Source organism: Candidatus Ichthyocystis sparus (assembly GCF_900078745.1).
Lineage (GTDB): Bacteria > Pseudomonadota > Gammaproteobacteria > Burkholderiales > 2013Ark19i > Ichthyocystis > Ichthyocystis sparus.
This window is the reverse complement of sequence record NZ_FKII01000061.1, coordinates 230687-288209: the sequence shown is the minus strand read 5'-3', so window position 1 is coordinate 288209 and position 57523 is coordinate 230687. Positions and strand designations below refer to the sequence as shown.

At 41.0% G+C, this 57523-nt stretch carries 67 protein-coding genes (2 of these 67 cut by a window edge); 16 read left to right on the top strand and 51 right to left on the bottom strand.

The features are described 5' to 3' along the window. Nucleotides 1-191, bottom strand: the 5' portion of a protein-coding gene (gene tyrS / locus A6733_RS07110; protein WP_092402992.1) for a tyrosine--tRNA ligase. Its footprint begins 1030 nt before the window's first position; only the first 191 of its 1221 coding nucleotides appear in the window; its start codon is at nucleotides 189-191; its stop codon lies off the left edge, out of view. A 63-nt stretch (nucleotides 192-254) separates the two neighbouring features. Between tyrS and A6733_RS07105 the strand changes: the two genes are divergently transcribed. Beyond that, nucleotides 255-1352 carry an anhydro-N-acetylmuramic acid kinase gene (locus A6733_RS07105; protein WP_176696090.1) on the top strand — a complete coding sequence of 366 codons (1098 nt, stop codon included), beginning with the start codon at nucleotides 255-257 and terminating at the stop codon, nucleotides 1350-1352. Here A6733_RS07105 and hemB read toward each other — a convergent pair. Further along, complete coding sequence (gene hemB, locus A6733_RS07100) at nucleotides 1313-2326, bottom strand: porphobilinogen synthase (protein WP_092402996.1); 1014 nt, start codon at nucleotides 2324-2326, stop codon at nucleotides 1313-1315. The genes A6733_RS07105 and hemB overlap by 40 nt on opposite strands. 23 nt (nucleotides 2327-2349) lie before the next feature. After that, on the bottom strand, nucleotides 2350-2943 hold the full coding sequence (gene yihA, locus A6733_RS07095) for a ribosome biogenesis GTP-binding protein YihA/YsxC (RefSeq protein WP_092402998.1): 594 nt from the start codon (nucleotides 2941-2943) through the stop codon (nucleotides 2350-2352). Between the two features lie 115 nt (nucleotides 2944-3058). Here yihA and A6733_RS07090 point away from each other — a divergent pair, with 115 nt between their 5' ends. The 5 genes from A6733_RS07090 (at nucleotide 3059) to gshB (ending at nucleotide 8622) form a co-directional block, all read left to right on the top strand. Continuing rightward, entirely contained in the window at nucleotides 3059-3766 is a 708-nt protein-coding gene (locus A6733_RS07090) for a c-type cytochrome (RefSeq protein WP_092403000.1), read from the top strand. Between the two features lie 51 nt (nucleotides 3767-3817). Further along, nucleotides 3818-5806, top strand: a complete 1989-nt coding sequence (locus A6733_RS07085; RefSeq protein WP_092403002.1) for a cytochrome c biogenesis ResB family protein — start codon at nucleotides 3818-3820, stop codon at nucleotides 5804-5806. 407 nt (nucleotides 5807-6213) lie between these two features. Next, nucleotides 6214-6921: a c-type cytochrome biogenesis protein CcsB gene (ccsB, locus tag A6733_RS09460; RefSeq protein ID WP_242641462.1), complete on the top strand. Its 708-nt coding sequence runs from the start codon at nucleotides 6214-6216 to the stop codon at nucleotides 6919-6921. A gap of 79 nt (nucleotides 6922-7000) precedes the next feature. Continuing rightward, nucleotides 7001-7696, top strand: coding sequence for a tetratricopeptide repeat protein (locus tag A6733_RS07075; protein ID WP_092403006.1), 696 nt, complete (start codon nucleotides 7001-7003; stop codon nucleotides 7694-7696). Continuing rightward, complete coding sequence (gshB, locus tag A6733_RS07070; protein ID WP_092403008.1) at nucleotides 7696-8622, top strand: glutathione synthase; 927 nt, start codon at nucleotides 7696-7698, stop codon at nucleotides 8620-8622. Before A6733_RS07075 ends, gshB begins: the two co-directional genes overlap by 1 nt. Here the strand turns inward: gshB and A6733_RS07065 are convergent. The 7 genes from A6733_RS07065 to ttcA form a co-directional block, all read right to left on the bottom strand. Beyond that, nucleotides 8619-9674: a hypothetical protein gene (locus tag A6733_RS07065; protein WP_092460709.1), complete on the bottom strand. Its 1056-nt coding sequence runs from the start codon at nucleotides 9672-9674 to the stop codon at nucleotides 8619-8621. The genes gshB and A6733_RS07065 overlap by 4 nt on opposite strands. A 608-nt stretch (nucleotides 9675-10282) precedes the next feature. Next, nucleotides 10283-11632 carry a TolC family protein gene (locus A6733_RS07060; RefSeq protein ID WP_092403012.1) on the bottom strand — a complete coding sequence of 450 codons (1350 nt, stop codon included), beginning with the start codon at nucleotides 11630-11632 and terminating at the stop codon, nucleotides 10283-10285. A 36-nt stretch (nucleotides 11633-11668) separates the two neighbouring features. Then, the gene (locus A6733_RS07055) at nucleotides 11669-11995 is read right to left on the bottom strand and encodes a rhodanese-like domain-containing protein (protein ID WP_092403014.1); all 327 of its coding nucleotides are present in this window, start codon (nucleotides 11993-11995) and stop codon (nucleotides 11669-11671) included. Nucleotides 11996-12010: 15 nt separating this feature from the next. Continuing rightward, entirely contained in the window at nucleotides 12011-12667 is a 657-nt protein-coding gene (locus A6733_RS07050; RefSeq protein ID WP_175330460.1) for a protein-L-isoaspartate O-methyltransferase family protein, read from the bottom strand. A 22-nt stretch (nucleotides 12668-12689) separates the two neighbouring features. Then, the gene (locus A6733_RS07045) at nucleotides 12690-15821 is read right to left on the bottom strand and encodes an efflux RND transporter permease subunit (RefSeq protein ID WP_139057421.1); all 3132 of its coding nucleotides are present in this window, start codon (nucleotides 15819-15821) and stop codon (nucleotides 12690-12692) included. Beyond that, entirely contained in the window at nucleotides 15793-16944 is a 1152-nt protein-coding gene (locus A6733_RS07040) for an efflux RND transporter periplasmic adaptor subunit (protein WP_092403020.1), read from the bottom strand. Before A6733_RS07040 ends, A6733_RS07045 begins: the two co-directional genes overlap by 29 nt. Nucleotides 16945-16969: 25 nt before the next feature. After that, nucleotides 16970-17836, bottom strand: coding sequence for a tRNA 2-thiocytidine(32) synthetase TtcA (ttcA, locus tag A6733_RS07035; RefSeq protein ID WP_092403022.1), 867 nt, complete (start codon nucleotides 17834-17836; stop codon nucleotides 16970-16972). A gap of 22 nt (nucleotides 17837-17858) precedes the next feature. On the opposite strand from ttcA, the gene A6733_RS07030 reads away from it, so the two are divergent. Then, nucleotides 17859-18998 (top strand): class I SAM-dependent methyltransferase, encoded by a 1140-nt coding sequence (locus A6733_RS07030; RefSeq protein WP_092403024.1) that lies wholly within the window; start codon nucleotides 17859-17861, stop codon nucleotides 18996-18998. A gap of 24 nt (nucleotides 18999-19022) precedes the next feature. Next, nucleotides 19023-20363 carry a signal recognition particle protein gene (gene ffh / locus A6733_RS07025; RefSeq protein WP_092403026.1) on the top strand — a complete coding sequence of 447 codons (1341 nt, stop codon included), beginning with the start codon at nucleotides 19023-19025 and terminating at the stop codon, nucleotides 20361-20363. Between the two features lie 10 nt (nucleotides 20364-20373). Here ffh and nusB read toward each other — a convergent pair whose 3' ends face one another. From nusB to rplC, 32 genes are all read right to left on the bottom strand, one after another. Continuing rightward, the gene (gene nusB / locus A6733_RS07020) at nucleotides 20374-20862 is read right to left on the bottom strand and encodes a transcription antitermination factor NusB (protein ID WP_092403028.1); all 489 of its coding nucleotides are present in this window, start codon (nucleotides 20860-20862) and stop codon (nucleotides 20374-20376) included. Between the two features lie 18 nt (nucleotides 20863-20880). Further along, nucleotides 20881-21360, bottom strand: coding sequence for a 6,7-dimethyl-8-ribityllumazine synthase (ribH, locus tag A6733_RS07015; protein WP_092403030.1), 480 nt, complete (start codon nucleotides 21358-21360; stop codon nucleotides 20881-20883). Nucleotides 21361-21389: 29 nt separating this feature from the next. After that, nucleotides 21390-22409, bottom strand: coding sequence for a 3,4-dihydroxy-2-butanone-4-phosphate synthase (gene ribB, locus A6733_RS07010; RefSeq protein WP_092403032.1), 1020 nt, complete (start codon nucleotides 22407-22409; stop codon nucleotides 21390-21392). Further along, nucleotides 22409-23050, bottom strand: a complete 642-nt coding sequence (locus A6733_RS07005; protein ID WP_092403034.1) for a riboflavin synthase — start codon at nucleotides 23048-23050, stop codon at nucleotides 22409-22411. Before A6733_RS07005 ends, ribB begins: the two co-directional genes overlap by 1 nt. 93 nt (nucleotides 23051-23143) lie before the next feature. Then, nucleotides 23144-23509: a 50S ribosomal protein L17 gene (gene rplQ / locus A6733_RS07000; protein ID WP_092403036.1), complete on the bottom strand. Its 366-nt coding sequence runs from the start codon at nucleotides 23507-23509 to the stop codon at nucleotides 23144-23146. 22 nt (nucleotides 23510-23531) lie between these two features. Next, entirely contained in the window at nucleotides 23532-24518 is a 987-nt protein-coding gene (locus A6733_RS06995) for a DNA-directed RNA polymerase subunit alpha (protein ID WP_092403038.1), read from the bottom strand. Nucleotides 24519-24553: 35 nt separating this feature from the next. Continuing rightward, nucleotides 24554-25177, bottom strand: a complete 624-nt coding sequence (gene rpsD, locus A6733_RS06990; RefSeq protein WP_092403040.1) for a 30S ribosomal protein S4 — start codon at nucleotides 25175-25177, stop codon at nucleotides 24554-24556. A 16-nt stretch (nucleotides 25178-25193) separates the two neighbouring features. Beyond that, nucleotides 25194-25589 (bottom strand): 30S ribosomal protein S11, encoded by a 396-nt coding sequence (gene rpsK, locus A6733_RS06985; protein WP_092403042.1) that lies wholly within the window; start codon nucleotides 25587-25589, stop codon nucleotides 25194-25196. Between the two features lie 29 nt (nucleotides 25590-25618). Continuing rightward, nucleotides 25619-25975 carry a 30S ribosomal protein S13 gene (gene rpsM / locus A6733_RS06980; protein WP_092403044.1) on the bottom strand — a complete coding sequence of 119 codons (357 nt, stop codon included), beginning with the start codon at nucleotides 25973-25975 and terminating at the stop codon, nucleotides 25619-25621. Nucleotides 25976-25990: 15 nt separating this feature from the next. Further along, nucleotides 25991-26104: a 50S ribosomal protein L36 gene (gene rpmJ / locus A6733_RS06975; protein ID WP_092403046.1), complete on the bottom strand. Its 114-nt coding sequence runs from the start codon at nucleotides 26102-26104 to the stop codon at nucleotides 25991-25993. Between the two features lie 27 nt (nucleotides 26105-26131). Next, nucleotides 26132-26350 carry a translation initiation factor IF-1 gene (infA, locus tag A6733_RS06970; protein ID WP_092342244.1) on the bottom strand — a complete coding sequence of 73 codons (219 nt, stop codon included), beginning with the start codon at nucleotides 26348-26350 and terminating at the stop codon, nucleotides 26132-26134. A gap of 7 nt (nucleotides 26351-26357) precedes the next feature. Beyond that, on the bottom strand, nucleotides 26358-27659 hold the full coding sequence (secY, locus tag A6733_RS06965) for a preprotein translocase subunit SecY (RefSeq protein WP_242641461.1): 1302 nt from the start codon (nucleotides 27657-27659) through the stop codon (nucleotides 26358-26360). Nucleotides 27660-27683: 24 nt separating this feature from the next. Next, a complete protein-coding gene (gene rplO, locus A6733_RS06960) occupies nucleotides 27684-28115 on the bottom strand; it encodes a 50S ribosomal protein L15 (protein WP_092403050.1) in 432 nt (143 codons plus the stop codon). Between the two features lie 5 nt (nucleotides 28116-28120). Then, nucleotides 28121-28321 (bottom strand): 50S ribosomal protein L30, encoded by a 201-nt coding sequence (rpmD, locus tag A6733_RS06955; protein WP_092403052.1) that lies wholly within the window; start codon nucleotides 28319-28321, stop codon nucleotides 28121-28123. A gap of 1 nt (nucleotide 28322) precedes the next feature. Then, a complete protein-coding gene (gene rpsE, locus A6733_RS06950) occupies nucleotides 28323-28844 on the bottom strand; it encodes a 30S ribosomal protein S5 (RefSeq protein WP_092403054.1) in 522 nt (173 codons plus the stop codon). Nucleotides 28845-28855: 11 nt separating this feature from the next. Next, nucleotides 28856-29218, bottom strand: coding sequence for a 50S ribosomal protein L18 (rplR, locus tag A6733_RS06945; RefSeq protein ID WP_092403286.1), 363 nt, complete (start codon nucleotides 29216-29218; stop codon nucleotides 28856-28858). A gap of 39 nt (nucleotides 29219-29257) precedes the next feature. Beyond that, entirely contained in the window at nucleotides 29258-29791 is a 534-nt protein-coding gene (gene rplF / locus A6733_RS06940; protein ID WP_092403056.1) for a 50S ribosomal protein L6, read from the bottom strand. A gap of 24 nt (nucleotides 29792-29815) precedes the next feature. Further along, nucleotides 29816-30214, bottom strand: a complete 399-nt coding sequence (rpsH, locus tag A6733_RS06935) for a 30S ribosomal protein S8 (RefSeq protein WP_092403058.1) — start codon at nucleotides 30212-30214, stop codon at nucleotides 29816-29818. 16 nt (nucleotides 30215-30230) lie between these two features. Then, nucleotides 30231-30536 (bottom strand): 30S ribosomal protein S14, encoded by a 306-nt coding sequence (gene rpsN, locus A6733_RS06930; protein WP_092403288.1) that lies wholly within the window; start codon nucleotides 30534-30536, stop codon nucleotides 30231-30233. Between the two features lie 5 nt (nucleotides 30537-30541). Then, a complete protein-coding gene (gene rplE, locus A6733_RS06925) occupies nucleotides 30542-31081 on the bottom strand; it encodes a 50S ribosomal protein L5 (protein WP_092403060.1) in 540 nt (179 codons plus the stop codon). Between the two features lie 33 nt (nucleotides 31082-31114). Continuing rightward, a complete protein-coding gene (gene rplX, locus A6733_RS06920; RefSeq protein ID WP_092403062.1) occupies nucleotides 31115-31429 on the bottom strand; it encodes a 50S ribosomal protein L24 in 315 nt (104 codons plus the stop codon). A 29-nt stretch (nucleotides 31430-31458) separates the two neighbouring features. After that, a complete protein-coding gene (rplN, locus tag A6733_RS06915; RefSeq protein ID WP_092403064.1) occupies nucleotides 31459-31827 on the bottom strand; it encodes a 50S ribosomal protein L14 in 369 nt (122 codons plus the stop codon). 36 nt (nucleotides 31828-31863) lie between these two features. Further along, a complete protein-coding gene (gene rpsQ / locus A6733_RS06910; protein WP_092403290.1) occupies nucleotides 31864-32133 on the bottom strand; it encodes a 30S ribosomal protein S17 in 270 nt (89 codons plus the stop codon). Between the two features lie 20 nt (nucleotides 32134-32153). Beyond that, nucleotides 32154-32351: a 50S ribosomal protein L29 gene (gene rpmC, locus A6733_RS06905; protein ID WP_092403066.1), complete on the bottom strand. Its 198-nt coding sequence runs from the start codon at nucleotides 32349-32351 to the stop codon at nucleotides 32154-32156. Beyond that, a complete protein-coding gene (gene rplP, locus A6733_RS06900; RefSeq protein ID WP_092403068.1) occupies nucleotides 32341-32766 on the bottom strand; it encodes a 50S ribosomal protein L16 in 426 nt (141 codons plus the stop codon). The genes rpmC and rplP overlap by 11 nt, the downstream gene beginning before the upstream one ends. A 36-nt stretch (nucleotides 32767-32802) precedes the next feature. Continuing rightward, the gene (gene rpsC / locus A6733_RS06895) at nucleotides 32803-33570 is read right to left on the bottom strand and encodes a 30S ribosomal protein S3 (protein WP_092403070.1); all 768 of its coding nucleotides are present in this window, start codon (nucleotides 33568-33570) and stop codon (nucleotides 32803-32805) included. Between the two features lie 10 nt (nucleotides 33571-33580). Then, nucleotides 33581-33931 carry a 50S ribosomal protein L22 gene (gene rplV, locus A6733_RS06890; protein WP_092403072.1) on the bottom strand — a complete coding sequence of 117 codons (351 nt, stop codon included), beginning with the start codon at nucleotides 33929-33931 and terminating at the stop codon, nucleotides 33581-33583. 37 nt (nucleotides 33932-33968) lie between these two features. Beyond that, a complete protein-coding gene (gene rpsS / locus A6733_RS06885) occupies nucleotides 33969-34250 on the bottom strand; it encodes a 30S ribosomal protein S19 (protein ID WP_092403074.1) in 282 nt (93 codons plus the stop codon). 22 nt (nucleotides 34251-34272) lie between these two features. After that, nucleotides 34273-35094: a 50S ribosomal protein L2 gene (gene rplB / locus A6733_RS06880; RefSeq protein ID WP_092403076.1), complete on the bottom strand. Its 822-nt coding sequence runs from the start codon at nucleotides 35092-35094 to the stop codon at nucleotides 34273-34275. Beyond that, entirely contained in the window at nucleotides 35081-35395 is a 315-nt protein-coding gene (locus A6733_RS06875) for an uL23 family ribosomal protein (protein ID WP_092403078.1), read from the bottom strand. The genes rplB and A6733_RS06875 overlap by 14 nt, the downstream gene beginning before the upstream one ends. Next, a complete protein-coding gene (rplD, locus tag A6733_RS06870) occupies nucleotides 35392-36027 on the bottom strand; it encodes a 50S ribosomal protein L4 (protein WP_092403292.1) in 636 nt (211 codons plus the stop codon). The genes A6733_RS06875 and rplD overlap by 4 nt, the downstream gene beginning before the upstream one ends. A 20-nt stretch (nucleotides 36028-36047) precedes the next feature. After that, complete coding sequence (gene rplC / locus A6733_RS06865; RefSeq protein WP_092403080.1) at nucleotides 36048-36683, bottom strand: 50S ribosomal protein L3; 636 nt, start codon at nucleotides 36681-36683, stop codon at nucleotides 36048-36050. Nucleotides 36684-36907: 224 nt separating this feature from the next. On the opposite strand from rplC, the gene dnaE reads away from it, so the two are divergent. The 7 genes from dnaE to mnmE all read left to right on the top strand — a co-directional run bounded on the left by dnaE (nucleotide 36908) and on the right by mnmE (nucleotide 45797). Then, a complete protein-coding gene (gene dnaE / locus A6733_RS06860; protein ID WP_092403082.1) occupies nucleotides 36908-40354 on the top strand; it encodes a DNA polymerase III subunit alpha in 3447 nt (1148 codons plus the stop codon). Between the two features lie 111 nt (nucleotides 40355-40465). Beyond that, the gene (locus tag A6733_RS06855) at nucleotides 40466-41980 is read left to right on the top strand and encodes a fumarate hydratase (protein WP_092403084.1); all 1515 of its coding nucleotides are present in this window, start codon (nucleotides 40466-40468) and stop codon (nucleotides 41978-41980) included. A gap of 82 nt (nucleotides 41981-42062) precedes the next feature. Beyond that, nucleotides 42063-42191, top strand: coding sequence for a 50S ribosomal protein L34 (gene rpmH, locus A6733_RS06850; RefSeq protein ID WP_092403086.1), 129 nt, complete (start codon nucleotides 42063-42065; stop codon nucleotides 42189-42191). A gap of 10 nt (nucleotides 42192-42201) precedes the next feature. Beyond that, nucleotides 42202-42573, top strand: coding sequence for a ribonuclease P protein component (gene rnpA, locus A6733_RS06845; RefSeq protein ID WP_175330461.1), 372 nt, complete (start codon nucleotides 42202-42204; stop codon nucleotides 42571-42573). Next, nucleotides 42570-42794: a membrane protein insertion efficiency factor YidD gene (gene yidD, locus A6733_RS06840; RefSeq protein ID WP_092403090.1), complete on the top strand. Its 225-nt coding sequence runs from the start codon at nucleotides 42570-42572 to the stop codon at nucleotides 42792-42794. The genes rnpA and yidD overlap by 4 nt, the downstream gene beginning before the upstream one ends. 40 nt (nucleotides 42795-42834) lie before the next feature. Further along, complete coding sequence (gene yidC, locus A6733_RS06835) at nucleotides 42835-44433, top strand: membrane protein insertase YidC (protein ID WP_092403092.1); 1599 nt, start codon at nucleotides 42835-42837, stop codon at nucleotides 44431-44433. Further along, nucleotides 44430-45797 (top strand): tRNA uridine-5-carboxymethylaminomethyl(34) synthesis GTPase MnmE, encoded by a 1368-nt coding sequence (mnmE, locus tag A6733_RS06830; protein ID WP_092403094.1) that lies wholly within the window; start codon nucleotides 44430-44432, stop codon nucleotides 45795-45797. The genes yidC and mnmE overlap by 4 nt, the downstream gene beginning before the upstream one ends. An 18-nt stretch (nucleotides 45798-45815) precedes the next feature. Here mnmE and A6733_RS06825 read toward each other — a convergent pair whose 3' ends face one another. The 5 genes from A6733_RS06825 to pilM form a co-directional block, all read right to left on the bottom strand. Then, nucleotides 45816-47969 carry a type IV pilus secretin PilQ gene (locus A6733_RS06825; protein WP_092403096.1) on the bottom strand — a complete coding sequence of 718 codons (2154 nt, stop codon included), beginning with the start codon at nucleotides 47967-47969 and terminating at the stop codon, nucleotides 45816-45818. A gap of 94 nt (nucleotides 47970-48063) precedes the next feature. Beyond that, nucleotides 48064-48585, bottom strand: a complete 522-nt coding sequence (locus tag A6733_RS06820; protein WP_092403098.1) for a pilus assembly protein PilP — start codon at nucleotides 48583-48585, stop codon at nucleotides 48064-48066. Nucleotides 48586-48692: 107 nt separating this feature from the next. Beyond that, entirely contained in the window at nucleotides 48693-49358 is a 666-nt protein-coding gene (locus tag A6733_RS06815) for a type IV pilus inner membrane component PilO (protein WP_092403100.1), read from the bottom strand. 11 nt (nucleotides 49359-49369) lie between these two features. Next, nucleotides 49370-50026 carry a PilN domain-containing protein gene (locus tag A6733_RS06810; protein ID WP_092403102.1) on the bottom strand — a complete coding sequence of 219 codons (657 nt, stop codon included), beginning with the start codon at nucleotides 50024-50026 and terminating at the stop codon, nucleotides 49370-49372. Next, nucleotides 50013-51119 (bottom strand): type IV pilus biogenesis protein PilM, encoded by a 1107-nt coding sequence (pilM, locus tag A6733_RS06805; protein ID WP_092403104.1) that lies wholly within the window; start codon nucleotides 51117-51119, stop codon nucleotides 50013-50015. The genes A6733_RS06810 and pilM overlap by 14 nt, the downstream gene beginning before the upstream one ends. 166 nt (nucleotides 51120-51285) lie before the next feature. On the opposite strand from pilM, the gene A6733_RS06800 reads away from it, so the two are divergent. Further along, nucleotides 51286-53466: a penicillin-binding protein 1A gene (locus A6733_RS06800; RefSeq protein ID WP_092403106.1), complete on the top strand. Its 2181-nt coding sequence runs from the start codon at nucleotides 51286-51288 to the stop codon at nucleotides 53464-53466. On the opposite strand, the gene rpsJ is transcribed toward A6733_RS06800, so the two are convergent. The 4 genes in view from rpsJ to rpsG are tightly spaced (at most 29 nt apart) and all read right to left on the bottom strand, a layout consistent with a single transcriptional unit that may run on beyond the window. Next, a complete protein-coding gene (gene rpsJ, locus A6733_RS06795; RefSeq protein WP_092403108.1) occupies nucleotides 53453-53794 on the bottom strand; it encodes a 30S ribosomal protein S10 in 342 nt (113 codons plus the stop codon). The genes A6733_RS06800 and rpsJ overlap by 14 nt on opposite strands. A 20-nt stretch (nucleotides 53795-53814) precedes the next feature. Further along, a complete protein-coding gene (gene tuf / locus A6733_RS06790; protein WP_092403110.1) occupies nucleotides 53815-54999 on the bottom strand; it encodes an elongation factor Tu in 1185 nt (394 codons plus the stop codon). A 21-nt stretch (nucleotides 55000-55020) separates the two neighbouring features. Continuing rightward, entirely contained in the window at nucleotides 55021-57120 is a 2100-nt protein-coding gene (gene fusA / locus A6733_RS06785) for an elongation factor G (protein ID WP_092460707.1), read from the bottom strand. Nucleotides 57121-57149: 29 nt separating this feature from the next. Continuing rightward, on the bottom strand, nucleotides 57150-57523 hold the 3' portion of the coding sequence (gene rpsG / locus A6733_RS06780; protein WP_092403113.1) for a 30S ribosomal protein S7. The gene runs 97 nt beyond the window's last position; only the last 374 of its 471 coding nucleotides appear in the window; its start codon lies off the right edge, out of view; the stop codon is at nucleotides 57150-57152.

Genomic DNA, 57523 nt, shown 5'->3' with positions numbered 1-57523 from the left:
AGCTGTTCTAGTAATACGGAATGGCCAAGATGCAAATCAGGAGCTGTAGGATCAAATCCGGCCTTAACCTTCAAGGAAACACCAGCTTCTAATTTACCCAGTAGATGCTCATCTGCAATGATCTCCTTGGCTCTTGGAGCAAGGTCAGACAAGAGATTGTGTGCCATTCCGAACGTAGTATCATCAAGCATAATTTTCTCGGAAAGTAATTCATGTCGATTAGCAAAAAAAAGGAAATTACGTCCATAGGTATTATGTCTGGGAGCAGTTTAGACGGTGCAGATGGAACGCTTGTATCCTATGAAAAATGCACCTCAATTTTAGCACATGCTTACCATCCTTTCAGCGATTCTCTCCGCAGGAATATAGATAAAATTCGCCTATCTAAGGCTATAGAGCTAACAGATTTTTGCAAATTGTCTTCTGACATTGCTGACGAATATTCAGTAGTAGTCAAGAAACTATCCGACCATTCGATAAAACTTAAGCGACAAATAGACGTTATTGGTGCACATGGACAAACTATATGGCATCAGCCACCACTGTATTCTATTCAGATTTGTAATTATGCTCGTTTGGCGCACAAAACTGGCATTTCTGTAGTGGGAGATTTCAGGAATGCTGACATTGCCAATGGTGGCACAGGAGCTCCTCTTGCCCCGCTATTTCATACAGCAGCTTTTTACTCTCCAGAAGAAAAACGGTCTGTTATAAATCTGGGAGGAATAGCCAACATAAGCGTATTAGGAAAACCAACTTTGGGCTGGGATATTGGACCCGGGGTAACGCTCATTGATAGTTGGTATGCAAAACATAACAGTGAAGGCTCGTTTGATATTTATGGAAAATGGGCTCGTGGTGGAAAGATAAACCATAAACTACTAGAATGCATGCTTGGAGAGGCTTTTTTTAGTCAAGAGCCACCTAAGAGTACTGGTCAAGAAATATTTAACATAAACTGGATAGAGGGTAGAATAAGAGAGAGCAATGTAGACATAAGCGCACAAGACGTCCAGAGCACTCTAACAGAACTTACCGCATTACTATGTAAAAAAACCATAGACAAGTTCGCCCCAAAAACAGATGCTTTGTATTTTTGTGGAGGCGGAACAAAAAACACTTATCTTATGGAAAGACTAGCGGAGGTTAACCAAAATACAAAGCTGCATTCTACAAAAAAGCTAGGCATAGAACCTGAACATGTAGAGTGCGGGCTAATATCATGGTTAGCAGTCAAACACATACTAGGAGAGCCTGTTATCACACATCACATAACTGGCAGTCAGTGTGCGCCTAAGATATTAGGAGCACTCTATCCAGCGGTCAACCATTTAGCTGCTTCGAGAGCGTGATAGCTAATAATGACATCAGCACCTGCCCTCTTGAATGACAACAAAATCTCCAATACGACGCTTTTTTCATCTATAGCCCCGGACATGGAGGCTGCCTTAACCATGGCATACTCACCACTAACATTGTATACAAATGTTGGAACATTAAGAGTATTTTTAATAGCATACAAAACATCCAGATACGGCATTCCTGGTTTAACTAGAACAGCATCAGCACCTTCTGCAATATCCAAGCTTGCCTCATTCAATGCCTCAGAAATATTTGATGGATCAATCTGATAGGTCTCCTTAGTAGACGGACCTAGATTACCCAAGCTTCCAACCGCACGACGAAACGGGGAATACAGCGACGAAGCATACTTTGCTGAGTGTGCAACTATTATTGCATCACAGAAACCATTATCCTCAAACGCACTACGTATACAACCCACTCTTCCGTCCATCATATCGGACGGAGAAACCATGTCTGCACCAGCCGCAACATGATTTAATGCCTGCTTTGCAAGGATATCATTAGTAATGTCATTTACAACGTACCCATCAGAGTCGACGATACCATCTTGGCCGTTTGATGTGTAGGGATCCAGAGCAACATCAGTCATAACACCCAACTCGGGAAAATTACTCTTAATTAACTTAACAGCCCTGCAAACAACGTCATCGTCCCGCAGGGCTTGGCTAGCAAGGGCATCTTTCGTGTTGTCATCAATATTTGGAAAAAGCTCGACGGCAAGAATGCCAGAATGTACTACTTTTTCCATGTAGAACATCAATTTATCTAGCGAATAGCGATGTACACCAGGCATCCCTAGTATTGCACAAGCCATATTACTTTCATCACAAATAAACACTGGAAGAATAAGATCATTGATGGTAAGTAAGGACTCTTGAACTAACAGGCGAGAGAACGCATTTTTTCTCATGCGGCGTAACCGCGTAGCTGGAAAGGATCTATTGGAAAATACTCTGGTCATCCCCACATCCCAATATTACAATTTTAAAACCAACTAGTAATAACATCGGTCAATGATTCTAATCCTGTCTTGTGCAAACTAGAAACCATACCTATAGCTGGCAACAGGTTCATACCACCCAAATTGTTTGCGATATTATCTTTAACTCTATGAAGGGTAGACTTGCGCTGAGCCGCTGAAATTTTATCAACCTTACTGAGAACAATGTAAACCGGAACCCCTGTCTGCTTAAACCAAGAAAGAAACTGTTGGTCTAGGGCAGTTACCTCGCGACGAATGTCTAAAATGAGGATCGTACCTGACAAATTGCATCGGGTCAACAAGTAATCTTCTATGAAACCAACCCACAGGCTCTTCTCAGATCTAGAGACACTAGAGAACCCATATCCCGGCAAATCAACTAAAAATCCCCGTTCTCGAACTAGAAAAAAATTAAGAGTACGGGTACATCCTGGAGTTTTGCTAGCGTACGCCAACCTCCTTCTGGAAGACAAAATATTAATCAGAGTAGATTTTCCACAATTGGAGCGGCCCACTATGGCTACTTCTGGCAAAGATAACCTTGGAAGATCCTCTCTACGCACAACAGTGCTAAAATAGTCGATGCCATGTATCATTGAAGTTACCAGATAGTTTTGGGGATTGTGTATAGCGTAGCAACATCGTTATAAGGAAACCAGGACTCCTAGTGTAACCAATTATTCTCTTACCAGACAGTACTTGGAGTACATCATGTTTCGACTATTTAGTACTATTACTTATTTGCTAGTATCTTCTCTTGCGGCATCCATTTGCTGGTCAGCAGACAACAGTAAATCCCCCCCTGTTAATCATAACTGTGCTCAGTGCCACGGCACAGACGGCAATGGAAGGGATGATAAAGGTAACTGGTTAATTGGCCCATCTATAGCTGGTCAGGTTCCGGAGTATATAACTGAGCAGATGCAAAATTTTGCTCAAGTTTTAGACAAGAAAGGCAATCGAGTATTAGATAGTCAAGGTAATCCTGTATATAAGAGGTATGCGGTCTATATGTCTCCTCTATCAAACGTATTAGATGAGAACTCAATGGTAAATTTTGGCAATATGTACCATGGTTACAAACCCAAAGTTACCCCTATAAAGGCTAACCCCGACGTAATAGCTCTTGGTGAAAAGATATGGAGAAGCGGGGTACCTTCCTCTAAAGTACCGGCTTGTGCTGCTTGTCACGGCGTCGTTGGTCAAGGCATGCCAAAATTGTTCCCTCGTGTTGGTGGTCAAAACTCTGAATACCTAATTAAGCAACTTAAGAATTTCCGTATTGGGAAGCGCCCTGGTGGTCCTAATGGTATGATGAAGACCATTGCGTCACGTATGACAGATGAGGAAATAGTTGCTGTATCTACATATGCTTCTGGTCTTGATTTCAATCCTAAATCGGATTTTATTCGTTCCTAATTTTCTTCCTCTGTTTCTAAAATTTGAAATATTGAGGTGTGAAATAACAAAATGAGGATAGGCAACTCGCAGACTTTAAGGTGGTACTCCTGCGTTACCTCGATGGGTTTTGCGGTAAGTTTACTGATTATCTTATCAGCAGCATCTATAATAGGGACTGTGTTAACGCAAGGTCAGTCAAACACTGCCTATCTAAACCAATTTGGTTTGTTTTGGTTTCCTTTTTTTAAGTACCTAGGTTTATATAATGTATATAACTCCGTCTGGTATATAACTATCCTAGTAATACTAGTGCTATCCGTATCGTGCTGTATACACCGTCAAATCCCAGAGGCTATAAAGAAATGGCACAACTTCAATTTTCCTGAAAACTTGCTCAACAAGGCAGAATCAAAAGGCACATATACGGTTAGTCAGGACGAGCTTAAAAATTGCATATCAACCTACCTTCGTAGTAATGGCTATCGTGTAGCAGAGGTAGAGGATAAAAAACAGCAAAAAGTATCAATAGTTGGCAAAATAAAGTCTTGGCGCTTTGTCGGTTACTTCCTAACCCACTCAGCAATTATTGTGATATGCCTGGGGGCCTTGATTGATGGGCATATTCCCTTACTTGTTAAAATACACCTGAAAAACAAAAAACCATTGGTAGCAGGATCTGATTATAGTTCGCAAAACATTATCAATACAGACTCAGTTAGTTATCGTGCCAACCTATTTCTAAGGCCAGGATTGCAAAATGACAATGGTATTATAAACTTCAATGAGGGGACTCTGATACAGAAATTGCCATTTTTTATTGAGCTAAGAAATTTCAAAGTAGATTGGTACCAAAATGGAACGCCTAGGCAATTTGTCAGCACAATTTTATTGACAGACAAGGGCAATCATAAGTCTTTTGAGCATAAAATATCAGTTAACCACCCCTTGCGTTACCGCAATTTCACTATCTATCAATCGAGCTTTTCAAATAGCGGAACTACATTGACGTTAAATTTGTTAAATATAAGCGATTTAAATTCTAAAGGTAGTACTACCAAGACAATTAAATTGAAACTGGGGCAGAAAGAAAAATTACAGTCTGGATACACCATAGAATTACTAGATTTCAAAGAGAGGAATATTGAGGATAAAAAATTTCTTGAAACAACAACTAAAAACAAGCGATCAACACTTGGGTCATTGATGAATTTCTTCTCCTCAGCAGGAGTGTTATATTCACGGCAATTAATAGATCTTGGTCCAGATTTTACCTATAGGATAACCTACAATGACAATTCCATAGTTGAGTACCATAACTTTTCTCATCCTGTAATGATATCTGGATTGCCGTGGATATTTTTAGGTGTAAGGAATAATCGTAATGAAAATTTTAGTTATTGGAAAATTCCAACGGACAGCAGTGGCAATTTAACCCCATTCCTTTCTTTCAGAAATCTGCTTATTAACCCACATTACCGTAAACGAACGGTCTCATCATTTTTGGACAAGAGTCCTGGATCACATGAAGACAAGCTTCAAGTTTCAATCTTACTAAATAAAATGCTTTTATCATTTTCTAGGGAAGGATTCAGGGGAATTTTCAGACTACTACACATAGACATGAGCCAAAATAAACTATCGGCAGATCAGGAGCGGCTAATTAGAATTTTCGAGAGGCTATGCCTTTTTGTCTGGCAAAATAGCATGAAACAAGTTGATAGTACTCGGTTCTGGGACTACCTTGTGTCAGTTTCAGATGGTTCAGAGTACCATTCCTCATTCATAGCAAAATTATCAAAATATAAAATAGTCAACAATAGCATTCTAGAAATAACGAAATCCCCTGGGTTAAGCTTCATTGGCTTTGGATCGATATTCATAGTCATGGGAATTATAATTATGTTGTACATACATGAGAAAAAAGTTTTTATTCTCATACGCCAACATGAAAAAAATATAAATGAGGTACTAGTTGGCATAAAAGACAACCAAACTCTATCTTCGTTGGACGAGTTTACCAAAAATCTAATTAAGGAAATTGAAATATGGGCCGAATAACTAGGACTTATATTACATCAAGGAATAGTTTGTCCCTATTAGCTATACTATGTTCTAGCCTGATACTAGTAGTATCTTTGTTTTCTAAGATCTTCATAATACATTATCCGCTTGCTACAACGATAATGGTTGGAAGCATCACAGCTATAGTGTTTTGGACAATACACATTCTTTGGATAGAACTATTTGTTACATTGTGTTTGTCATTACTAATTGCTTTTTTATCAGTAGTACTTTACCAAAATCAATTAGAAAATATCCATCATTCTTTTTGGCTAAAATATTTTTTATCCAGTCAATGTCTCATTGGGTGGATGCTTGTTATGTTTGTAATGGCAACAATTATCCACTGGCTTGACATTTTTAAACGAGTAGCTGTGTCACGTACAAAATACACATGGTTAGCAGTGGGATTTGGTTTATCTGGTTTGCTGGTCAGGTGGTACGAATCATATCTAATGGGACAAGAAATTGGCCACGTTCCCATTTCAAACCTGTATGAAGTATTTATTCTATTCATGATTATCACGGCACTAGTGTATCTATGGTATGAGAAGAAACTAGAGATACGTAATCTAGGTGCATTAATACTTCCTATAGTTGTCATTGCTGGGCTGTTTATGATTTGGTATGGCACTACGAGAAAATCTTATCTTATAGTCCCTCTTTCACCATCGCTACAGTCCTATTGGATGAAGATACATGTTCCCGCCAATTTTGTAGGATATGGCTGCTTTTCTGCTGCTGCTATGTCGGGAGTGGCATGGATTATTAAGGACAAGGGATGGATTAAGGCGCTACCTACTCTTCAGAGTTTAGAAACACTTATTTACAAGCTTATTTCCACTGGTTTTTTATTCTTTACGCTCGCAACAATATTAGGGGCATTATGGGCTGCTGATGCCTGGGGATCTTACTGGCAATGGGATCCTAAAGAAACGTGGTCGCTTATTGTTTGGTTAAACTATGCTGCCTGGCTACATGCTTGTCTCATAAATAACGTTTCTCATAAAATACTTTCTTGGTGGGCTATCATCGGCCTATTTATAACGTTATTTGCTTTTCTAGGAGTAAACATCCTATTATCGGGTCTACATTCATATGGAAGACTCTAATGAAACAAATTAATCTGATGTTATCCTATTTTCACCGCAAAGCTTGGCGTATAGTCTAACAATTACTCAAAGGACAGACATGAAATACATAATCTCATCTATTTGCATTGGTCTAATGTTAGTGGCTGGCAATATATCCTCAGCTGCAACAACTAAAACCAAACCGGCTGAAGCAGTAAGCACAAATAAAATAGTTGATACTGATGAATCTGAGCAACAACCAAAGCCATACTACATGCTAGAAGAAATGAACAAAATTAGATACACCCAAACCAAGGATAGGGAAAAGTCTGCCGTTAATCTATTAACAGTGGCTAAAGCAAATATGCAAAAGGACCCATCCCAATCAAATAAAACGGTATACGCAGCTATATTGGCATTTGTAGCTGGAGAAAAGGGTGGATTAAAGGGATTATCATTGGCAAAAGAGTCATACAAGCTTTTGCATGAAGTAGTATCTTCTGATGAGCCTAGTACTCTAGATGGATACGCGTATACCACCCTTGGAGCTCTTTACTTAAATGTACCATCTTGGCCTATCGGTTTTGGTAGCCTTAAAAAAGCAAAAGACATGATTGATAAAGCCATTGCAAAAGATCCTAATAATATTGACGCAAATTTTTATCTAGCAAAATATTATATAGCAAAAAGAAACATGCAAAAAGCTAGGGTTACACTAGAAAAAGTTACCAAGACTAACGTTAGGAAATTTCATACCATCGGAGATTCTGGGCGTAAGAAGGAAGCACAAAAATTGCTATCTACACTAAAATAATGAACCTGCTGTTCATAATAGACCCTGTAGAAGGGCTTGTGTTTGACCGTGATACGTCACTTTTTGTTATGCAAGAGTCATTCAACCTTGGCCACTCGGTGTTCTTCTGTAATTCTGAGGATATATCATATGTAGACGGTGAGCTAGTAGCAAATTGCAGTCAAGTTACAAAATTTGAAAAAACGCGTATTGTCTCGCAAGCATCAGAGATACTGCTGCATAAGTTAGATCAAATTTTCATTCGCAAGGAGCCACCGTTTCATCATGAATATCTACACCTTACGATACTGCTCCAGCAGTTGCAAAACAAGCATGGTGTAGCTGTACACAATGATCCGGTATATCTTCAGCAAATTAATGAAAAGATTTCCATTTTCAATTTCCCTGAATACATAGCGCCGACTATTGTAAGTGCAAACAAGGAAGTGTTATACGAATTCTCCGGCGTACACAGATCCAGTGTAGCAAAAAAATTAGATGGAATGGGCGGGGATTCGGTCTTTATTATTCAGGATAGTGATAAGAATAAATTTCTGCTGCTTGACATGTTAACAAATCATTTCACCGAAAAGATAATGCTTCAAAAATTTCTCCCTCAGGTGCATGAAGTAGGAGATACGCGTGCGATAATAGTGCGTGGGCAAGTAATTCCCTTTGGGTTGAGGCGCCTCCCTAAGGATGATGACTTCAGAGCTAACGTAGCAGCTGGCGGGATAGCTAGGACATTACCGCTATCAGAAAGGGAAAAGCATATTGGAGAGGCGGTTGCTAACTTCTTCTCAAATAAGCCATTAGTCATGATCGGTCTCGACATTATTGACGGCCATTTAAACGAGATCAACATAACTTGTCCTTCTTGTCTTAGGCAAATAGAAGAAGGAACAGAGTTTAGGCTAAAGCTAGCGGAAAAGTTTATTCAACCTTAATCAGATCCCTCAGCAACTGCAGGGAGAGTACAGCTACTGGCGAGACTACGTCTGAACTCACGTCTAAGATAACTTCTCCTTACTTCTATATAACCTGCTGCATCCTCCTCCTCACCAACAGAACTTTCCTCTCCAATAGGATCAAGGGGACGACTACCAATACACATAATAGTTCTCCCAGCAACCCTAACAATCATTTCACCAGTCAACATCGCTTCACTAGCACAATTGATAAGAGATCTAATTTCTTCATCCAAACTGGCAAATACACCACTATCAGCAATGTGTTCCAACAATGACACCAACTCCAAGACATAAGAGCAAAAATACGAACAAAAATTTCTTAATATTGACATTAATACATTAATTTCAGACCCTCCCAAACGTACGCTATGTTTTTTAGGACCCTCAGGAGAGATTGTTACCTCAACTTCTTCATCAGATTCACCACTAGAAGAAGACGACTCTGCCGATGCAGAACCTTCCCCCAATTCTTCTCTAATAATCTGAGTTAGTCTCATAGAACAAACAGCATAACCCCTACACAAAAGTCTTTCTCTATTGTGGTAAAGGAACGTCACTTTACCAAAAATACTTTCTAGTAGCTTCTGAGAACTCTCAATTAGTCCAGCAGCAACCCCAAGCATAACGCAAAGGGACTCACATTCACCAGATTGAACACAAGATTCACCACCTGAACTCAAACGATATAGGGTACCTGATATACCCAAGATAGAAATATTGCAATCCCGGCGTAAACTATAGCAATCCCTCATGTTGCCATAATATGTAGAGGAATGACTTCTTAGTATATCCCTAAGAGATCCAATATCTTCATCGCAGTCATCACTAGAAGAAGAGGAAAAAGAACTTTCACGAGCCCTAACCGTCATGCAACAGATGGATGACAGAGCAGTAACTTCACCCGCACTACATGTCAGAGGAATATCGCCACCCACACTACCCAATAAAGATGACGACGAACCAGCTACAGGCTCACCGCTAGCACCTTCACAGACTTCACCTACATCAGCACTACCAACGCCAAGCATAATATCACCATCAAATTTTATATTTCATTATTCTCGTATGATGAACGCTCTTTTTATTTTTGGGCGTTCTTCCCCTTTTACCCATTCATTCTTATTTTAGTACCTCGTGCAACCTGTGGACACAGCACACAAGCCCCGGCTACAAGTTTCTCCTATATCACTCCACACCGGCATTAGCAATTACGATTATACACACCTATCACAGTTAAGATTAGGTACAACCAGCACACATCATTTCTATGTAGGATAGAAATCACAACAAAATAAGCGTATATATCAAAATAAACATGTACATCAAATAATATGATACAGCCGCGGCCAATACAGATATAAGATTAGATTTATGAACTAACAAAATTCATCAAGTTAATAGCATCGGACTATTTGGCATCAAAACTGCTATCACCACAGTAACTGCAGCTAGCACATAAATACACATATACGTGCACTAGTTATATTGTGTAAGTCTTAAATTAAATTAGTCACGCCGCATAGTTGAATTAATCGGTATCCACTTACTTAATTCACTCAAATAATGACTAATCACAGCACCCTTAAAGTCCTAAATAGTGTAGAACAAGTTGCACTGAGAGCACTAATACAAGAGCTCATTCTACTAGACAAGAATCGACGAATTTTAAATCATCAACAGAAAATACACCTGCATTTATTTTTAAATTAACATATGACTTAAGAGTAGAAACTACTTCGGACACCAATTGTGACTCTAGAGTGTAAACCTGATTTTCTGCTGCTAGCACGTCTAGTAGGATTTTAGTTCCAGTACGGTATCCCAACTGATTTGCTGATAGAGCTGTTTTTTCAGAGGACAAAGCTATCTTCATGGCATTAATATGGTTAAGACCATTCATAAAATTCAGGTAGCTTTGTTCTGTCATCAAATTGATCTGATTTAGGGTCTGTCTGTAATCCTCATAAGCAGCAACTGATCTATGTATAAATTCATCTACCTTTGCGGAAACTGCCCCTCCCAAAAAGAGGGGTATAGTAAGTTGTACACCCACAACCAAACTAGGTTGAAATGCGCTTGGTACCGCAGACGTTAAATCTAAGCTATTATATTTGGATGTCGCAGTTAACTTTAAAATGGGAAAGTGAGCTGCTTTTTGCGTACTTATATCATTCTTTGCGGCACTAAGAAGCATGTACTTAGTCAGTATAGAGGGAGATTTCAATCTGGCTGTAGATATCCAGTAATTCAATGGATAATTTATGGCCTTCATATTAAGTGGGCCCAAATTATCAATAGATAGAGTATCAACTTTATCAACCTGCTGTCCTACTAGTATACGCAAGGCAGCCATAGATGATCTTTCTAGGGCTTGGGCAGAAACAATATCAGCCGTAGATAAAGAGTATTGAGCTTGGCTATACTGAACATCAGCAATTGTAGCAGTACCTGAATCAAATTTTCTTCGAGCTTGGCGCATTTGTTCCAATAGTACCTTGCGTCGGGCATATAGACTTTCCAATTTCTCCTGCGCTGATGAAACAGCTAAATAAGCATCCATTACACGTGTAGCTAAGTTATACTCTTCCTGCTGTACCGTATATGAAGCTGCTTGAGCTCGCATCTTTGCAGACTTTACAGCTTTGGATACGGTCATATCAACAAGCGATTCTTGAACAGAAAGCGAAAACAAGCTATCAAAATACCATTGCTTTGGAGCGGTAGATTGTATATGTGGAGGAAGTGGTGCAGGATAAGTACTCTGCACACCGGCAGATGCACTAACTGATGGCAAATAGCCAGCTTGAGCTTGTCTAACTAGGGTATCAGCAACCTTTTTTTGCGCCTGAGCGGAAAGATACGCTGGGTCTCTGGATTTTGACAAATTATAAGCTTCGCTGAGAGTAATTGACTTTGCCGATTGAGAAAATGTAAACAAAAAACCCATCAAACAAATAAGATCCCAGCGACAACGGTCTAAAAACATATTCCCCCCACATGTCTTAGAGACACCATTTGTTAGTTATTTGTACCGTGGCATTGTATTGTCCACCCTAAGCGCCCAGGCATCTATCCCTCCGATGAGAACAGAAACATCACTGAAACCCTTTCTTTCTAAAAAAATAGCTACTGACACACTACGGTCAAAGCCATGACAAACAACTACTACTGGCTGATCTTTATTCAAAGAATCGTAATTATCGTAGATGCTGTCATTAGGAAAGGAAACAGAGCCAGGAATAGAACAAATACTAAACTCCTCAGCAGAACGAATATCGACCAACAGTTGTTTTTCACCGTTTGGACCATCTAGCAACCGCTTCAGCTCACGTGGTAATAACTGTCTCATACTCAACAAAATCTACTAAAATTCAAATGAGCTACTATTGTCATTCACAAATGGGGGAACATAGTAATCAAAAAGTTCTAATCTCTTCCAGGATGATGAGTTGTTACTACGGTGATATCTAACAGCTGTAACTGCAGGAAAAACCCCTTCAAAACCAACTACATCAGCGTAAGACTCAGCAAGCGAGAAAAATCTATCAGAAATTCTATCTACAGAACCGCACAGAACTATTGTATCAAACCTCTTTGAAGAAAAATTGTAAGAAAAAATATCGGCCTCCACGATATCTATATTTTCAATATTGGAGCAATGAAAATTTTTCTTGGAAAAATCTACTAACTTTCTGTGTCTCTCCAAACAATAGACGACATTAGACACACGTGATAACAAGGCGGCAAAATACCCACTTCCAGATCCAAGAACAAGCGCTGAAGAATAGTTACGATCACATAATGAGCTAAGTAGCCTAGCCTCAACTCGTGGTGGAAACATCATTTCAGAAGTATCTAGCAGCGGAAGCTCCATATCAAAAAAAACCTGTCCTAGATACTCACTTGAAACAAAATTTTCCCTCTTAACCTTTCTTAGAATCTCAAAAACCCTTTCCTTGAAAACGGACCAAGTTCTCATTTGGGTATCAAACATGTTTTCACGGAGAACATCAAAATCCATATATATTCCCAAAATCAAAATATTACAAATCCGCATCAAGTCGCGGATGAAAACCAAAGTATCTCTTTATATCATCAAACAGTGTATAGATAACAGGTATAAAAATAAGCGTTAACATTGCTGATGTAATCACGCCACCGGCAACAGCCTGTGCCATAGGAGCACTGGACTCAGAACCTTCTCCTACTCCAAATGCAGAAGGAAACATACCGGCCAGCATGGAAATGGTCGTCATGAGAATTGGACGAAGACGAGTACGGGCTGCTGACAAAATAGCATCGTAAGCACTATCCCCTTTACGCATTCTAATATTGGCAAAATCAACTAGCAATATTCCATTCTTTGTGACAAGCCCCATTAACATAATTGTACCAATCATAGAGAATATGTTAAACGAAGATCTAAAGAGTACCAAAGCACCTACCACTCCAATTACAGAAAACGGCAATGTAGTCATAATAATTACTGGATCTATAAAACTATGAAACTGGGAAGCAAGAATCATATAAATAAATCCCACAGCAAGCAGCAATGCCTCTACAGTGTAGCCGACAGACTCTTTCATATCCTCACTATCACCAGATATACTCACTGTGTACCCACTTGGAATGTGTAAATTTTTAATTAACAATTTGGCTAAATTGGTAGCTTTGCTCAAACTACGGCCAACAAGCACACCCGAGGTAATTTTCACAGACTTCATCAAATTAATATGTTCTCGTACGTTACTCATATGAACTTGTTTCAAAGAAACAAGCTCAGACAGGGGAACCAAGTTTGATTTTACTGTACCAGGAACGGCAATATACAGATGAGACAAGTCATGCACTGACCTTAAGTCGGATGAATTAAGTCTTAATAGTACGGTATATCCTGTGCCATCTGGGGCTTGCCACACTTCAGAAGTATCTCCCCCAACCAAAATCCTTAATGCATTGGCTAAGTAAGTAACACTCATACCCATACTTGCTGCTTTAGTGGTATCAACTTTAATCTCTACTACTGGTCGTAAATCATCGGTACTCAATCTTGTGTCACTAAAAATATTTGCAGCTTGCATCTTATTTACTAGAAGTGACGACAACCTATTCAACTCTACATAATTATCTCCCATAATCTTAATTTCTATTGGCATTCTATTACCTGTTGGACCTTGCACACCAACAAGACCTATTCTAATTCCCCCCACTCGCGATAATCTTTCACGGATAATTGGAATTAAATCATTAACAGACCTACTTCTGTCCTTTATAGGCACCAATTTAACGTAAACACGCCCTGCTGTTTTGCTTCTTTTTCCAGATGACTCGGAATTTATAGAAGTAAGAGTTTGGGAAACTTCAGGAAAAGAATATAAAATTGCATCAATTTGTTTGGCTTTATCAGCAGTAACATATATGGAAGATCCAGCAGCAGATTGAAAATCTACTATTATTTCACTGTAATCACCGGCTGGAACAAAATCAACCCCCAAAAATCTAATAGTGTATATACTCAAACCCATCACAAAAATTGCAAAAATAATAACCACTAACCGACGACTTAGACACCATTTCACCACTAAAACATACAAAAATGACAAAGCTTTTTGAATATAATTAATAGCCTTAACGATAGGCTTAATGAAAACATTAGATGACTTTCCTCCAACATCTGGATCGTGCCAAACAGAAGACATCATCGGATCTAAAGTAAAACTAACGAACATGGACACGATAACGACAAACGAAACAGTAACTCCAAATTCCTTAAAAAACTGGCCTATTATTCCCCCCATAAAGGCTACCGGCAAAAAAACAGCAACAACTGTCATAGTAGTAGCAATTACTGCGAGTCCTATTTCATCTGTTCCATCCAGTGAGGCATGAACTGCATCTTTTCCCATTTCTAAGTGACGAATTATATTTTCACGAACAACAATGGCATCATCTATTAAAAAACCAACACTCAAGGACAATGCCATCAATGTTAGGAAATTAATAGAAAAGCCCATGGCATACATGCCAGCAAAAGAACTTATTAAAGTAATTGGCACAGTAAGACCTGTAATTACTGTTGATCTCCAAGATCCCAAAAATAAAAAGACGGTAAGTATTGTAAGAATTACTCCCTCAATAATGGTATTCCTGAAATTCCTTACGGCAGCACGAATTTTGTTTGAGGAATCACGAACAATATCTAGTCTAATATCTCCGTTAAATTCTTCATTCATCTTATCTACGGTTGCACGCACACGATTAACTGTCTCAATAAGATTAGCATCATCAGTTTTTATAACCTCTAACCCTACTGTAGGTTGGCTATTGCTTAAAGCCATGCTTTGCGGATCTTGTCGGCCGATAAGTATATTGGCCACGTTACGAAGTTGAACTCCCTTGGAAATGTATAATAATCCAAAATCTAGCGGATATTTTACACGATTTTTTACCTCCACATTTGGCTCTCTTCCACCATCCGCTATAAAAGAACCGACTGCCAAGTCGCGATTATCAGAACTAATAACGTTTAAAAGACTTTCCACGCCAACGCCAAACGAGGTTAGCAAATCTGGATCAACTGCTATGGTAATCTGCTTTGCCTGACTGCCCAGGGTATGAACAGCACCAACGCCATCAGTTGTCTGCAATCGAGGAACGATAACTCGCTTTACAAGATCAGTTATATACTCAACAGATCTTGAGTTGGATTGAATGGCAATAGAAATGATGGGGCTACTATTTGGATCAAAACGTGAAACTTCTGGCACACTCACGCCACTAGGAAACTTTGCTCGAATTGCACTTATTCTTTCCCGCACATCATTTGCTGCCACATTAGTGTCCACCTTGAGCAAAAAAGTGGCAGTAACAATTGATAGTCCTTGATAAGAACGAGAACTTATCTCCTTCAGACCAGAAATTGTGTTAATTGCTTTTTCTATTGGCTCTGAAACTTCTGTTTCCACTACATCTGGCGATGCACCGGTATACAAGGTCTTTACAGACACCACCGGAAAATTAACATCTGGGTACTGCTGCACTGGCAACTTAGGAAGAGATGACAGCCCAAATACAACCAAAGCAGCCATCATCATGGTAGCAAAAACTGGGTTGCCTACGCTAATTTTGGATATTAACACTATTTCCTCATGCTTTACCGCCGGCAAGTGTGACAATCTTTACATATGTTCCTTGGGCCAAAGAACCTAGGTCTTTTGATACTATAAGATCGCCATTTTTTAGACCGGATAGGATTTCAACATAACTTTGAACTTTGTCTATAAGGCCAGTCTCTACGTACTGTTTAACGATTTTGTCATTACTTATTAGATAAACAAAACTACGTCCTGACTCTTCATGAATAGCAACCTCAGGAACAACAATCGCATGGCGATGAACATCTGTAACTAAAAAACCCTTTACAAATACTCCTTCCTTGAAGACGTTTCCTGGGTTTGGGACAGGAGCAAATACTGTAAATGTGTGAGAATCAGGTTCAGACTTGGGTGATATCCTGGAAACAAATGAATTGATATGCTTGTGTGCATTTCCTATAAATAATTCTGCTGGAGTTTTAATTTTAATACGCAATATATTCTCTGCTGGAACCATCAAACTTGCCTCAAGATGCTCCAGATCTAATACTGAAAACAGTTTCTGACCAGGAACAACACTTTGTCCAGTATTTACATAAGAATCGGCAACATATCCATTAATTGGCGAATAAAAATCAGCATCTCTTATTTGATCGCATATCTCTTCATACTGGGCTTTGTAAAGAGCTAACTGTGCCTTTTTTTGCTGCAAATTAGCGCTGGCTGTTTCAAAAGCAAAATCAGAAACAAACCCCTTTTTGTAAAGTTGTTGAGTATTAGAAAAGTCCTTCTGCGCAAGAACAAGCTGAGAGGAGCCTACATCATACTGGCTTTTAGCTTGTTCACGTCTGTGAATAAAAATTTCCTTATCAAGGGATGCTAAAAGATCTCCTCTATGAACAAAATCTCCTCTTTTAAACATAGTTTTAGAGACATTGCCTGCCTGTTGGGTCGAAATATCGACCTGATTAGAAGAGATAACAGAGCCTATGACTGGTATTGAACTACGCAAATTACCATATCGAGCCCTGTCCAGGTCCGTATTTAGAAATTCGACCGAATGCTCCTTATTGTATCCTAAGTTTTCAGTATCAAACTCGTTGTTAGGTTCGCTAGACAAACATGAAGCAATAAGTAAAACGGGTACAATAAGGAGTGGTGCCAGAAAACATCTGCTTCTGAAATGAATTTCTCTACATCCCATATACAACACTCATAGAATATTGTCATCATGATACCCATTGTATAGTACCTGTATGCACATCAGGCGAAGCAACACCATCAACATGGTCAGATGATTCGCATGTAGGCATAGACAAACTTTCAGCTAACTTTCTATCAAGCAAATGTGATGGCACTACGTTAAACAGGCTTTTGAAAATAGTCTGAACGCGGCCAGGATAATCCCTGCTCCAGGAGTTTAACATTTCCTTAATTTGTGCTCTCTGCATATTTTTTTGGCTACCACACAAGTTGCATGGAATAATCGGAAACTTCCTATGTTCTGCCCAAAGCTGTGTATCTTTCTCTGAAACATAAGATAAGGGACGGATAACAATGTGAGCATGATCATCAGATAACAGTCTTGGTGGCATGGCTTTCATTACTCCACCAAAAAACATGTTTAGAAAAAAAGTTTCTATAATGTCATCTCGATGGTGGCCCAGGGCGATTTTGTTTGACCCTAGCTCATCAGCAAGACGGTATAAAATTCCCCTTCGCAATCTGGAGCATAGAGAACATTTGGTATCTTGTGGTCGCAAAACTCGGTTAATTATCTCAAGTGTATTTTGATATTCACAATGGAAGGGCACACCTAGAGATGCGGCGTATGCTGGAAGAACATCTTTAGGAAATTCTGGATGCCCTTGGTCAATATTAACTGCAATGATGCCGAATTTAATTGGGGCTATTTGTGAAAATTTCAATAAAATATCTAGTAGAGTATAGCTATCTTTTCCTCCGGACATACAAACCATTACTAGATCGCCATCGCTTATCATTGAGAAATCTTGTATAGCTTGTCCAACCTGCCGGCGCAGTCTTTTTTCCAGTTTGGTACACTCTCGTTTTTGCTTCCAAGGCAATACGTCCATATGACCCCTTTACGTATTAATCATGAATAATCTGCCCAAAAAGATAATATCCGTAATCAAGGACTCTTCTAAGCGCTGGATACCGTTTTCCCTATTTATGGAAATAGCGCTATACGACGGTGAGTTTGGATATTACATGTCTACAGAAAACCAACCTTTTGGTACAAAGGGAGATTTTATCACTGCACCGATTTTATCCAATCACCTAGGTAGAGCACTAGTAAGTCAATGGAAAACCCTAATTAACAATGAAAAATGCTGCATAACTGAACTAGGGGCTGGAGATGGATCTCTTGCTTGCACCATATGTAACGAGATTGAAAAACATAAAATCCCGCTTAAGGGATACAAAATATATGAAATATCACCCCATCTAAAAAAGTTACAAAAAAAAAATATAGAGTCTAAGTTGAGCAGAAATATGTTATCCAAAGTATCGTGGATAGATGATCTGCAACCAAGATGTACTAGTGGTATAGTGTTTGGCAACGAAGTAATTGATGCTATTCCCTGTGAACTGTTGCGGTGGACACATGAAAAAACTTGGAGATGTGGAATAACAGCGCCCCAGGATGATCAGATTATGGTTGAGTGGCGCGAACTTGAGGACTCTAGCCCTGATGAATCACTAGAAAAACATGCAAACGACAGGCTTATCTATCTTAACAAGCAAGGCAGTCTACCCTACGAGAGTGAAGTACATCCCAAAGCGCAGTTATTTTTTGAAAAAGTCGTCTCTTACCTTGACAGAGGCATATTGCAAATTATCGATTATGGTTTTGAGGAATCGGTCTACTACATGCCATCACGCCCGTGTGGAACTTTAATGTGTCATAACAAACAGCTTACACATGACAACTTTTTGAGCAACATTGGGTCCCAAGACATCTCGGTACATGTAAATTTTTCTCTACTAGCAGAGATAGCGCACAATATGGGACTTACGTTACACGGGTATATATCTCAAGGAAGGTTTTTTACGAATGTACTAAATAAGAGTCCAGACATAATAGGCCCCATGAATCATATCGACGCGCAGTCACTACAAATATTAATCAATCCTCATGAAATGGGTGAAATATTCAAAGTTATAACTTGGGAAAAAAACATGGACCTAGGCACTACCTCATTTTCAGCTGGAGATATATCATATAAACTGTAGGTTACTGGGTTAAGAGCTTCCACCATGTTTGATCAGTTAGCTTCGCGTTTCTATGATATTCAGAAAACTTTGAGTGGAAAGGCTAGGATATCGGAAAAAAATATAGAGGATGCTCTGCGTGAGGTTAGAGTAGCTTTGGTGGAAGCTGACATTGCGTTAAGCACTCTGAAGAGGTTTATAGACGGTGTCAAAGAAAAGTCAATAGGACAGAAGGTGCTTTCCAGCCTGACACCTGAGCAGGCCTTTGTTGGTATAGTTCACAAGGAGCTAACGGATTTATTTGGTGCGGCAAAGTCTGAGATAAACTTGAGCTCTGCGCCGCCTACGGTGTTGCTCTTAGCTGGCTTGCAGGGCTCAGGTAAGACCACGACTGCTGGTAAATTGGCCAAATTTATTCATGATAAAACCAAAAAGAGGGTGCTTCTATCCAGTGGTGACGTTTACAGGCCGGCAGCTATTGACCAGCTTAGAATTCTAGCTGGTCAGTTGTCCATAGATTTTCATGAAACGGGTAAAAGATCACCCCAGGACATAGCTAGATCAGTGCTTGAGCATGCGCGTAGCAATTCGTATGAAATTGTAATTTTTGACACTGCTGGTCGAACTTCCGTTGATGAGCCGATGATGAGAGAACTCACTGAGCTAGTAAACATTCTCTCTCCTGTTGAAACTTTTCTAGTGGTAGATAGCATGTTGGGTCAGGATGCGGTCAATACCTCTATTGCTTTCAAGAATGCTGTAAATATTACTGGTGTTATAGCTACAAAGCTAGATGGTGACACTCGCGGCGGAGCAATACTATCAGTATGGGATACTATTGGTGCGCCGATAAAGTTTTGCGGTGTATCAGAAAAAATGGATGGGTTAGAGGAATTCTACCCTGATAGGATGGCGTCACGCATACTTGGGATGGGTGACGTAGTATCACTAGTTGAGTTTGCACAGAAAGCAGAAAAGAGTCGTCTCGAAGAAAAAGATGTAAGAAAGTCTAAAAAGAAATTTGACATGACAGATTTTAGAAGTCAGTTGGCGCAAATACAGAATATAAGCTCAGTACCTGGATTCCTTGATAAGTTACCTAGGGATCTAGCGGCGGCGACAGCAAAACATATACCTCAGACGGCTAAAACTGTTAAGTTATCGCTAGGAATTGTGGACTCCATGACTGAGCAAGAGCGCAAGACACCAGAAATAATTAAGGCTTCTAGAAAGAGAAGGATTGCCTCTGGGGCTGGAACTACGGTGCAGGAAGTAAATAAGCTTATTTCACAATTTGAAAAGACTCAAAAAGCAGTAAAGCAGCTTAGTAAGGGTGGTGGCAGCATAGAGAAGCTTATGGGTCTCGTAAGAGGGTTTAGTCGTTAGATTTAGTTTACTAGACCGTAGCCGCGATAGATTCTTTTATTTCTGTGGACAGCTTGTCTAGGACGTTGTTGACATACTTATAGCCATCTGTTCCTCCGTACACTTTGGCTAACTCTACGGCCTCGTTAATAACGACGGGAGCTGGGACATTCTTCTGATAGAGTAGCTCAAAAACGGAGACAACAAGAATAGCCATCTCCACTGGAGTAACTCTAGAAATTGGGCGATCCAAGCACTTAGACAAGCATTCTAGAATCTCGCGCATATAATCTCCGATCCCAGCAAACAAGACCTCGAAGTAATCTTTATTACACCTAAAATAATCGCTATCCGTATCTAAAACGCACCTTAAGTTGGAGTAGGGCTCTTCATTAGTGCGCTGAGCATCATTCAGCAAAAAATACCTGTAAAGGCACTTCATTGCACAAACCCTAGAGCGAGATCTGCTGGAAAAACCTGGACTCTTAGCTCTTGATTTACAAAGAGAATCATGCATCATGGTATAGATCCTAAATCACTAAGATTTTAAAAATTGGCGCAAAAGTGCCATTTCTATAGCGCAATCAGCAAAATCCTCGCCGCGACGAATTCTATCAGATGCTTGAAGAAAATTATCAGTTGTCAAGATGCCGTTAACCACAGGCAAATCAACATCTTCCTGAACTCGGTATATGGACGCTGCACTTTGCAAAGCAACAACATCAAAGTGAAAAGTATCTCCACGAATGACACTACCAATGGCCACCAAGACGTTTGGGCGACAAGAGTGGCGGGCCAACAGTGAAAGGGCATAGGAAACCTCCAGAGACCCGGGAACACTCACTTGCAACAAGTTAGACTCTGTAATTCCCCTGGATAAAAGCCTGCCAACACAACGGTCTCTGAGATAGGCGGTAATACCAAAATTGAAACGGCTGGTAACAACCCCAACAACCAGATTAAAGGAAGAAACGTCGAATGGTAGATCATCATTTCTCAATAAACTTTCAGCAGACATTAACCACCTCCATAAAAAGCGATATTTGTCTATAGGTCAAAACACGCCTTCCAGTCATCAAAAGATAAATCTACTCGAGTAAGCGATACATCTTTAGCTATAAAGTCTAGAGCTGCTTCCGTCCTCTTAAACATTACATCTAAGGAAGATATCTTGGATAGATCCTTGAAGAGCATACCCAAAGAACCCTTAATCAAACGAAAGAGACCTACAGTCCCTTCCTCAGGCAACAAGCCATTCATACGCTTCATCAAGGTGGCAGAGACATCTTCGCTCATAGAAACATCACCAAAAAAACCCTTACTAATCAGCAAGTCTCCTTCACCATGCAAGGCATCACTTCTGCACACTACGCACCAAACGCAACCATCAACAAGATCACAGTATTGTCTAACAGAGATATTATTACAGAGACTAAATTCATCACTAAAAGACAAAATCTGCTCATTATTCAAACGATAATCAACTAGCTCCTCGATCAATCCTATTTTAAGCCCATGGCGAAGAGCAAATTTCTCCAAATCTGGCAACCTGGACATAGAACCATCGTCGTTGATAACTTCACAAATCACGGCAGCAGGAGACAAGTTAGCTGCCCGACATAAATCCACGCTAGCCTCAGTATGTCCTGAGCGCACAAGAACTCCGCCGTCAAAAGCGCGCAATGGAAACACGTGTCCTGGGCGCTTGAAATCATCCGGAACGGCATCGGGTGAAAGCATTTTATAGACTGTCACATATCTATCGTGGGCAGACATGCCGGTAGTAATTCCGCTAGACGCATCCACAGCCACGGTAAAAGCAGTGCTGCCCAGGGGGGAAGTAGGGACCATGGGATAAAAATTTAGACGATCGCACATCTCTCCAGAAAGAGGAACACACACACATCCTCTCCCATGGATAGCCATAAAATTTATGGCTTCCGGCGTAACAAAGTCTGCTGCTATTACCAGGTCACCTTCGTTTTCGCGGAAGATATCATCCACGATAACGACCATTTTCCCCTTGGAAAAATCAGACAAAACCTCTTGTATTGAAGAAACTGGCATCAATCACCGTTATTTCTTGAATTATTCAAAAACACTTCAGTGCAACGCAGGACATAGCGAGACATCATGTCAACTTCGATATTCACAGAAGACGACAAACTAAGACAATGGGCCATCGTATGGGAAAGCGTATACGGAATCAAGTTTACACTGAAACGCACATATCCCACACCATCATAAACTGCATTTACTGTAAGACTAATACCGTTAACAGCAATAGAACATTTTCTGGCTATATGTGGAGCAAATAAAATTGGAATGGAAACCACCATCTCCGTAGAATCACCGACCAAGCTCCAGCCCACAATCGAGCCTACACAGTCAACATGTCCATACATAAAATGCCCGCCTAGCAAAGAAGAAACTTTCAAAGACGGTTCTAAATTAACAAGAGCCCCAAGCGTATCGAGTCCACAAGTAAGGGACAAGGTCTCTTTAGATACATAAAAGGAAAATTTAGAACCAGCAACCGACTCCACAGTTAGACAAACACCAGAAACACACAAACTGTCACCAACAGACACACTTGAATAATCAAAAGAGGTTTTATCTATGCACAGATCCACCACAATACGCAAACCAGAATTACCAGGATCTACATTAACCACCCGACCAATACCAGAAACTATGCCAGTAAACATCAGAAAAACCACCAAACATCGAACCGGTCATCAAGAGATGAGAGAACCTGGGCAAAGACACACCACGAGAAAACCCGCAATCAGGCAAGAAAATTAAGACGCAGCAGACTCAAGCAGTTCAACATAGGCCATAGGAGCACCATCACCTTTGCGAAAGCCCTTCTTCAAAACCCTCATATACCCACCTGGGCGAGTGGAGTAGGCTGGACCCCAGACATTAAAAAGCTTACAAACAGCATCTCGATTACGCAGGCGATCAAACACCAACCTACGATTTGCCAAACTATCCACCTTAGCTCTAGTAATTAATGGCTCAACAACCCTACGAAGTTCCTTAGCTTTAGGTAGTGTAGTAACCAACCGCCCGTGAGCAACAAGAGAAGACGCAAGATTACGAAACATCGCCCTCCTATGGCTGGTGGTACGATTCAACTTCTTATTAGACTTACAGTGTCTCATAAAAACTCACCCCCCTAAATAACTAAGAACTATTCCTATTGTTGGCAGAAGCTGGAGGCCAAGAATCTATTTTCACACCCAAAGAAAGACCGTAATCAGCGAGGACTTCCTTGATCTCCATAAGAGATTTACGACCCAAGTTAGGAGTACGCAAAAGCTCGTTCTCACTTCTTTGAACCAAATCACCTATGTAGTAAATATTTTCCGCCTTCAAGCAATTAGCAGAACGAACGGTCAATTCAAGATCATCAACAGGACGTAATAATAACGGATCGATAGCAGGTACCTTTGGCACCTCCATAACAGATTTAGCACCCTCAAGATCAGCAAACGCTGAGAGCTGATCGATCAAAACTCTAGATGCCTCACGAACAGCTTGATCAGGCTGAATAGAACCATTAGTTTCTATATCAAAGATAAGCTTATCAAGATCCGTACGCTGCTCTACTCGAGCAGCCTCAACAGAATAAGAGACCCTCTTCACAGGACTAAAAGACGCATCCAACAAAATCTTGCCGACCCTCTTAGACTCCTCTTTTTGACGACGCACAGAAGCAGGAACATAGCCACAACCACGCTCAACCCTTATCTGCATCTCTAACTTACCACCGGCACTAAGATTTGCTATGACAGCATCTTTGTTTACTATAGAAACATCATGACTCAGCTCTATGTCGGCAGCAGTCACAGGGCCCTCACCTGATTTCCTAATAGAAAGGATCGCCTCACTTCGAGAATGCAACTTAAAAACTACCGCTTTCAAGTTAAGCAAAATGTCAATAACATCCTCACGAACACTTTCTACAGTGGAGTACTCGTGCAAAACACCAGAGATGGAAACCTCAGTAGCAGCAAAACCTGTCATAGACGAGAGAAGAACACGACGAAGAGCATTACCCAATGTATGGCCATAACCCCTCTCAAAGGGTTCCATAGTAACCCTACCCTCACTAGGTGAGAGCATTACTACTTCCACAATCCTAGGTTTCAGCAAACCACTATCTTGCATGGAAACTCCCTTAGATACAACCAATCGAAATCAATCTACCTTGAGTACAACTCAACAACCAATTGCTCATTAACATCCGCCAGAATCTCAGATCTATCAGGAGTAGCCTTAAAAACTCCCTCCATCTTGTTTGAATCAACAGAGACCCATTCAGGAAGACCACTAACAGAGGCCAGCTCCATTGCCTCACGTATCCTACTTTGCTTACGAGCCTTCTCATGCACGGAAACAACATCACTAGGCTTAACTTGGTAGGAAGGTATATTCACAGAACTTCCATTAACGAGAACAGCCTTGTGAGACACTACCTGCCGAGCCTCAACACGAGTAGAAGCAAAGCCCATCCTGTAAACAACGTTATCCAAACGAGATTCCAGACAGCAAATCAAGTTTTCGCCAGTATTGCCCCTCCTAGATTTAGCAATTTCGAAATATCTACGAAACTGCCTCTCCCTAACACAATACATCCTGCGCAGCTTCTGCTTCTCCCTTAACTGCAAGGCATAATCAGAAAGCCTAGAAGGTTTAGTACCATGCTGGCCAGGAGGAACATCCAACTTCTTACACTTGCTACTAAGTGGTCTACGAGCACTCTTAAGAAACAAATCCTTGCCTTCTCGACGAGACAAGCGACACTTAGGACCTATATACCTAGACACGCCAACTCCCCAAAAACTAAATTCTACGACGCTTCGTGGGACGACAACCATTATGAGGAATAGGCGTCACATCGGAAATCGCAGTAATCTTGTACCCAACAACACTCAAAGCTCTAATAGCAGACTCTCTACCCGGCCCTGGACCCTTTACCCTAACCTCCACATTCTGCAAACCGAACTCCTGCGCCTGACGACCAGCTCTTTCAGAAGCAACCTGAGCCGCAAATGGAGTACTCTTACGCGAACCTTTAAAACCGGACCCCCCAGAAGAGCACCAGCTCAGAACATTACCCTGGCGATCCGCAATGGTAACAATAGTGTTATTAAAGGAAGCGTGAACATGAACAACCCCCTCGGTCACAACTTTCTTGACCTTCCTCTTAACCCTGGTAGATCCGCTAGACTTAACCATAATAAACAAATTCCGATAATATTACACTACTACTTAGACATTGAACGGCGAGGTCCCTTGCGAGTTCTAGCATTCGTTCTAGTCCTCTGACCACGGACAGGAAGACCCTTCCTGTGCCGCAAACCACGATAGCAAGAAAGATCCATCAGCCTCTTAATATTCATGGATACTTCTCTACGCAAATCGCCTTCAATAACAAACCTTGACAACTGATCCCGTATGCTGGACAACTCCTGATCCGTCAAATCACTAACCTTTTTTGAAGAATCAACACCAGCCAAATCACACACCAAACGCGCCCTAGAAACACCAACCCCATAAATGGAAGTCAGCGCAATAAAGGCATGCTTACTATCAGGTATATTAATACCAACTATACGTGCCATATAAAAAATCCTAAATCAACCCTGACGCTGCTTGTGACGAGCATCCTTACAAATAACACGCAAAACACCCTTACGTTTAACTAATTTGCAATGACGACACATAACCTTAACAGAAGCCCTAACCTTCATAAACAACCCTTAAAAGTTAAACTCAAATTACTTAACACGGAACACAATCCTAGCACGAGTTAAATCGTAAGGAGTAAGTTGAACTGTGACCTTATCACCAGGAAGAATCCTAATATAGTGCATCCTCATTTTCCCAGAAATGTGCCCCAAAACTACATGTCCGTTCTCCAACTTAACTCTAAAAGTAGCATTAGGTAAAGTCTCAATAACCTCACCCTGCATTTCTATAAAATCTTCCTTAGCCATCCACAAATTAGCGCATATAAGCGCTGCCCTTAAAGTTAGACTTCTTCAACAAACTCTCATAATGATGAGTCACCAAGTACGCCTGCAACTGGGAAATAAAGTCCATAGTTACAACAACAACAATCAACAAAGAAGTACCACCAAAATAGAATGGAATACCCCACCTAATATTCAATAACTCAGGCAACAAGCAGACCAAAGTAATGTAAATGGAACCTACAAAAGTCAAGCGAAGTATCACCTTCTCAAGATATTGCGCTGTATTCTCGCCCGGACGAATACCAGGAACAAACGCCCCCCCCTTTTTCAAATTATCGGCCGTATCCCTAGGATCAAAAACAAGAGCCGTATAGAAGAAACAGAAAAAAACTACCGCAAACCCATAAATAACAAAGTGCAATGGCTGCCCAGGAGCCAAAGACGATGCCAAATCTTTCAGCCAATAAAGCCGTCTGCTGGAACCAAACCAAGATATCAGAGTCGTCGGAAAAAGAATAATCGACGAAGCGAATAAAGGAGGAACAACTCCACTCATATTTACCTTAAGGGGTAAATGAGACGACTGAGCAGCATAAACCTGGCCAGACGAAGACTGACGCTTAGCATATTGTACGGGGATACGCCTCTGACCTCTCTCAACAAATACAACTACAGATGTTACAAAAATCACCAATAAGCATATAAATAAAGCAAACAAAGGGGAAATTTGCCCCAAACGAACCATATTAAGCAATTTGCTAAAAGAATTAGGGAGACCAGAAACTATCCCAGCAAAAATTATGATAGAAATGCCATTCCCCAAACCGCGCTCAGTAATCTGCTCACCCAACCACATTAAAAACATAGTTCCAGCAACCAGGGTAAGTGCCGTCATAAAAATAAACGACAACCCTGGGTTCAAGGAGAGGCCGTTCGCATTAAGAGCAACGGCAATACCAGCACCCTGAAAAAAACCCAAACCTACCGTAGCGTATCTGGAATACTGAGCAATCCTGCGCCTACCAGATTCACCCTCCTTCCTCAAAGCATCCAGCTGAGGAACAGCAACGCTCAAAAGCTGGATTATAATCGAAGCAGAAATATAAGGCACGATACCCAAAGCAAAAACCGTAAAGCGCTGCAACGCGCCACCGGAAAAAACGTTAAACATAGCCAACAGGCCATGCGACTGACTTTTGAACAAATGCGACAGCCGAGTGACATCTATACCTGGAACTGGAATATGAGCACCAATTCTGTAGACTACCAAAGCCCCCAATAAAAAGAGCACCCTGTTCCTAAGATCAGCATAGCGACGAACACTGTTCACGTCACGTCCCAAAAAATATTAGCTCTAATCCTTCAAGGACTCCAAATGAGCACGAGCACCTTCCGTCAACAAAAGACCATCACACTTGACATAGACATCCAAAGGAGCATCCAAAAAAACCCTGACAGACTTAGTATATCGCGAAACCAAACCAATGGACTTCAAAAAATCCAGATCAACAACCTCATCAGCAAATGGCCTCAAGCTTGTTAGCCGCAAACCGACGGAAAACTTTGAAGAGAACTGCTGAGTACGAAAACCCCTCTTAGGCAATCTCCTCTGCAAGGGCATCTGCCCTCCCTCGAAGCCAAGCTTGTGATAACCGCCAGATCTAGCACGCTGACCCTTGTGACCACGACCACAAGTCTTGCCAAGACCAGATCCAATACCACGACCAACACGCCTCCTGGAGGATGCCCTAGAACCTAAGCCAGGACTCAATTGGTTTAAAAACATTTCAATTAACCCTCAAGCTCAATGCATTCAAGCAAATAAGACACACGGGCCACCATACCCCTCACAACAGGTGTGTCCGGAAAAGACCGAGAAAAATTGATCCTCCTAAGGCCCAAACAACGAACAGTATCCCTATGAGAGGCGCGAACACCTATCAAGCTCCTAACCAATTTAACCGACAACCTCTTACCGCCTCTCGATACCATATTAGCTTAACACCTCTTCAACTGTCTTCCCGCGCCTAGCTGCCACCTCAGAGGGGGTAGTCATAGAAATTAGGGCATTCACAGTAGCACGAACAACGTTGTAGGGATTAGTAGAGCCATGACACTTGGCTATGACATTAGTAACACCCATGACCTCAAACACCGCCCTCATAGCACCACCAGCAATAACACCGGAACCCTGTGGCGCAGGCATAACCAACACCTTAGAAGCACAGTACTTTCCCTTCAAAATATGCTGCAAAGTACCATCCTTAAGAGGCACCCTCACCATACTTCTCTTAGCTTCGTTTATAGCTTTCTGAACTGCAATAGGTACTTCCCTAGCCTTGCCCTTACCAACTCCAACACCACCGTCACCGTCACCTACAACAGTGAAAGCAACAAAGCTGAGAATGCGCCCACCCTTGACAACCTTAGTCACACGATTCACAGAAACCATTTTCTCACGAAACATATCTGACTTGTCGTCAGACTTTTTGCTTCCTTTATCCCTAACCGACATACCGGCCCCTCTTAAAAAACCAAACCAGCAGAACGAGCTGCGTCCGCCAGAGCTCTAACCTTACCATGATACTTGTAGCCAGAACGGTCAAAAGCAACAGAGGTAACACCAATCGCAACAGCTCTCTCAGCAATCAAAGTGCCAACCAACGAAGCCGCAGCAACACTGTAGGAAGGCACAGAAGAACGCTCCTTAAAAGACTTATCAAGCGAAGAAGCACTGGCAAGAATAGCCTTCCCACAAGGAGAAATCAACTGAGCATAAATATGCTTATTAGAACGAAAAACACCCAGACGATGCCTACCAGACAAGGCAATACTCACACGCACAGAACCAGCACGCACTGCCCTCCTCTGCTTCTTGTTGAATGCCATACTAAAAACCTTATAAGCAAAACCCAAAAAAACAAACAACTACTTCTTCTTTACTTCTTTAAGAACAACTTCCTCACCGGCGTAACGAACGCCCTTACCCTTGTAAGGATCGGTTGGGCGGAAGGAACGAAGCTTAGCGGCAATAACACCTACTAGCTGCTTATCAATCCCCGAAACAATCAACTCCGTGGGAGTTACAACCTTAACAGAAATTCCATCGGGAATCTCATAAATAACAGGATGAGAATACCCCAAAGAAAGGTTCAAAACATTACCCTGAATTGAGGCACGGTAACCTGTACCAAACAGAACCAACTTCTTCTCAAACCCCTTGGTAACACCAACCACCATATTATTAACTATCGCTCTCGTAGTCCCAGAAAGAGCAACGGATATCTTAGCCTTGCTCAAAGCACGAAAAAACAAAACACCGTCATTCAAAGTAACTTCGACGTAGGGAGAAATAGAGAACCTAAGAACACCTCCCGGACCACTAACCTCTATGCTTCCGACAGACAAAGAAACGGAAACACCAGAAGGCAATCTTACAGGACTCTTAGCAACCCTTGACATAAATCAAACCCTAAGTAACAAAGTCTACGAAACAAAACAAATTACTTCACCGCCTATGCCCTGCTTCTTAGCATCCTTATTAGTCATAACTCCCCTAGAAGTAGTCATAATGGCTATACCTAAACCATTAACCACCTCAGGCAAAGAATCCTTAGAGGCATATGACCTAAGGCCAGGGCGAGAGACGCGGGAAATAGATTTTATCACAGGAGAGCCAGCATAATATCTCAAAAATATCCTAATGAACTCAACCCCTTTGCGAAGAGAAAACGCCTCGTAACCCTCCACATAGCCCTCATCCCTTAAAACATCCAATATGCTCCTCACCAACCTTGAAGAAGAAACCTCCACAGTCAATTTTCCAGCCATATGGGCATTGCGAATCCTAGTCAACATATCAGCAACAGGATCACTCAAACTCATCAACAACCTCCAAAGACTACCAACTAGCTCTAACAAGACCAGGTATCTCACCCCTATCAGCCATCTCACGCAACTTGTTCCTGCACAAACCAAACTTGCGAAACACGCCACGGGGACGACCAGTTAAGAAACAACGGCGCCTCAGTCTAACAGGACTTGAATTACGCGGCAAAGATTGGAGCAACAGCCTAGCCTGCATACGATCCTCCACCGAAAGCGAATTATCATCAATACGAGACATCAAAGCACGCCTCCTATCAAGATAACGAGCAACGACAGCCAAACGCTTCTTTTCACGATTTTTCAGAGACAACTTTGCCATTTCTATCAAGACCTAAAAGGAAAATTAAAACAACCCAAAAGAGCTCTAGCCTCATCATCGCTCTTAGCCGTAGTAACAATACAAATATCCAGCCCGCGCAGGGTATCTATCTTATCATATTCAATTTCAGGAAATACTATCTGTTCCTTAACACCCAAAGAATAATTGCCATGGCCATCAAAAGAACGAGGGCTAAGACCCCGAAAATCACGCACCCTAGGAAGAGCCACACTCACTAAACGATCCAAAAACTCATACATACGGCGGCCACGAAGTGTAACCTTACAACCTATTGGTTGCCCTTGTCTTATCTTATAGGTAGCTATCGACTTCTTGGCCTTTGTAACCACAGGCCTCTGCCCGGAAATACGGGACATGTCATTCATCGCATGCTCGATGATCTTCTTATCCGCAACAGCCTCAGAAACACCCATGTTGACGACAATTTTGACAATACGCGGCACTTCCATAACGCTCTTGTAAGAAAACTTTTCCACAAGAACTGGAATAACCTCCTCCTTGTACCGGCTCACCAACCTGGACATATCAAAAACCCCAAAAAACTAAACACACAAAACCTAAACCGGGAAACGCTCACCGGATATTTTAAAAACCCTCTTCTTAATACCATCAGAAGAAACCTCAAAACCAACAGAATGACCTCTACCATCACGCTCACAAAAAAGGGCAACATTAGAAATGTGTATAGACATTTCCTTAGACACAATGCCACCAACTTCATTCTTGGAGGGATTAGGTTTAAGATGCTTCTTACAGATATTCACACCACGAACAAAAACTCTCTCACCAGACACAGCCAGAACCTCTCCCTTCTGACCTTTGGAGGAACCAGATATTACCACAACAGTGTCACCCTTCAGAATCTTTCTCACAAAAAAATCTCCGACTTAACTCAAGCAGCTCATATAACCTCAGGAGCCAAGGAAACTATTTTCATAAAACGTTCAGTCCTCAGCTCTCTAGTTACAGGACCGAATATGCGAGTTCCTATGGGCTCCAACTTAGCATTCAAAAGAACAACAGCGTTATCATCAAAACGAATGGCAGAACCATCGGAACGCCGTACAGCCTGAGAAGTACGAACAACAACAGCAAAGCAAACATCGCCCTTGCTAACACGCCCCCGAGGAGCAGCACACTTAACACTAACCCTAATCACATCACCCACACGAGCGTACCTGCGCTTCGACCCCCCGAGAACCTTTATGCAAAGTACCTTCTTAGCACCCGTATTGTCAGCAACACCTAACAAGGTCTCAGTTTGTATCATAAAGAACCCCCAAAATCGCACAACAACAGCACAAAACTACCGCCTTGCTTTATCCAGCAAGCGAGTAACGCGCCACGAAACTGTCTTCGCAATGGGACGACATTCAGAAATCTCAACGATATCACCTTCCTTCGCAGAAAGATCGCTATTCCTGGCATGATATTTCTTGGAACGAGCAACGATCTTTCCGTAAACAGCGTGACGAACACGACGTTCCACCAAAACAACAACCGTCTTCATCATCTTGTCACTAACAACCCGCCCCACCAAAGAACGAGCAGAAGAAGAAACAGAAACTCTTTCCATTGACACAACCACCCCCAAACCTAAACGAAAACGCCCTTTTCAGACAAAACCAATTTCACACGAGCAATATCTCTTCTTACGGTTAATACATCAAGGGAACTAGAAGAAGCAGAACCAACACCCTTCTTAATCCTCAAAGACAAAATAAGGCTACACAGGGAATCCAATTCCTTCCGCAAATCATCAACTGTCTTCTCACGCAATTCACTAGCTTTCACTAACCATGCCCCTTCTTGTAACAAAAACTGTCCTAACCGGTAACTTAGAGGCAGCCAAAGAAAAAGCCTCGCGTGCCAACTTTTCACTAACTCCATCCATTTCGTAAATAACCCTCCCAGGCTGAACCTCAGCCACATAAAACTCAGGGTTACCCTTTCCATTACCCATACGAACCTCTGCAGGCTTAGAAGATATCGGCTTATCTGGAAAAATACGAACCCAGATACGACCACCCCGCTTAATGTGGCGGGTCATGGCGCGACGCGCAGATTCAATCTGACGAGCAGTAATCCGAGACAAACCCGTAACCTTCAGACCAAAATCGCCAAAAGCTACGGAACTACCCCGTACAGCCACACCTCTATTCCTACCCTTATGATCTTTGCGATACTTTCTTTTTGCCGGTTGCAACATAAAAACTACCCACCCAAACAATTAAGAGATAAAGCTCTAACTAGACCCAGAAGATCTCTTAGAGCCTTCGCGCGACCTTTTGCGCTGACCATCAGGGGCTGTCCGATTATGAGACGGAAAAGCAGAAGAACCATTTCCGGAGGCAGGCTGATCAGATGAAAAACCACCAGGAGAAGCCTTAGCAACCCTATCCCCCTTAAAAATCCAGACCTTTAACCCCACCGCACCGTAAGTAGTCTTAGCCTCGCTGAAACCGTACCCTATATCAGCACGAAGTCTGTGTAGTGGCACTCTGCCCTCACGGTACCACTCAGAACGAGCTATATCAATACCATTTAACCGGCCAGAAGCCTCTATCTTTATACCCTCGGCACCCAATCTCATAGCATTCTGAATACATCTCTTCATAGCGCGACGAAACATCACCCTCTTTTCCAGCTGTTGCGCCAAAGAATCAGAAACAATCTGAGCTTCCAATTCTGGTTTCCTAACCTCTTCAACGTTCACACACACAGGCACACCCAAAATGGACTGAACATCAGAGCGAATCCTCTCCAGCCCATCACCTTTCTTGCCAATAATAACTCCGGGACGAGCAGAAAAAAGTGTAATACGAGCACTCTTAGCGGGTCGCTCAATCAACACTTCACCGATAGAGGCAGAAACAAACTTCTTCAGGTACTTACGAACCATCACATCCTCAGCCAACATCTTAGCAAAGGAGGAACCGCGCGCATACCAACGAGAACTCCAATCCTTAGTAATCGGCAACCGAAAACCAATAGGATTAACTTTCTGACCCATCAATGCTCCCCTAATCCTTTAAATCGACAACAGTGCCAACAGAAACATATACATGAGATGTAGGCTTCAAAATTCTGGCACCGCGACCACGAGCCCTAGCAGCAAAACGCCTAAGAACAGGACCCTTCTCAATAAAAATCTTGGTAATCCACAAATCTTCAAGATCCACTCCCTGGTTATGCTCAGCATTAGATGCAGCCGAAAAAACAACTGACTTTATAATCTGCGCAGCTTTACGGCGAGAACAAAAATCCAGAGACTTCAAGGCAGCAACGACAGGAAAGCCACGTACAGTATCAGCGACCAAACGACCCTTCTGAGGAGAAAGACGAACCCCCTTTAGAACAGCCCTTACCTGCATAAAACCCCCCTTCAACTACGAAAAACAAACTCTATCTCTACCTCTTTGTCACAATTTTCTTACCACCAGGATGTCCTTTAAACACCCTAGTTGCAGCAAATTCACCAAGCTTGTGCCCAACCATATTCTCAGAAACAAAAACAGGAACATGCTGCTTTCCGTTATGCACAGCAATAATAAGGCCGACAAAATCAGGAACTATGGTAGATGACCTAGACCATGTCTTTATCGGACGTTTATCCCGCTGAGAAGCAGCCGTAACAGCCTTCTTCAGCAAACTAGCACAAACAAAAGGACCCTTCTTGAGAGAACGACTCATCCCGTCACCTTAAATTCAACTATCACTTTCTTCTAGAAACAATCATAGGCTGGGTACGTTTATTAGACCTAGTCCTATAGCCCTTAGTAGGTTTTCCCCAGGGACTGGTGGGCTCACCACCCTCACCTGTCCTACCCTCACCACCACCATGAGGATGATCAACCGGATTCATGGCTACACCACGAACAGTGGGACGTATGCCCCTCCACCTGTTAGCACCGGCCTTTCCAATAGAACGAAGAGAATTCTCCTCATTGCTAACCTCACCTACAACAGCACGACACTCGACATGAACTCTTCTAACCTCACCAGAACGCAGTCGAATCTGTGCATAAGATGCTTCCTTAGCCAACAAGACTACGGAGGAACCAGCAGACCGAGCAATCTGAGCTCCCTTTCCTGGTAACATTTCCAAACAATGCAAAACTGTACCTACAGGAATATTACGTATAGGCAACGAATTACCAACCCTTATGGAAGCAAAAGGTCCGCTCTCAACAACACCATCTACCTTCAAACCGCGAGGAGCTATTATGTACCTTCTCTCTCCGTCAGAGTAACACAGCAAAGCAATATGAGCAGTGCGATTTGGGTCATATTCAATTCTCTCGACCTTAGCAGGAATACCATCCTTATTCCTCTTGAAATCTATAATTCTGTACAACCTCTTGTGGCCACCACCCTTATGACGAACAGTAATACGACCACAACAATCCCGTCCAAAAGAACGATAAGAAGCAGAAACTAGCGGAGAGTAAGGCCTACCTTTGTGCAAATGATCACAAACCACCTTCACCAAAGAGCGCCTACCTGGAGAAGTAGGCTTGACCTTAAGAAGTGCCATCATTTCTCTCCATAAAATCCCTACCCCTCTCATCATCCTTAATAGAAATATAAGCCTTCTTCCAATCGGATCTCTTACCGTAAAAGCGACCAAAGCGCTTCTTCTTACCTAACACGTTAACAGTAGTAACACGATCAACGGAAACATCAAACGCAGACTCAAAAAATTCCTTTATTTGGGGCTTATTCAGGCCAACGCCAACTTTAACAACAACCTGAAAACGAGAGGAACAAATACTACCTTTTTCAGAAACAACAAATCCCTTAAACGCATCCAAGAAGAACGGCTGAAAACTACTCATGTCAAGCTCCCTTCTAGCACCTTTAGGGCAGACACAGTAACCAAAACATTTGCACTATTAACAAGCGTTACAGGATCAACAAGCACTGAATCAAGAACATCACAATACCAAATATTACGAGAAGAAAGATCAAGATTTTCGTCATAGCCGGCGGTAATAATAAGAAGCCGCGAACCGCCATTACTAGAAAATCCCAAGGCAGAAACAACCTTCAGAAATTCCTTTGTCTTCGGAACTGAAATATCTATCCTGTCCACAAAAGTCACACGACCTTCGCGAATCAACTGCGAATACACACAACTAACCGCAGCCCTGTACATCTTCTTGTTAATTTTCTGATGAAAATTCTCAGAAGGAGACGAAGGAAACGCTCTACCACCACCACGCCACAAAGGAGATGATCTCATACCGGCACGAGCACGACCAGTACCCTTTTGCTTCCAAGGCTTACGGGTAGAATAGGAAACAGCAGCCCGATTTTTTTGTGCCCTAGAACCAATCCTTGAGTTAGCCAAACAAGAAACTATAATCTGATGAACAAGAGATTCATTATACTCTCTAGCAAAAACGGCATCAGACAAGGTAATCTTAGAAATTTTCTGACCACTCTGATCCAACAAATCGCATTCCACACCCAATCCCCTTTTGAAGATCACACACCAGACCGAATACACACCAGACCACCTCTAGAGCCTGGAATTGCTCCACCAACAAGCAATAAATTGCGATCGCCATCCACATCGAACAAAAGAAGATTTCTAACTGTCCTCCTAACAAAACCCATATGTCCTGGCATCTTCTTGCCAGGGAAAACACGTCCAGGATCTTGGCACATGCCAGTTGAACCAGGTTTGTTATGGGAAACAGAATTACCGTGAGACCTCGAACCAGAGGAAAAATTATGCCTTTTTATAGCACCGGTAAACCCATGGCCTCTGGTAACACCAGAAACACTCAACAAGGAACCAACATCGAATACATCCACCCCCAAAGCATCCCCTGGCCTATAACTAGATTCTTGATCCTCAGGTATACGAAACTCTTTAAGCTTTATACCCGGCTCAACACCAGCTTTAGCATAGAAGCCACGAACTGACTTGTTTAACCGATCCATCCTAGCTTTGCCAAAGCATATCTGAACGGCAGAATAGCCACTAGAAACGCGATTCTTAACAGACACGACTCTGTTATGCGAGACATCAATAACAGTAACCGCCACGGCTTCCCCGGTGTCCCTAAACACCCGAAGCATACCAACTTTGCGGCCCATCAAAAAACCGACCCTCATTTAACCACCCCCAAAATCCGACTACGATTGGCCGAGAGGTAAAATTCCAAAAACAAGAGTGCACGATTATAGATTAAAGACCAGAGATTTCAAAACTATTTTATTAAAAAAAATAAAATAGTTTTGAAGCATTCGTAATGGACAACTAAGACTTGTCAAAAAAACGCAAATCGCGATATCGTCACCGGTTAGTTACTGTAAAATATTATCGTTAAGCTGGCACCATGAACGAGAAAAATACATCCTCCACCTGCTCATTCATCCACTTACGTGTACACTCCGAATACTCGATTACGGACAGCATAATAAGAGTGAAGCAGTTGATAGAACACGCTGCCGACCGGAAAATGCCTGCCATAGCGCTAACCGACAGAAGCAATCTGTTTGGATTCATCAAGTTCTACAAGGAGGCATTAACCCAGGGAGTAAAGCCTATATTGGGGGTAGATATCCTCACCACAGGATTAAACGACAGCCAGGGATCTAGACTCCTCATACTGTGCAAAAATAAAGACGGATATCTAAAGATATGCGAGCTTTTGTCATCAGCGTACCACAAAAAAGAGGGCGACGCTGAGATTGTGGTGGATGCTAATTGGTTTACAAAGGAAAAATGTCGAGACCTCATAGCTCTTTCTGGGTACGACAAGGGGGAAATAGGCAGGCTTCTTTTGCGACATGATCAAAAAAGTGCCATAGCAACCTTAGAACATTGGAAAGATGTTTTCGAGAATCGTTTCTATTTAGAAATACAAAGGTATGATCCTAGGCATGAAGATCTGCTAAGCGCCACTGCAAAACTTGGACAAACAACAAAAACAGCCCTGGTTGCAACACATCCTGTACAATTCGTAAAAAAGAGCGACTTTGACGCGCACGAGGCGAGGGTATGTATAGCCAGCGGATGGACACTTAATCACCCAAACCGCCCCAAAGAATTCAAGCCTGCGCAATATCTTATATCTCAGGAAGAAGCCGGCAATATTTTTAGCTTGTACAAAGACGCTCTAACAAACACAGTAGAAATAGCAAAACAATGCAACATAGAAATTGAGCTTGGCGTCCCCAAGTTGCCAGATTTCCCTCTACCAAACGACCTATCACTAACAGAGTACCTAGAACAACTAGTTAATGATAAATCGAAGCCAATAATTGCCCTGCTACCAAAAGAAAAAAAGCATATTTACCAACAACGACTAGCAGATGAGCTGCACATAATAAATAAAATGGGATTTGCTGGATACTTTTTAATTGTTCAGGACTTCATTAATTGGGCTAAAAATAACGACGTTCCTGTCGGTCCCGGCAGAGGATCCGGAGCGGGATCAATAGTTGCATACTACCTAGGAATAACCGAGCTGGATCCAATTGAATACAATCTACTTTTTGAGAGATTCCTAAATCCAGAACGCATTAGCATGCCTGATTTTGATATCGATTTTTGTCAAGAAAAACGCCAACAAGTAATCGATTATGTAAAAAATAAATATGGTAGCGATGCTGTGTCACAAATAGCAACCTTCGGAACCATGGCCGCTAAAGCTGCTATACGAGACATCGGGCGCGTCTTGAATCTACCATATACATTTGTTGATGGAATAGCAAAACTAATACCATTCGAACCAGGAAAAAACATCACTATAGATGTAGCATGTGAAATGGAGCCATCGCTCAAAAATAGGATAGAAAATGAGGAGGATGTCCGACAATGCATCTCTCTTGCCAAAGAGCTCGAAGGAATCGTAAGAAACGTCAGCACACATGCAGGGGGAGTTCTTATTGCACCAGACAGGTTGGTTAATTTTTGTCCTCTATTCAAGCCTGACAACTCACACGATATGCTCAGTCAGTACGACAAAGACGATGTAGAGGAAGTTGGGTTAGTAAAGTTTGATTTTCTGGGATTAAAAACGCTAACCATCATAAACTGGACTGAAGAATCCATCAAATCGTCATATCCAGACCAAAAAAGCTTTGATATTAGAAAAATAAAATTCGACGACCAAGAAACTTACAACTTGCTATGCGATGGAAACACAACAGGCATATTCCAGCTAGAATCACGCGGAATGAAGGAACTCCTGAAAAAACTGCGCCCCAACAACTTCGAGGACATCATAGCCGTTTTGGCGTTATACAGACCGGGGCCCCTTGGCTCCGGCATGGTAGATGATTTCATAAACAGGAAGCATGAAAAAGCAACTGTAAATTATTACCACCCCAGCTTAGAACCTGTACTAAAGCCAACTTATGGAATTATTGTATATCAAGAACAAGTTATGTTGATATCACGCATCATAGCTGGGTACTCTCTGGGTGGTGCTGATTTATTAAGACGAGCTATGGGAAAGAAAAAAACTGATGAAATGGCCAAACATCGTGAAATTTTCATATCCGGAGCCCAAAAAAATAACTATGACCAGCAGTTGTCCATTCACTTATTTAATCTGATGGAAAAATTTGCAGAATATGGGTTTAATAAATCACATTCAGCTGCATACGCTGTTATTGCATATCAAACTGCTTGGTTAAAGAGACATTATACATCTTGCTTCATGGCTGCATCACTCTCTCTTGATATGGACAATACTGACAAAATAAAAATACTGTATGACGATTCCATAAATAATGGCATAAATGTTAATTCACCAGACATTAATCAATCAGATTACAGGTTTGTATCCATAGACAAAAAAACTATCTCTTACGGACTAGGGGCCATAAAATGTGTAGGACAAAACGTAGCTCTAGAAATAGTGAACAAGAGGCGCTTAGGAAAATTTTCTAGTTTCTCTGACTTCTGCAACCGCATTGATACAGACATCATTAACAGAAGGAGCATAGAATTCCTTGTAAAAGGTGGTGCATTTGACTCCCTAGATTACAATAGAAGAAAGATATTCGAAGATATAAAGGACGCTGTGCAACAGGCCATACAAAAAAATTCAGGAACCAACCAAATTATACTATTCGACATTGATCACCACATGCATGAAAGCGAGGGTAGGGAAAAATCTCAAGATACTGCACCAAAGTGGCCTCTACTAAAAAAACTGTCGGAAGAAAAAAATGCTATAGGATTTTTCCTAAGTTCTCATCCGTTCGAGGCATTTTCGGAAGAGTCACGTCAAATTACTAAATTGTCTCTGAACGAAGTACTAAGTAAGCATACGGATAACAGCAACATATTGATAAGCGGCATAGTAAGCAAAATAAGAAGGGTCGGAAAAGCATATTTCGCGTTAATAACGGACGGCACAGTAGAAATAGAAGTTACTGTATTCTCTGATAATTTTGAAAAAAATAGGCACATCTTGAAGATTGACAATATCCTGTTCTTCGAAGGAAGAACAATTTTAGACCACTATCGCAAAACAAACAAATTTGTAGCAAACCGCATACTATCCATAGAACAAATAAGAGAGGAAAGGGCATCCCAACTAGTTTTAAACGTAAGCCCGTCATCACCAATCGTTGAAATCTGCAAAATAATTAAGACCCATGCAAACCCTGGGCACAGAGTATCAGTAATTTTCCATTATGTAAAAAATAACGTTTCCTGTCATGTAAGAACCGGATCAAAATGGAAGATAAAAATTTCTAATGAACTTTTAGAATCATGCCAACAACTACTTGCCTCATCGGAAACGCCTTACAGCATAAAGTACTGAATATTGAAATTAATACTGGGTAAAAGTCACATTTTCCCCTAAAATATCGTGCTGACAATGGTCTAATACGAAAGCATCCTGTTCCTATTTTAATCTTATGGAAGATAAAATATGTCTGTAATAACAAAACTGCAGTTCATAGAATCTATACGAAACGCCTTCCAATTCATTTCCTATTGTCATTCACCTGATTTCGTTATGGCCATGTCTGAATCATATGCCAGGGAAAAAAACCCTGCTGCTAAAACGGCTATAGCACAAATACTGCTTAATTCTAGGATGAGCGCTGAAAACAAGAGACCCATCTGTCAGGACACTGGAATCTCTGTAGTGTTCCTGGATGTTGGAATGAACGTACGGTGGGACACTGACATGTCTGTATCTGAAATGGTACATGAGGGCGTACGAAGGGCATATAAGGACCCTAATAACAAATTACGCTTTTCTATTCTGTCTGATCCGTATGGTAACAGAATAAATACTAAGGACAATACACCGGCGGTTATTCACTACAATATTGTGCCTGGGGATAAGCTGGATGTTCATCTGGCAGCTAAGGGGGGGGGATCGGAAAATAAAAGTAGATTCGTTAACCTTGATCCATCGGCTTCTGTGGTTGATTGGATAGTTGAAACCCTCCCATCTATGGGGGCAGGCTGGTGCCCTCCAGGAATGCTAGGAGTGGGCATAGGTGGAACACCAGAGTATGCTATGTGCATGGCAAAAAGATCTTTAATGGCACCAATTGATATGCATGAAGTCCAGGAGAGAGGCCCCCAAAACGATATAGAGAAATTACGACTAGAGATTTACCAACGTGTGAATGCATTGGGAATTGGTGCACAAGGTCTAGGTGGGATAACAACCGTATTGGATGTTAAGGTCATGACCTACCCAACACATGCGGTCTCACTTCCAGTTGGTCTTATACCTAACTGTGCTGCCACAAGGCATGTACATTTCTCGCTAGACGGCACGAACGTAGCATCTTTTCAGGAACCAGATTTATCTATTTGGCCAGAAATAAGTTTGTCTGATACGAGAGTTGAAGCAACGTCAGTAAATTTGGATACGTTGACAAAAAATGATATAGCAAAATGGAAAGCTGGCCAGAATCTTCTGTTATCAGGAACCCTCTACACTGCACGCGATGCTGCCCACAAGAGAATTCAAGACATAATAAACGCGGGACAAAAGCTTCCGTTTGATCTAAAAGGGAAGGTGGTTTACTACGTTGGACCTGTTGATCCGGTTAGAGACGAAATAATTGGACCAGCTGGACCTACCACAGCAGACCGCATGGATCGTTTTGCAGATCTTATGTTATCAGAAAAGGTGGGTGTAATTGGGATGATTGGAAAGGGAGAAAGAAAACAAAAAGGCATAAATGCAATAAAAAAGTATGGAGCTGTTTCTATGATAGCAGTTGGTGGAGCCGCCTATTTAATTTCCAAATCTATTAAAAAGGTAGAGATGATTGCATTTCCTGATCTTGGAATGGAGGGAGTACGAAAACTAATAGTAAAAGACATGCCAGTTACAGTATCTGTATCTTCATCTGGGGAATCAATTCATGAAATTGGTCCCCAAAAGTGGAAAATACCTTTAAAAGACGTTGGAAATTAGCTATAATGCGCCGCAGGTTAGTTTTTCAATTTTTCTTTCTCTATCTCATTAAGGGGTAGTAGGCCGGGGGTAAGGGTAACCAATGAAGAGAACCTTCCAACCTTCCAACATACGGCGTAAACGAACACATGGCTTTCGGGCACGTATGAGGGCGGGTTCTTTGGTATTAAAGTCGCGCAGGGCAAAGGGAAGACGTCGCTTGTCTGCCTAGGAGAGTATATTTGTCGAAGCCGTTGTCTTTTAAGAGGACACTGCGTTCTATCCGAAAAAAGTCTGAGTTTGTATCTGTGTATAGCTCGAAGCCTGATTCAGTGAGATCTGGTCCATTCAAAGCGTATTGCTCTGCTGACCCTCCTTTCTGCTTCGCGCGCCTGGGTATGGTGGTACCTAAGAGGTCTACTAAGACCTCAGTTAAACGCAACTTGGTAAAACGTCTCATTCGTGAGTGCTTCAGGGAGGGTATTGATCATCTTCCTAAAACTGACATAGTCGTATCTCTAAAGGGAAATGTAAGTACTATGCTAAAGAGTGATATACGCAACCTTCTGTATTTACTATTCCATGCCTTGTCAGAAAAAAAGGCTAAAAAATGATCCGCACCTTTCTTACTCGCTCCCTGGTCTTTATTGTCAACATCTATCAGCTGTTTCTGAGTCCTTTTTGTGGCAGGAGCTGCAGATTTTATCCTAGCTGTTCTGCGTATGCTAAGCTTGCGATAATGAAGTATGGTCCCTACAGTGGGTTATTTAGGGCTCTGTACCGTATACTGCGATGCAATCCTCTAAACAAAAACTGTGGGATAGACAACCCCTGAACGGCTTCGATTCACCGTAGATAAGGTGTATGGAATTTTTATGGAAACTGTAAGACTTGTCCTAATATTTGTTTTGTTTGGGTCTCTGCTCGGGTTATACCAGAATTGGAACAAGGAATATAGTAATAACTCTGGTTATAGTAATTCAGCACCTATCTACAATCCCCTCGATGTAGAAAAAAAGCCTGATGTCATATCATTGATGAAGCAGAAACAGGAAAGTACGATAAAACCCATATATGTCTCGTCATCATTAGTAAATCTGGCCATTGATCCCAAAAACGGCAACATAGTAAGCATGTACCTAAAAAAGTATCATGATCAAGAAAAGGGTGAGAAAGAGTACGAGCTTCTAAGTAATCAGGAACCTGTCTACCATTCATCGAGCTTCGTAAAAATTCAGCTTCCAGGCAAAGATTCTGTCGTGTTCCAGCCATTATTTAGCAAGAGTAACGTTTCATACGATGAACTTTCAGGAACATCGGCAGTAGTTTTAACGGGACAAGATCGCGGAGTCAATGTATCGGCAACATACACCATTAGCAACAATAGCTATATAATTGATGTTGTATACAAAATTACTAATAACTCCGCAAGAGCTATAAATCCATTCCTATTTGGACTCATACAAAGAGATTCTTACCCAGTACACGAACAGTCTAGATTTGTTCGCTCGTATCTTGGTGCCGCCGTGTATACGCAAAGCAAGAAGTTTGTCAAGATACCATTCTCTAGCATGGACCAGAGCCATACAGAGATGAGCAATGAGCACGGTTGGTGTGGCTTTATCCAACATTACTTTGTAAGTGCTTGGATACCAGATAGTACAAAATCAACTACTTTTTACGCTTTCAAAGAACCATCGTCCCAACTTTACACGGTTGGATTTAAGCAAGATTTAGGCTTAGTTGAGCCTAAGTCCATACACTATGCTAAGTCCAGATTCTACGCTGGACCTCAGGAACAAAACAAACTGGCATCAATTGCTCCGGGCCTTGATCTAGTTACTGATTACGGCTGGTCGACTATTATTGCTCAGCCTCTATTCAAACTACTTAGCTGGATACAAATTGTAACTAAGAACTGGGGATGGGCGATAATATTGCTTACCATCCTAATAAAGATAGTGTTTTTCCCTCTATCTGCTGCAAGCTATAGGTCGATGGCTAAGATGAAGGTCCTTGCCCCAAAGATACAGCTACTGAAAGACACGTATAGCTCTGACAAAATCAAGCAACAAAAGACTATAGTGGAGCTATTTCAGAAAGAGGGTGTAAATCCTGCAGCGGGGTGTTTACCTATAATTATACAGGTACCGGTATTCATCTCTCTTTACTATGTGCTATCAACGAGTGTAGAGATAAGGGAAGCTCGATGGCTAGGATGGGTAAAAGACTTATCATCACCTGATCCTCTTTACATTCTACCAATAGCTCTTGCGCTATCGACCTTCTTGCAAACTAAAATGAATCCACCAGCAACTGATCCAGTTCAGGCAAAAGTAATGACAATTATGCCTATGGTCTTCTCAGTCATGTTTTTCTTTTTCCCATCTGGGTTAGTTTTGTATTGGATCACTAATAATATATTGTCGCTGTTACAGCAGTTATACATAACGAAAAAATTAAACAAAACATGATAGGAGCGTACTACCACGATACTATTGCTGCCATATCCACTCCTCATGGCAGCGGAGCAATATCGATTGTTCGTGTATCTGGAGACAATCTAGGTTTGTTGTCGGATACTCTGTTTAAAAAGAGAATACCTGTAAGAAAACCTGTAACAGCACACGTATATGATGAAGATAATATAATAGACAGCGTAATTGTATTATTTTTTAGAGCACCTCACTCATACACTGGGGAGGACATAATTGAGATCCATTGTCATGGTGGATTAATTGTTACTCATATGGTTTTAGATGTATGCTTACGGGCGGGCTCTAGGTTAGCAGATCCTGGAGAATTTACTTTAAGGTCGTACTACAACAATAAGATGGACCTAGCCCAAGCAGAAGCAATATCGGATATTATTAATGCTCAATCAGAGGCTATGGTTAGGGCAGCAGCAAAAAATATAGCTGGTCTATTTACTCAGTTAATTAAAAATATCAAAGAGCAGCTGATATATGTGAGAACGTATACTGAGGCACTTATAGACTTTCCGGAGGAAGATATTACATTTCCAGAAGCAGAAACAAAGCTTCTTTCTTGTGTAACAAAAATAGAAGCTGACGTTATGCACATTGTAGAACAAACGGGGAATAATAATATTCTCAATAGTGGCCCCAGAGTTGTGATTATTGGTAATGTAAATGCTGGAAAATCGAGCCTTATAAATGCGATACTCAGAACAAATCGCTCCATTGTAAGCAATATTGCTGGAACAACACGAGATACTATTGAGGAAAGACTAACATTAGGATCCAACACTATTTCGTTAATTGACACTGCTGGATTAAATGAAAACAGTACTGACGCCATTGAACAGATGGGAATAGAAAAGAGCTTTCAAGAAATAGCCAAAGCTCACATAATACTCGTTGTTATAGATATCACTGATAGTCCTGTTGAAGCATGCATTTCGCTAATGGACAAATTGTCAGATAAGAACATTATTATAGTACTAAACAAAGTTGATCGACTGTGTGATACAGAAATTGAACTAGTAGTTGGAGCTTTGACTAAGGTGACCAATTTTACTATCGTCACGGTATCTACTATTGATTGCAGAGGCTTAAAAAAGCTAAGATGCGAGATACAAAAAAACTTAAGTGAAAAACGGTTGATGGACTGTACGTTGTATATAAATAAGCGCCACGAAAGTAATATTTACAAAGCACTATCTCATATAACATCAGCCAAAAATGAGATACATCGTCTAGAGATATTTGCAGATGAATTACGATTAGCAACTAAAAGCCTGGAAGAAATAATTGGCACTGTATCGGATGACCATATTCTTACAGAAATATTTTCCAAATTTTGCATAGGAAAATAGTAACAATCAACATTATTGTTATTGCTGTTTATCGTAAATCACCCTAGGTGTTATAAATACCATCAACTCTGACAGTCTGTGCGTATTAGTCTTAACTTTAAATAGACTACCAAGGATTGGAAAATCTCCTAGTAATGGAATCTTAGAGTTATCTTCATTTTTTGAATCTTCGTATATTCCACCTATAACAAGCGTACCGCCGTCTTCAACTAGTACTTTGGTTTTTACATGTTTTGTATTTATGGATGGGCCGGCTGTTGTAGAAATTAATCCCACTGAATCCTTAGTGACTTCAACATCCAAGATGACATGGTTGTTCGGGGTAATCTGCGGTGTAACACTCAACGATAAATTGACCTTCTTGAAATCTGTGGACAGAGTAACATTAGCTCCTGTTCCCTGAACAGTTGTATACGGAATTTCGGTACCCTGTTCTATTATGGCCAATTGTTTATCAGAAGTTACGACTCTAGGATTAGATAACGTCTTACCACCACCATCTGCTTCCATTGCACTAATCTCTAAGTTGAGCAATCCCGTACTATCGGAGTTAAAAATTGTCCAAGCAAATTTACCAGGAGAGCTACCAGAGGCAGGCAAATTAACATTAAAGTTACTTGCTGACTGGGTAATCATACTAGCAGGTTGGTTCCGTATAGCAGTAGTCTGTGCTATATCAGCACCCCAAGTAGAATTATTGTTATTACCAACTGTTCCCAATCTAATCCCAAGTGACCTATTAAATGAGCTGCTCGCTTCAACAATCCTAGCTTCAATCATAACCTGCGATACTGGTACATCAATAGCCTTAATAAAATCGCGTACCTCTTTAACTTTGTCAGGAACATCTCGAATAAAAATTTGATTTGTGCGGTTATCAACAATAACGCTACCTCTCTCAGACAGTATTTTGTTCTTACTGTCAAACATACGCTCAACATCGTCTGCTTTTTGATAATTTAAGTGAAACACAACTAATTTAGTTTGAGCCAGTTCGTTCATTTGTTTCTCTGATTGAAGATACTGCTTATCTGATTCTAGCAATTCCTTAGTTGTACCTACCACAATAACGCTACCATTCCTCCTCATACCTAGGTTAGCTGAATCTAAAATGATATTCAGTGCTTGATCCCATGGTACGTCATTAAGGCGCATAGTCAAATTGCCCTTAACACTATCTGTAACAAGAATATTAAGCCTGGTAAAATCAGCAATGGCTTGCAATGCACCACGTATAGAAGTATTTTGGAAATTTAATGACAATTTCTTTCCTAAAAATACACGTTTCGCAGATCTGCCATAAGAATTATCATCATATACAGATCGCTTTAACTCAATTACAATTTTCCCATTGCTTTCAAAGGTCCTGTCTTCAAAAACTCCATTTAGGTACACATGTATAACAATTCCACGCTTCTCTTTAGTTATTGAAAACTTCTGAACGGGAGTATAAAAATCAGAAACATCATAGGTCTTTAGAAGCGAGCTATCAGAAGATAAATCAGGAAGATATATTAATAAACCATCAGATACCCTATCTGCTCTTATAAAGGAACGACCAACATTGGTACTAATAACTATCAACCCACTGCCACTTGTTCCTTTTCTAAAATCTACACTGGTCAGATTACCTTGTTTACCAGATTGGATAGAATTATACGGGGACACATGATCTGTAGAAGATCCTTTTTTTGATTCATTAAAAAAATCATTGTCATGAGATTTGCTAGCTGAGGCAGATTTTTCTGCGTTAACTTCTAGCAATGAAAGTATTAAATGATCTCCTTCTTGCTTTAGTCTATACGGATGAAATTTTTTCAGAGAAAAAACCAACCTAGTCTTGCCAGAAAGATGCGCTACGTAAACATTAACAAAATCCCCTATGTTAATAGGAACAACATATGTAGGTTTATTTGTGGAAACATCAGGAAGATCAACAACTATCTTAGCTGGATATACAACGCTAAATACTTTAGGTTCTTGATTGAGGGTAACATCCCCTGAAAACATCATCTTTACTGCATATTCGTTGCCGCTCTTTATGGCGTCAACAGAAACCAGCCTATTTACTGACACTGAATATGAGAACATACTGTTGAGCAGTAAAATGCAAAAAACAACACCCCTAAAGAGCCAAGCAAACTTAATCATGTCTCTGCCAAACTTTATCATTCTGAGACTCGCTGAATTTTTAAAATATTAGTCATATTACAGCAAGAAAAATCTCGCCAGCCAATAAACCTATATTAACTAACCCCAACAATTTCTATGAAAAACTAATAAAACTAACTTTATCAACAATCTTTCCAGTTCCATCATCAATGCGCTGTTTAATATTTATTCCAGAACCGCTAATACTGGTAACAACTCCTCCATTTGTGCCTATCTTGGTACCAATCCCCACACGGAACAAATTTGGCCCATGTTGTATAACTGCCATCCGCAAATTTTTATTTATAATTAACCCAATCAATTTTATGTCTTGCAAACTAACATCCTTGAGAGGGGGCAAATGAAGACTTCTAGTGTAATCGGGATTATCATCTGATTTTCCCAAAAATACGCCTATACGACTAGCTTGAAAAGGATCAACAGCAACTGGCACAAACTTTTCAGGATTAACTACGGCACCACCTAATTTAGGAAATTCGCTCTTTGCATATCTTTTATCTTCTTCCTGTACCCATAACTCCAAATCACGCTTGGATTCAGAAACACAGGCAGTCAGTAGAAAAATATTAATGCCTACTAGCAAAAGAGGTTTATATTTTATGTAGCCAACTTTCATTTTACATAACCTGAACGTCTGTATTAAAAAGGGAGACCAATCTCCCGCCTGCAAAGTTTTAAATTATAATAAATGCCATTCATGTCAAAACCTTATTCACCACACTATCATAATTTTTTATCTTTACTACTTTTTTTCTTATCACCTATCATCTCGTAAATGGTAGCGGTAAAACTGAACAACAATTTACCCGGTTTAAGTAATGGCAACGATCTACCGCATGCAGAACCACCATTAGCACTACCAACACTTCCGGGAACAGAAATGCTCAAATCACCTAAAACTACAACTTTATCCATAAGTACAACCTGGTACACGAAATTAGCAAAATCGTTGTAGCTACCTGCCATATCTATGGAAACTGGCTGTTCTATATATAAATCTTTTTTTACTTTCTTCTCTGGAACAAAAGAACAAAACGTCATGTTATTAGATACACCTATTTTGTTAAGACTATTCAACAGCGATTTGATCTGAGATTCCTTTGGGAATTGCTTAATAAGCTCCCCAAAGCTGCTCTCTAAATATTCATAATAATTCTTATATTCTTCAAGATTTATGACACTAGAACGCCTCGCAGAATAGTTACTCTTTAGTGATTTCTCTTCAAGCTCCATGGCAGAGTAACTGCTTACCATCGACATAGCAAAAAACAAATAGTACACACAGAAAACTATGACACACAAAATCAAGACAGAAGCAACTCTAACTGATTTAGGCCACTTTAAAGGGGCATAACCTAAAGATGAAATGTCGATATTATCAAAAAACATTCCCTACTCCATTAACCATTAAGGGTTGGGCTTGGACCCATTGGGCTTGGACCTATAGCCCTAACTAACTTGTTCTTAGCCTCACCAAAAGCGTCATAAACTTTATCAGAAACCCCTGAATTGTGGGACATCTTAACAGTAACTACAATTTTAAAATCTTGGAATATTCCAAATTTAGTGTACATTATTTTAGTATGAATCAAATTAACTGTATCAAAAACTTTAGATTTGGCTAAATTATTTAGAAAATCGGCCACACTTTTGTTACTCACAGCCACACCGGATATATGAATATTTGTCGATGATGTAGTATCAAAACTACGCAAATAAACACCATATGGCACTACGGTAGAAACCTCTTTTATCATAGTTAACATATTCAATTTGTCGTAATTAATCTTACTTATAACTTTATGGTTATCTAGTATGGTTTTTATTTTAGATTTTAGATCTATAATGAATTTTGTATTCGATCCCAATGAATCAATTTTTGATTTCAAAAACTCTACCTTTTCTTTCTGACGTTCAGTATAAAAAGATATTACTTCATTTGCAGACCAGCTCAATATCACAGAAACTATGACGGCAATTGCAACATACGCGTAGAATATACGTCTTTCGTGCTGCTCTTTAATATCCCTGTGTGGGAGTAAATTAAATAGAATCATTAAGCAAATTCCTAATTGCAATTCCTATGGAGGTTGTCAATCTTGGCAAATCATGAAAGAACATTGACTTACTTATGGAGGAAGACAAATTTCTTTCAGAAATAGCCTTCATAGACTTTACATCAACTTCAGCTACTTTTTTGATAGCTTTTGCTATACCTGGAAGGCTAGAACCACCACCAGAGATAAACATAGCATTAATATTTACAAAAGAAGTAGTGGTATAGAAAAGTTGTAATATCCTATAAACTACAGAACAGCACTCTGAGATAAATTCAGGTAAAATTATTTCTGAGTATCTCTCTTGCGCCTTATCAATTCCTGCGATCATTCTCTGAGCTGATGCATAATCTAAATCTAACTCACTTTTAACTTCCCTACTTAGAGATACGAATCCGAATGATTGTTCTTTAGCAAATATAACCTCTTGTCCTCGCATGAATAGGAACAAAGTTTTTGAGTGTCCAAACTCTACAAACAGGTAAATATTACTTTTCTTAAGTAGTGGAGGATTAAGTTCTAAAAACCTAATACACATAGTGTGAAAGGCGTACAACTCTACGTCAATTATGCGTGGTGTAATTCCAGAATCCTTAAGTAGATAAACTATATCATCTACATTTTCTTTCTTAGATATAGCAAGTAGAAATTTTCTCTTGTCTTTATCAGGGCTTTTATCTTCACAAAAATCAATGGCTAAATCATGAACGCTACCTCCAGTTACATGTACAGCCTCTGAGTAAGCCCTAACTGCTAATTCTTCTTGTGATAAATTGCCAAATATGGTCATTTCGCGAATAGTTGCCATAGAATACGCTATAGCAAGGCTTGCATTATTTTTGGCACGAAAATTATTTGATGCCAAACCTCTCTTTATTGCATCCACAACTGCCAAGTGATCTTCAATCTTGCCCATATAAACCACTTCATCTGGAATGGGCTCTATATGATACGACTCAATACGCATGCCACTTTCCGAAGAAGAAACCTCAGAAAATTTAACAGCAGATGATCCTATATCAATTCCCAGGGCTCTGGTATAGGTAGTCTCAATTCCAAGGACACCGAGCAATGTTTTCTTAAATATCTCCATAAAATCTTCGCTACCATATATTGGTCAAACTTGAACAATAAGTTAATAAATAACCTTATAAAAATATGTCCGCCACATTAGAACATGGTACTAGATTGATTTTTAACATTGCTAATATCCACTTAACTCGGGATACAATACGGTTAATAATTAACTGGGTATTAATATGAAGCTATTTCGTACTGTTTCGATTATTGTCTCCGTTATTGTCGGCATCGCCATAGCATTATTTTTATCCCTAGCTATATTAATAACATTAACTTCTAAACAGCTTCCTTCATTGGAAAAACTAAAAAATGCTACTCCAGAAATACCTCTGAGAATTTTTACATCGGACGGTATCCTAATAGCAGAATACGCCACTAAGAAGAGCGATATTGTCCCCATTGGTGATGTACCTATACTCCTCAAGGAGGCAATACTAGCTGCTGAGGATGATCGTTTCTATAAACACCCGGGTGTTGATTGGCAGGGTGTTGTACGTGCACTTATTTTCAATTTGGAAGGAAAACACCTACAAGGTGCCAGTACTATTACTATGCAAGTAGCAAAAAATTTCTTCTTCACCTCAGAAAGAACTTACAAGAGGAAATACTATGAAATGCTCATGGCATTTAAAATTGATGCAACTCTTGAAAAAAACCAAATTTTGGAGCTATATATAAACAAGATATACTTAGGAAACCGTGCCTATGGATTCTCTGCGGCTGCGGAATCCTATTTTGGAAAAACTCTATCGCAGTTAAATCTTTCAGAGATAGCCTTACTAGCTGGTCTACCAAAGGCTCCATCAACGTATAATCCCATTACAAACTTGTCTCGTGCTATATCGAGACGAAGATATGTATTAGGACGTATGTTGGACCTAGGTTATATTTCTCCTACCCAGTACAAAAATGCACTCAGCAAACGTCCCATTATAAACCAACATGAGCAAAAATATGAGGTTACAGCGAGCTATGTTGCGGAAATGGCAAGGCAATTTCTTTATGCAGAATATGGGCAGGAGATATATCAAAAGGGATTCAATGTATACACTACTATACGTAAGGATTACCAAAAAATTGCTAATGCCGCGTTACGACATAATCTAATACTCTACACTGAAAGACACGAGTTTACAGGAATTTCAGGACGAATAGAGCTCGACTCTAATATATCGGTACAAAAGCAGCTAGACCAATTTCATATCTACCCACCACTAGTTCCATCTGTAGTAACCAAAGTTACTGACAATGCCGTGCATCTAATTGTACGGGGAGGTAAAAAAACAATGATACTAGGAAGTGAATTAGACAGACTACGTGGCAAGAAAAATAAATTTGTAGTTAGCAGGGGTGACGTAATGTATATAAGAAAAACAGGAAATGACATCTGGAGGGCCACTGGTCTACCTAAGGCAGAAAGTGCACTTGTATCAGAGGATGTAAGCAGTGGTGCAATTTTAGCGTTATGTGGTGGCTTTTCTGAAAATAGAAACAAGTTCAATCATGTAACTCAAGCTTGGCGTCAACCGGGGTCTAGCATAAAGCCGCTTATATATACAGCTGCTCTAGAAGAGGGATACTCCCCTGAAACAATAATAGATGACTCTCCAATTTCGTTTACAGCCAAAGAGACTGGAAGTACTCCGTGGACCCCACGTAATTTTGATAAGAATTTCAAAGGTGAAATAACAATGTGGCAAGCGCTGGCTGAATCTAGGAATGTGCCTTCTGTAAAAATTTTGCAATTTGTAGGCATTGACAAAGCAAGAAACATATTGCACAGGTTTGGATTAAATATCAGAAAACAGCCCCCTTATCTTACCATGGTTCTTGGGTCTGGCTTGGTTACTCCATGGCAAATGCTAAGAGCATATAGCATATTTGCACATAATGGCATAAAAATTAATCCGTATCTAATTGAAAAAGTTACTGATTCTCACGGAAATATAATTTACGACGCTCAGCGTAGTACCTCCACAGAGGAGGAAGTTCTTTCACCACAAGTAGCTAACCAGATAGATATGATGTTACACAAAACCATAACTGATGGAACTGGACGCAGCGCACTTCGCTATTTAGAAGGAAAAAACATAGCAGGAAAAACTGGAACTACAAACGACTCTATAGACACATGGTTCTGCGGATATGCAGGCAATATTGTGACTGTAACCTGGGTTGGCTTTGATTCGCCCCATCCACTTGGTAAGAACGAGTACGGAAGCCAAACGGCACTACCACCGTGGACTGAGTACACCAAGCAGGTTCTGGAGTTAGAAGATAAGGATAATGGGACAGAGGAACAGGAAGGGGAGAGAAAATCCCTTCCTGTAATCATGGAAAGATCAACTATTGAAGTTTGATTTCAACATCCACGCCAGCGGGTAAATCAAGCTTCATCAAAGCATCAACTGTCTTATCGGTAGGCTCTATTATATCCATCAACCTAAGATGAGTACGCATTTCAAACTGATCCCTGGCTGTTTTATTAACATGAGGGGAACGCAAAAAATTATAGCGTTCTATACGCGTAGGCAATGGTATAGGACCGCAAACAACGGCTCCTGTCCTCTTTGCTGTATCTACAATCTCAGCAGCCGATTGATCTATCAAACGATAGTCAAAAGCCTTCAAGCGTATCCGGATCTTCTGCTTTTCCTTCTTCAAAAGCTTATGCTTTTCCTGCTTCATCAAAAACCTCTTTACTCTCTTTATTTAATAACTTTAGTAACGACACCTGCTCCGACGGTTTTTCCACCCTCACGAACCGCAAAGTGTACACCCTCTTCCATAGCAATAGGCGCTATTAACTCAACTCGCATCGTAACATTGTCCCCTGGTATCACCATGTCACCCTCAAACGAAATCGATCCAGTAACATCCGTCGTCCTAAAATAAAATTGCGGCCTATATCCATTGAAAAAAGGCGTGTGCCTACCACCCTCCTCCTTCGATAAAACATATACCTCAGCATCAAACACCGTGTGCGGAGTTATAGAACCAGGCTTCGATAACACCTGACCCCTCTCAACATCATCCCTCTTCGTACCCCTCAACAATACCCCAACATTGTCACCAGCACGCCCCTCATCTAATAACTTGCGAAACATCTCCACACCAGTACAAATCGTCTTCTGCGTGTCACGTAAACCAACTATCTCTATCTCCTCGTTAACACGCAAAATACCTCTCTCAACTCTACCTGTTACTACGGTACCCCTACCTGATATCGAAAATACATCCTCTATCGGCATCAAAAACGGCTGGTCCACAACCCTAACAGGAGTCGGTATATAACTATCCAACGCCTTAGCCAAATCCATCACCGCCTTCTCACCTATATCACTCTTGTCACCCTCTAACGCCTTAACCGCAGAACCCTTTATCAAAGGTACGTCGTCGCCAGGAAAATCGTACTTCGTTAATAACTCCCTAACCTCTATCTCTACTAACTCTAGTAACTCAGAGTCATCCACCATGTCGCATTTGTTCAAAAACACAACTATGCTAGGCACACCTACCTGCCTCGCCAACAATATATGCTCCCTTGTCTGCGGCATAGGCCCATCAGCAGCTGAAACCACCAATATCGCTCCATCCATCTGCGCAGCACCAGTTATCATGTTCTTCACATAATCAGCATGACCAGGACAATCAACGTGCGCATAGTGCCTCGCTTCCGTCATATACTCAACGTGCGATGTATTTATCGTTATGCCTCTAGCTTTCTCCTCAGGAGCATTGTCAATCTGATCGTATCCTCTAATCTCTCCGCCATACACCTTGCTCAGTATCGTCGTCAACGCCGCCGTCAACGTCGTCTTCCCATGATCAACGTGCCCTATCGTACCCACATTAACGTGCGGCTTCGTACGCTCAAACTTAGCCTTAGCCATAAGAAACTCTCCTGAAAAATCCTAACCCTTTTTACGATTAACAATAGATTCAACGACGCTCTTAGGAGCCTCTGAATAGTGCTTAAACTCCATGATGTAAGTTGCCCTACCTTGAGTTAACGAACGCAAATCTGTAGAGTAACCAAACATTTCAGCCAAAGGCAAATCACATTTTACTAACTTCAAAGCGCCGTATACATCCCCCATACCAACTATTGTTCCCCTGCGACTAGAAAGATCACCCATGACGTTGCCCATAAAATCTTCCGGAGTTTCAACTTCAACGGCCATAATCGGCTCCAACAATATTGGTAAGGCCTTGCGCATAGCATCTTTAAAGGCAAATATAGCAGCCATTCTAAACGCATTCTCATTAGAATCAACCTCATGATAAGAGCCGTCAAAAAGGGTTACCTTTACATCAACAACTGGATATCCAGCAACAACACCTGCAGTTAAAGCTTCGTTCAATCCCTTCTGAACAGCCGGAATATAATCTTTAGGAACAACGCCTCCCTTAATCGCATCAACAAACTCAAATCCATCCCCTGGATTCTTAGGCTCTATCTTCAACCATACATGACCATACTGACCGCGACCACCAGATTGCTTGATAAACTTACCTTCTTGACTAATCGTACCTTTAATGGTCTCTCTATAAGCTACCTGAGGAGCCCCAACATTAGCCTCAACACCAAACTCTCGCTTCATACGATCAACAATAATCTCTAAGTGGAGCTCACCCATGCCAGAAATAATCGTTTGCCCAGATTCAGCATCAGTCCTAACCACAAAGGAAGGATCTTCTTGGGCCAGTCTCCCCAGAGCAATTCCCATCTTCTCCTGATCATTCTTAGTCTTCGGTTCTACCGCAACATGGATAACAGGATCAGGAAATTCCATCCTTTCAAGAGTAACTGGATGATCTTGAGAGCACAGAGTTTCACCAGTTATACAGTCCTTTAGGCCAACGGCAGCGGCAATATCACCAGAAAAAACTTTCTTAATCTCCTCACGTTGATCAGCATGCATCTGCAAAATCCTACCAATTCGCTCCTTGCGCCCCTTAATGGGATTAAGAACAGTATCACCAGAGGTCATAACACCTGAGTAAACACGAAAGAATGTCAACTGACCAACGTACGGATCTGTCATTATCTTAAAGGCCAAGGCAGAGAAAGGGGCCTCATCAGATGAATCCCTGGTCACAGCTTCACCGTTATCATCCACACCTTGAACGGGAGGAATATCAACAGGCGACGGCAAATAGTCGAGAATTGCATCCAACATGGCCTGTACACCCTTATTCTTAAAGGCACTGCCACACAACATGGGTACAACCTCTCCGGCAATGGTACGTGCGCGAAGCGCGGACTTAATCTCCTCTTCGGTTAAAGAACCAGACTCTAGATACTTATTCATAGTATCTTCATCAGCCTCAGCAGCAGCCTCTAGGAGCTTTTCATGCCACTCAATAGCCTCATCTGCCACAAATTCTGGTATATCAACATACTCAAATTTGGTGCCCTGACTTGAATCGTCCCATATGATGCCCCTCATTTTGACCAAATCCACTACACCGCGAAATTGTTCCTCGGCTCCAATGGGCAATTGAAGTGGTACTGGATTAGCACAAAGCCTATCGCGCATCTGATCATAGACCCGCATAAAATTCGCACCTGAACGGTCCATCTTATTTACGAAGGCAAGACGAGGAACCTTGTACTTGTTGGCCTGACGCCAAACTGTCTCAGACTGTGGCTGTACGGCGCCAACTGCACAATAAACCATACAAGCACCGTCCAAAACACGCATCGACCGCTCAACTTCAATGGTAAAGTCAACGTGACCTGGGGTATCTATAATGTTGATACGATGCTTCGGATAATCATTAGCCATCCCAGACCAAAAACAAGTAGTTGCAGCGGAGGTAATAGTAATACCTCTCTCCTGCTCCTGGGGCATCCAATCCATAGTGGCAGCACCATCATGAACCTCTCCGATCTTATGATTAACACCGGTGTAAAACAGGATGCGTTCCGTTGTCGTTGTCTTTCCAGCATCAATATGCGCAGAAATACCTATATTACGATAGCGCCGTATAGGAACATTACGAGCCACAAAAAATCTCCAAACTTAACTTGCATAAACTAGAAACGGTAATGGGAAAATGCCTTATTAGCCTCCGCCATACGATGAACTTCATCACGCTTTTTCACAGCAGCACCTCGACCTTCAGAAGCTTCCAACAATTCTTGAGCCAAACGAAGCACCATGGATTTCTCAGAACGTTTTTGAGCAGCCTCCTTCAACCAACGCATAGATAAAGCAGTACGACGCGAAGAGCAAACTTCAACAGGAACTTGATAGTTAGCTCCACCAACACGACGAGACTTAACTTCAACAACCGGCTTCACATTGGAAACGGCAGATGAAAAAATATCCAAAGGAACCTTACCAAAACGGCCCTCTATGATGCCAAAAGCACCATAAACAATTCTCTCCGCCACGGACTTCTTACCAC

Bases quoted from the DNA above. Each gene is read 5' to 3' on its own strand.
- A6733_RS07105 (WP_176696090.1), top strand. From the start codon at position 255: ATGTCTGGGAGCAGTTTAGACGGTGCAGATGGAACGCTTGTATCCTAT.
- hemB (WP_092402996.1), bottom strand. From the start codon at position 2,326: ATGACCAGAGTATTTTCCAATAGATCCTTTCCAGCTACGCGGTTACGC.
- yihA (WP_092402998.1), bottom strand. From the start codon at position 2,943: ATGATACATGGCATCGACTATTTTAGCACTGTTGTGCGTAGAGAGGAT.
- A6733_RS07090 (WP_092403000.1), top strand. From the start codon at position 3,059: ATGTTTCGACTATTTAGTACTATTACTTATTTGCTAGTATCTTCTCTT.
- A6733_RS07085 (WP_092403002.1), top strand. From the start codon at position 3,818: ATGAGGATAGGCAACTCGCAGACTTTAAGGTGGTACTCCTGCGTTACC.
- A6733_RS07075 (WP_092403006.1), top strand. From the start codon at position 7,001: ATGAAATACATAATCTCATCTATTTGCATTGGTCTAATGTTAGTGGCT.
- gshB (WP_092403008.1), top strand. From the start codon at position 7,696: ATGAACCTGCTGTTCATAATAGACCCTGTAGAAGGGCTTGTGTTTGAC.
- A6733_RS07065 (WP_092460709.1), bottom strand. From the start codon at position 9,674: ATGCTTGGCGTTGGTAGTGCTGATGTAGGTGAAGTCTGTGAAGGTGCT.
- A6733_RS07060 (WP_092403012.1), bottom strand. From the start codon at position 11,632: ATGTTTTTAGACCGTTGTCGCTGGGATCTTATTTGTTTGATGGGTTTT.
- A6733_RS07055 (WP_092403014.1), bottom strand. From the start codon at position 11,995: ATGAGACAGTTATTACCACGTGAGCTGAAGCGGTTGCTAGATGGTCCA.
- A6733_RS07050 (WP_175330460.1), bottom strand. From the start codon at position 12,667: ATGGATTTTGATGTTCTCCGTGAAAACATGTTTGATACCCAAATGAGA.
- A6733_RS07040 (WP_092403020.1), bottom strand. From the start codon at position 16,944: ATGGGATGTAGAGAAATTCATTTCAGAAGCAGATGTTTTCTGGCACCA.
- ttcA (WP_092403022.1), bottom strand. From the start codon at position 17,836: ATGGACGTATTGCCTTGGAAGCAAAAACGAGAGTGTACCAAACTGGAA.
- A6733_RS07030 (WP_092403024.1), top strand. From the start codon at position 17,859: ATGAATAATCTGCCCAAAAAGATAATATCCGTAATCAAGGACTCTTCT.
- ffh (WP_092403026.1), top strand. From the start codon at position 19,023: ATGTTTGATCAGTTAGCTTCGCGTTTCTATGATATTCAGAAAACTTTG.
- nusB (WP_092403028.1), bottom strand. From the start codon at position 20,862: ATGATGCATGATTCTCTTTGTAAATCAAGAGCTAAGAGTCCAGGTTTT.
- ribH (WP_092403030.1), bottom strand. From the start codon at position 21,360: ATGTCTGCTGAAAGTTTATTGAGAAATGATGATCTACCATTCGACGTT.
- ribB (WP_092403032.1), bottom strand. From the start codon at position 22,409: ATGCCAGTTTCTTCAATACAAGAGGTTTTGTCTGATTTTTCCAAGGGG.
- A6733_RS07005 (WP_092403034.1), bottom strand. From the start codon at position 23,050: ATGTTTACTGGCATAGTTTCTGGTATTGGTCGGGTGGTTAATGTAGAT.
- rplQ (WP_092403036.1), bottom strand. From the start codon at position 23,509: ATGAGACACTGTAAGTCTAATAAGAAGTTGAATCGTACCACCAGCCAT.
- A6733_RS06995 (WP_092403038.1), bottom strand. From the start codon at position 24,518: ATGCAAGATAGTGGTTTGCTGAAACCTAGGATTGTGGAAGTAGTAATG.
- rpsK (WP_092403042.1), bottom strand. From the start codon at position 25,589: ATGGTTAAGTCTAGCGGATCTACCAGGGTTAAGAGGAAGGTCAAGAAA.
- rpsM (WP_092403044.1), bottom strand. From the start codon at position 25,975: ATGGCACGTATAGTTGGTATTAATATACCTGATAGTAAGCATGCCTTT.
- rpmJ (WP_092403046.1), bottom strand. From the start codon at position 26,104: ATGAAGGTTAGGGCTTCTGTTAAGGTTATGTGTCGTCATTGCAAATTA.
- infA (WP_092342244.1), bottom strand. From the start codon at position 26,350: ATGGCTAAGGAAGATTTTATAGAAATGCAGGGTGAGGTTATTGAGACT.
- rplO (WP_092403050.1), bottom strand. From the start codon at position 28,115: ATGTTTTTAAACCAATTGAGTCCTGGCTTAGGTTCTAGGGCATCCTCC.
- rpmD (WP_092403052.1), bottom strand. From the start codon at position 28,321: ATGGTATCGAGAGGCGGTAAGAGGTTGTCGGTTAAATTGGTTAGGAGC.
- rpsE (WP_092403054.1), bottom strand. From the start codon at position 28,844: ATGTCGGTTAGGGATAAAGGAAGCAAAAAGTCTGACGACAAGTCAGAT.
- rplR (WP_092403286.1), bottom strand. From the start codon at position 29,218: ATGGCATTCAACAAGAAGCAGAGGAGGGCAGTGCGTGCTGGTTCTGTG.
- rplF (WP_092403056.1), bottom strand. From the start codon at position 29,791: ATGTCAAGGGTTGCTAAGAGTCCTGTAAGATTGCCTTCTGGTGTTTCC.
- rpsH (WP_092403058.1), bottom strand. From the start codon at position 30,214: ATGAGTTTGAGTGATCCTGTTGCTGATATGTTGACTAGGATTCGCAAT.
- rpsN (WP_092403288.1), bottom strand. From the start codon at position 30,536: ATGGCAAAGTTGTCTCTGAAAAATCGTGAAAAGAAGCGTTTGGCTGTC.
- rplE (WP_092403060.1), bottom strand. From the start codon at position 31,081: ATGTCCAGGTTGGTGAGCCGGTACAAGGAGGAGGTTATTCCAGTTCTT.
- rplN (WP_092403064.1), bottom strand. From the start codon at position 31,827: ATGATACAAACTGAGACCTTGTTAGGTGTTGCTGACAATACGGGTGCT.
- rpsQ (WP_092403290.1), bottom strand. From the start codon at position 32,133: ATGGAAAGAGTTTCTGTTTCTTCTTCTGCTCGTTCTTTGGTGGGGCGG.
- rplP (WP_092403068.1), bottom strand. From the start codon at position 32,766: ATGTTGCAACCGGCAAAAAGAAAGTATCGCAAAGATCATAAGGGTAGG.
- rpsC (WP_092403070.1), bottom strand. From the start codon at position 33,570: ATGGGTCAGAAAGTTAATCCTATTGGTTTTCGGTTGCCGATTACTAAG.
- rplV (WP_092403072.1), bottom strand. From the start codon at position 33,931: ATGCAGGTAAGGGCTGTTCTAAAGGGGGTTCGTCTTTCTCCTCAGAAG.
- rpsS (WP_092403074.1), bottom strand. From the start codon at position 34,250: ATGAGTCGTTCTCTCAAGAAGGGTCCTTTTGTTTGTGCTAGTTTGCTG.
- rplB (WP_092403076.1), bottom strand. From the start codon at position 35,094: ATGGCACTTCTTAAGGTCAAGCCTACTTCTCCAGGTAGGCGCTCTTTG.
- A6733_RS06875 (WP_092403078.1), bottom strand. From the start codon at position 35,395: ATGAGTAGTTTTCAGCCGTTCTTCTTGGATGCGTTTAAGGGATTTGTT.
- rplC (WP_092403080.1), bottom strand. From the start codon at position 36,683: ATGAGGGTCGGTTTTTTGATGGGCCGCAAAGTTGGTATGCTTCGGGTG.
- dnaE (WP_092403082.1), top strand. From the start codon at position 36,908: ATGAACGAGAAAAATACATCCTCCACCTGCTCATTCATCCACTTACGT.
- A6733_RS06855 (WP_092403084.1), top strand. From the start codon at position 40,466: ATGTCTGTAATAACAAAACTGCAGTTCATAGAATCTATACGAAACGCC.
- rpmH (WP_092403086.1), top strand. From the start codon at position 42,063: ATGAAGAGAACCTTCCAACCTTCCAACATACGGCGTAAACGAACACAT.
- yidD (WP_092403090.1), top strand. From the start codon at position 42,570: ATGATCCGCACCTTTCTTACTCGCTCCCTGGTCTTTATTGTCAACATC.
- yidC (WP_092403092.1), top strand. From the start codon at position 42,835: ATGGAAACTGTAAGACTTGTCCTAATATTTGTTTTGTTTGGGTCTCTG.
- mnmE (WP_092403094.1), top strand. From the start codon at position 44,430: ATGATAGGAGCGTACTACCACGATACTATTGCTGCCATATCCACTCCT.
- A6733_RS06825 (WP_092403096.1), bottom strand. From the start codon at position 47,969: ATGATAAAGTTTGGCAGAGACATGATTAAGTTTGCTTGGCTCTTTAGG.
- A6733_RS06820 (WP_092403098.1), bottom strand. From the start codon at position 48,585: ATGAAAGTTGGCTACATAAAATATAAACCTCTTTTGCTAGTAGGCATT.
- A6733_RS06815 (WP_092403100.1), bottom strand. From the start codon at position 49,358: ATGTTTTTTGATAATATCGACATTTCATCTTTAGGTTATGCCCCTTTA.
- A6733_RS06810 (WP_092403102.1), bottom strand. From the start codon at position 50,026: ATGATTCTATTTAATTTACTCCCACACAGGGATATTAAAGAGCAGCAC.
- pilM (WP_092403104.1), bottom strand. From the start codon at position 51,119: ATGGAGATATTTAAGAAAACATTGCTCGGTGTCCTTGGAATTGAGACT.
- A6733_RS06800 (WP_092403106.1), top strand. From the start codon at position 51,286: ATGAAGCTATTTCGTACTGTTTCGATTATTGTCTCCGTTATTGTCGGC.
- rpsJ (WP_092403108.1), bottom strand. From the start codon at position 53,794: ATGAAGCAGGAAAAGCATAAGCTTTTGAAGAAGGAAAAGCAGAAGATC.
- tuf (WP_092403110.1), bottom strand. From the start codon at position 54,999: ATGGCTAAGGCTAAGTTTGAGCGTACGAAGCCGCACGTTAATGTGGGT.